The sequence below is a fragment of the Melghirimyces profundicolus genome (genome assembly GCF_003054245.1).
In the GTDB taxonomy this organism is placed as follows: domain Bacteria; phylum Bacillota; class Bacilli; order Thermoactinomycetales; family DSM-45169; genus Melghirimyces; species Melghirimyces profundicolus.
In genome coordinates, this window is the sequence record NZ_QBKR01000005.1 from 57,672 (window position 1) to 115,342 (window position 57,671).

General features: G+C 57.7%; 56 protein-coding genes (1 of these 56 only partly in view). 52 read left to right on the forward strand and 4 right to left on the reverse strand.

Going from position 1 to position 57,671, the window contains the following annotated elements; translation table 11 throughout:
• Positions 1–289 precede the first annotated feature (289 nt).
• Positions 290–484 carry a hypothetical protein gene (locus tag C8P63_RS18740; protein ID WP_146172115.1) on the reverse strand — a complete coding sequence of 65 codons (195 nt, stop codon included), beginning with the start codon at positions 482–484 and terminating at the stop codon, positions 290–292.
• A 114-nt stretch (positions 485–598) separates the two neighbouring features.
• The gene (locus tag C8P63_RS05095) at positions 599–949 is read right to left on the reverse strand and encodes a hypothetical protein (protein ID WP_108022267.1); all 351 of its coding nucleotides are present in this window, start codon (positions 947–949) and stop codon (positions 599–601) included.
• Positions 950–1,107: 158 nt separating this feature from the next.
• Here C8P63_RS05095 and C8P63_RS05100 point away from each other — a divergent pair, with 158 nt between their 5' ends.
• The 8 genes from C8P63_RS05100 (at position 1,108) to C8P63_RS18745 (ending at position 11,031) form a co-directional block, all read left to right on the forward strand.
• Positions 1,108–2,526, forward strand: coding sequence for a sigma-54 interaction domain-containing protein (locus C8P63_RS05100; protein ID WP_108022268.1), 1,419 nt, complete (start codon positions 1,108–1,110; stop codon positions 2,524–2,526).
• A 136-nt stretch (positions 2,527–2,662) separates the two neighbouring features.
• On the forward strand, positions 2,663–3,718 hold the full coding sequence (gene kdd / locus C8P63_RS05105; RefSeq protein WP_245920705.1) for an L-erythro-3,5-diaminohexanoate dehydrogenase: 1,056 nt from the start codon (positions 2,663–2,665) through the stop codon (positions 3,716–3,718).
• 44 nt (positions 3,719–3,762) lie between these two features.
• The gene (gene kamA / locus C8P63_RS05110; protein ID WP_108022270.1) at positions 3,763–5,070 is read left to right on the forward strand and encodes a lysine 2,3-aminomutase; all 1,308 of its coding nucleotides are present in this window, start codon (positions 3,763–3,765) and stop codon (positions 5,068–5,070) included.
• 3 nt (positions 5,071–5,073) lie between these two features.
• A complete protein-coding gene (gene kamB / locus C8P63_RS05115; protein ID WP_108022271.1) occupies positions 5,074–6,132 on the forward strand; it encodes a lysine 5,6-aminomutase reactivase subunit KamB in 1,059 nt (352 codons plus the stop codon).
• A gap of 9 nt (positions 6,133–6,141) precedes the next feature.
• Positions 6,142–7,779 carry a lysine 5,6-aminomutase reactivase ATPase KamC gene (kamC, locus tag C8P63_RS05120; protein ID WP_146172116.1) on the forward strand — a complete coding sequence of 546 codons (1,638 nt, stop codon included), beginning with the start codon at positions 6,142–6,144 and terminating at the stop codon, positions 7,777–7,779.
• Positions 7,776–9,383, forward strand: coding sequence for a lysine 5,6-aminomutase subunit alpha (gene kamD / locus C8P63_RS05125; protein ID WP_108022273.1), 1,608 nt, complete (start codon positions 7,776–7,778; stop codon positions 9,381–9,383). Before kamC ends, kamD begins: the two co-directional genes overlap by 4 nt.
• Positions 9,358–10,122 carry a lysine 5,6-aminomutase subunit beta gene (gene kamE, locus C8P63_RS05130; RefSeq protein WP_108022274.1) on the forward strand — a complete coding sequence of 255 codons (765 nt, stop codon included), beginning with the start codon at positions 9,358–9,360 and terminating at the stop codon, positions 10,120–10,122. The genes kamD and kamE overlap by 26 nt, the downstream gene beginning before the upstream one ends.
• A gap of 651 nt (positions 10,123–10,773) precedes the next feature.
• Positions 10,774–11,031, forward strand: a complete 258-nt coding sequence (locus tag C8P63_RS18745; protein ID WP_146172117.1) for a hypothetical protein — start codon at positions 10,774–10,776, stop codon at positions 11,029–11,031.
• Positions 11,032–11,162: 131 nt separating this feature from the next.
• Here the strand turns inward: C8P63_RS18745 and C8P63_RS05140 are convergent, their stop codons facing one another.
• Positions 11,163–11,750, reverse strand: coding sequence for an NAD(P)/FAD-dependent oxidoreductase (locus C8P63_RS05140; RefSeq protein ID WP_108022276.1), 588 nt, complete (start codon positions 11,748–11,750; stop codon positions 11,163–11,165).
• Between the two features lie 480 nt (positions 11,751–12,230).
• Here C8P63_RS05140 and C8P63_RS05150 point away from each other — a divergent pair, with 480 nt between their 5' ends.
• From C8P63_RS05150 to C8P63_RS05260, 23 genes are all read left to right on the forward strand, one after another.
• The gene (locus C8P63_RS05150) at positions 12,231–14,342 is read left to right on the forward strand and encodes a (Fe-S)-binding protein (protein WP_425437245.1); all 2,112 of its coding nucleotides are present in this window, start codon (positions 12,231–12,233) and stop codon (positions 14,340–14,342) included.
• A gap of 202 nt (positions 14,343–14,544) precedes the next feature.
• A complete protein-coding gene (locus tag C8P63_RS19710) occupies positions 14,545–16,347 on the forward strand; it encodes a VanW family protein (RefSeq protein WP_108022279.1) in 1,803 nt (600 codons plus the stop codon).
• Positions 16,348–16,579: 232 nt separating this feature from the next.
• Entirely contained in the window at positions 16,580–17,758 is a 1,179-nt protein-coding gene (locus tag C8P63_RS05160; protein ID WP_108022377.1) for an acetyl-CoA C-acetyltransferase, read from the forward strand.
• A 28-nt stretch (positions 17,759–17,786) separates the two neighbouring features.
• Positions 17,787–18,641: a 3-hydroxybutyryl-CoA dehydrogenase gene (locus tag C8P63_RS05165; protein WP_108022280.1), complete on the forward strand. Its 855-nt coding sequence runs from the start codon at positions 17,787–17,789 to the stop codon at positions 18,639–18,641.
• A gap of 36 nt (positions 18,642–18,677) precedes the next feature.
• Positions 18,678–19,835, forward strand: a complete 1,158-nt coding sequence (locus tag C8P63_RS05170) for an acyl-CoA dehydrogenase (RefSeq protein ID WP_108022281.1) — start codon at positions 18,678–18,680, stop codon at positions 19,833–19,835.
• Positions 19,836–19,965: 130 nt separating this feature from the next.
• Positions 19,966–21,108 carry an acyl-CoA dehydrogenase gene (locus C8P63_RS05175; RefSeq protein WP_108022282.1) on the forward strand — a complete coding sequence of 381 codons (1,143 nt, stop codon included), beginning with the start codon at positions 19,966–19,968 and terminating at the stop codon, positions 21,106–21,108.
• Positions 21,105–22,088 carry a methylmalonyl Co-A mutase-associated GTPase MeaB gene (meaB, locus tag C8P63_RS05180; RefSeq protein ID WP_108022283.1) on the forward strand — a complete coding sequence of 328 codons (984 nt, stop codon included), beginning with the start codon at positions 21,105–21,107 and terminating at the stop codon, positions 22,086–22,088. The genes C8P63_RS05175 and meaB overlap by 4 nt, the downstream gene beginning before the upstream one ends.
• 4 nt (positions 22,089–22,092) lie before the next feature.
• Positions 22,093–22,743 (forward strand): TetR/AcrR family transcriptional regulator, encoded by a 651-nt coding sequence (locus C8P63_RS05185; protein WP_108022284.1) that lies wholly within the window; start codon positions 22,093–22,095, stop codon positions 22,741–22,743.
• On the forward strand, positions 22,740–26,003 hold the full coding sequence (icmF, locus tag C8P63_RS05190) for a fused isobutyryl-CoA mutase/GTPase IcmF (protein ID WP_108022285.1): 3,264 nt from the start codon (positions 22,740–22,742) through the stop codon (positions 26,001–26,003). Before C8P63_RS05185 ends, icmF begins: the two co-directional genes overlap by 4 nt.
• A gap of 168 nt (positions 26,004–26,171) precedes the next feature.
• A complete protein-coding gene (gene rpoE, locus C8P63_RS05195) occupies positions 26,172–26,618 on the forward strand; it encodes a DNA-directed RNA polymerase subunit delta (protein WP_108022286.1) in 447 nt (148 codons plus the stop codon).
• A 186-nt stretch (positions 26,619–26,804) separates the two neighbouring features.
• Positions 26,805–28,421 (forward strand): CTP synthase, encoded by a 1,617-nt coding sequence (locus C8P63_RS05200; RefSeq protein ID WP_108022287.1) that lies wholly within the window; start codon positions 26,805–26,807, stop codon positions 28,419–28,421.
• Positions 28,422–28,830: 409 nt separating this feature from the next.
• Positions 28,831–29,208 carry a response regulator gene (locus C8P63_RS05205; protein ID WP_108022288.1) on the forward strand — a complete coding sequence of 126 codons (378 nt, stop codon included), beginning with the start codon at positions 28,831–28,833 and terminating at the stop codon, positions 29,206–29,208.
• Positions 29,209–29,238: 30 nt separating this feature from the next.
• Entirely contained in the window at positions 29,239–29,634 is a 396-nt protein-coding gene (gene kal / locus C8P63_RS05210; RefSeq protein ID WP_108022289.1) for a 3-aminobutyryl-CoA ammonia lyase, read from the forward strand.
• 25 nt (positions 29,635–29,659) lie between these two features.
• The gene (gene kce, locus C8P63_RS05215) at positions 29,660–30,487 is read left to right on the forward strand and encodes a 3-keto-5-aminohexanoate cleavage enzyme (protein WP_108022290.1); all 828 of its coding nucleotides are present in this window, start codon (positions 29,660–29,662) and stop codon (positions 30,485–30,487) included.
• Positions 30,488–31,178: 691 nt separating this feature from the next.
• Positions 31,179–32,033 carry a class II fructose-1,6-bisphosphate aldolase gene (fba, locus tag C8P63_RS05220; protein ID WP_108022291.1) on the forward strand — a complete coding sequence of 285 codons (855 nt, stop codon included), beginning with the start codon at positions 31,179–31,181 and terminating at the stop codon, positions 32,031–32,033.
• 54 nt (positions 32,034–32,087) lie between these two features.
• Positions 32,088–32,735: a fructose-6-phosphate aldolase gene (gene fsa / locus C8P63_RS05225; protein ID WP_108022292.1), complete on the forward strand. Its 648-nt coding sequence runs from the start codon at positions 32,088–32,090 to the stop codon at positions 32,733–32,735.
• A 128-nt stretch (positions 32,736–32,863) separates the two neighbouring features.
• Entirely contained in the window at positions 32,864–34,111 is a 1,248-nt protein-coding gene (locus C8P63_RS05230; protein WP_108022293.1) for a UDP-N-acetylglucosamine 1-carboxyvinyltransferase, read from the forward strand.
• A gap of 163 nt (positions 34,112–34,274) precedes the next feature.
• Positions 34,275–35,240 carry a class II fructose-bisphosphatase gene (glpX, locus tag C8P63_RS05235; protein ID WP_108022294.1) on the forward strand — a complete coding sequence of 322 codons (966 nt, stop codon included), beginning with the start codon at positions 34,275–34,277 and terminating at the stop codon, positions 35,238–35,240.
• 344 nt (positions 35,241–35,584) lie between these two features.
• Positions 35,585–36,853 carry a transcription termination factor Rho gene (rho, locus tag C8P63_RS05240; protein WP_108022295.1) on the forward strand — a complete coding sequence of 423 codons (1,269 nt, stop codon included), beginning with the start codon at positions 35,585–35,587 and terminating at the stop codon, positions 36,851–36,853.
• Positions 36,854–36,958: 105 nt separating this feature from the next.
• Positions 36,959–37,939 (forward strand): peptidoglycan DD-metalloendopeptidase family protein, encoded by a 981-nt coding sequence (locus tag C8P63_RS19715; protein WP_108022296.1) that lies wholly within the window; start codon positions 36,959–36,961, stop codon positions 37,937–37,939.
• Between the two features lie 162 nt (positions 37,940–38,101).
• Positions 38,102–38,299: a 50S ribosomal protein L31 gene (gene rpmE / locus C8P63_RS05250; RefSeq protein WP_009710478.1), complete on the forward strand. Its 198-nt coding sequence runs from the start codon at positions 38,102–38,104 to the stop codon at positions 38,297–38,299.
• A 93-nt stretch (positions 38,300–38,392) separates the two neighbouring features.
• Positions 38,393–39,001 carry a thymidine kinase gene (locus C8P63_RS05255; protein ID WP_108022297.1) on the forward strand — a complete coding sequence of 203 codons (609 nt, stop codon included), beginning with the start codon at positions 38,393–38,395 and terminating at the stop codon, positions 38,999–39,001.
• A 30-nt stretch (positions 39,002–39,031) separates the two neighbouring features.
• Positions 39,032–39,535 carry a hypothetical protein gene (locus C8P63_RS05260; protein WP_108022298.1) on the forward strand — a complete coding sequence of 168 codons (504 nt, stop codon included), beginning with the start codon at positions 39,032–39,034 and terminating at the stop codon, positions 39,533–39,535.
• 56 nt (positions 39,536–39,591) lie between these two features.
• On the opposite strand, the gene C8P63_RS05265 is transcribed toward C8P63_RS05260, so the two are convergent.
• Positions 39,592–40,653: a CPBP family intramembrane glutamic endopeptidase gene (locus C8P63_RS05265; RefSeq protein ID WP_108022299.1), complete on the reverse strand. Its 1,062-nt coding sequence runs from the start codon at positions 40,651–40,653 to the stop codon at positions 39,592–39,594.
• A 228-nt stretch (positions 40,654–40,881) separates the two neighbouring features.
• Here C8P63_RS05265 and prfA point away from each other — a divergent pair, with 228 nt between their 5' ends.
• The 21 genes from prfA to atpD form a co-directional block, all read left to right on the forward strand.
• Complete coding sequence (gene prfA / locus C8P63_RS05270) at positions 40,882–41,949, forward strand: peptide chain release factor 1 (protein ID WP_108022300.1); 1,068 nt, start codon at positions 40,882–40,884, stop codon at positions 41,947–41,949.
• Positions 41,950–42,006: 57 nt separating this feature from the next.
• Entirely contained in the window at positions 42,007–42,894 is an 888-nt protein-coding gene (gene prmC / locus C8P63_RS05275) for a peptide chain release factor N(5)-glutamine methyltransferase (RefSeq protein ID WP_108022301.1), read from the forward strand.
• A gap of 95 nt (positions 42,895–42,989) precedes the next feature.
• Positions 42,990–43,670, forward strand: coding sequence for a stage II sporulation protein R (gene spoIIR, locus C8P63_RS05280; RefSeq protein WP_108022302.1), 681 nt, complete (start codon positions 42,990–42,992; stop codon positions 43,668–43,670).
• 121 nt (positions 43,671–43,791) lie between these two features.
• Complete coding sequence (locus C8P63_RS05285) at positions 43,792–44,256, forward strand: GNAT family N-acetyltransferase (protein ID WP_108022303.1); 465 nt, start codon at positions 43,792–43,794, stop codon at positions 44,254–44,256.
• Between the two features lie 57 nt (positions 44,257–44,313).
• On the forward strand, positions 44,314–45,384 hold the full coding sequence (locus C8P63_RS05290; protein WP_108022304.1) for an L-threonylcarbamoyladenylate synthase: 1,071 nt from the start codon (positions 44,314–44,316) through the stop codon (positions 45,382–45,384).
• A gap of 237 nt (positions 45,385–45,621) precedes the next feature.
• On the forward strand, positions 45,622–46,185 hold the full coding sequence (locus tag C8P63_RS05295) for a manganese efflux pump MntP (RefSeq protein WP_108022305.1): 564 nt from the start codon (positions 45,622–45,624) through the stop codon (positions 46,183–46,185).
• Positions 46,182–46,913: a ZIP family metal transporter gene (locus tag C8P63_RS05300; RefSeq protein ID WP_146172118.1), complete on the forward strand. Its 732-nt coding sequence runs from the start codon at positions 46,182–46,184 to the stop codon at positions 46,911–46,913. The genes C8P63_RS05295 and C8P63_RS05300 overlap by 4 nt, the downstream gene beginning before the upstream one ends.
• A 167-nt stretch (positions 46,914–47,080) precedes the next feature.
• Positions 47,081–47,731 (forward strand): low molecular weight protein arginine phosphatase, encoded by a 651-nt coding sequence (locus C8P63_RS05305; protein ID WP_108022307.1) that lies wholly within the window; start codon positions 47,081–47,083, stop codon positions 47,729–47,731.
• A 23-nt stretch (positions 47,732–47,754) separates the two neighbouring features.
• Complete coding sequence (gene rpiB, locus C8P63_RS05310; RefSeq protein WP_108022308.1) at positions 47,755–48,195, forward strand: ribose 5-phosphate isomerase B; 441 nt, start codon at positions 47,755–47,757, stop codon at positions 48,193–48,195.
• A gap of 32 nt (positions 48,196–48,227) precedes the next feature.
• Positions 48,228–48,764 (forward strand): TIGR01440 family protein, encoded by a 537-nt coding sequence (locus tag C8P63_RS05315; RefSeq protein WP_108022378.1) that lies wholly within the window; start codon positions 48,228–48,230, stop codon positions 48,762–48,764.
• 69 nt (positions 48,765–48,833) lie between these two features.
• Positions 48,834–50,081, forward strand: a complete 1,248-nt coding sequence (locus C8P63_RS05320) for a serine hydroxymethyltransferase (protein ID WP_108022309.1) — start codon at positions 48,834–48,836, stop codon at positions 50,079–50,081.
• A 216-nt stretch (positions 50,082–50,297) separates the two neighbouring features.
• Positions 50,298–50,927 (forward strand): uracil phosphoribosyltransferase, encoded by a 630-nt coding sequence (gene upp / locus C8P63_RS05325; RefSeq protein WP_108022310.1) that lies wholly within the window; start codon positions 50,298–50,300, stop codon positions 50,925–50,927.
• A gap of 413 nt (positions 50,928–51,340) precedes the next feature.
• Complete coding sequence (locus C8P63_RS05330) at positions 51,341–51,556, forward strand: AtpZ/AtpI family protein (RefSeq protein ID WP_170109511.1); 216 nt, start codon at positions 51,341–51,343, stop codon at positions 51,554–51,556.
• An 83-nt stretch (positions 51,557–51,639) separates the two neighbouring features.
• Positions 51,640–52,035: an ATP synthase subunit I gene (locus C8P63_RS05335; RefSeq protein ID WP_108022312.1), complete on the forward strand. Its 396-nt coding sequence runs from the start codon at positions 51,640–51,642 to the stop codon at positions 52,033–52,035.
• A 7-nt stretch (positions 52,036–52,042) separates the two neighbouring features.
• Positions 52,043–52,789, forward strand: coding sequence for a F0F1 ATP synthase subunit A (atpB, locus tag C8P63_RS05340; protein WP_108022313.1), 747 nt, complete (start codon positions 52,043–52,045; stop codon positions 52,787–52,789).
• A gap of 33 nt (positions 52,790–52,822) precedes the next feature.
• Complete coding sequence (gene atpE / locus C8P63_RS05345) at positions 52,823–53,047, forward strand: F0F1 ATP synthase subunit C (protein WP_108022314.1); 225 nt, start codon at positions 52,823–52,825, stop codon at positions 53,045–53,047.
• Positions 53,048–53,149: 102 nt separating this feature from the next.
• Positions 53,150–53,635, forward strand: a complete 486-nt coding sequence (atpF, locus tag C8P63_RS05350) for a F0F1 ATP synthase subunit B (protein WP_245920707.1) — start codon at positions 53,150–53,152, stop codon at positions 53,633–53,635.
• Positions 53,632–54,177 carry a F0F1 ATP synthase subunit delta gene (locus C8P63_RS05355; protein ID WP_108022315.1) on the forward strand — a complete coding sequence of 182 codons (546 nt, stop codon included), beginning with the start codon at positions 53,632–53,634 and terminating at the stop codon, positions 54,175–54,177. Before atpF ends, C8P63_RS05355 begins: the two co-directional genes overlap by 4 nt.
• 27 nt (positions 54,178–54,204) lie before the next feature.
• Positions 54,205–55,722, forward strand: coding sequence for a F0F1 ATP synthase subunit alpha (gene atpA / locus C8P63_RS05360; RefSeq protein WP_108022316.1), 1,518 nt, complete (start codon positions 54,205–54,207; stop codon positions 55,720–55,722).
• Between the two features lie 91 nt (positions 55,723–55,813).
• Positions 55,814–56,686: an ATP synthase F1 subunit gamma gene (atpG, locus tag C8P63_RS05365; protein ID WP_108022317.1), complete on the forward strand. Its 873-nt coding sequence runs from the start codon at positions 55,814–55,816 to the stop codon at positions 56,684–56,686.
• 91 nt (positions 56,687–56,777) lie between these two features.
• A protein-coding gene (gene atpD, locus C8P63_RS05370; RefSeq protein ID WP_108022318.1) for a F0F1 ATP synthase subunit beta crosses the window boundary here: on the forward strand, positions 56,778–57,671 show its 5' portion. Its footprint extends 516 nt past the window's final position; the window shows 894 of its 1,410 coding nt (coding positions 1–894); the start codon lies at positions 56,778–56,780; the stop codon falls past the right edge of the window.

The window sequence follows — 57,671 nt, forward strand, 5'->3', positions numbered from 1 at the left end:
CCCTTCTTTTTTCCCTTCCGGGCATCATGGGGCGGGCGGAAAAATCGTGATGGACCCGGAAGGAAATCCAGAGGCCTGAGACGCTCCGTATACGGATCGGGGTCCGGGGAATCAGGAGCTTGCAAGAGCGGGGCTCGGCTCGGTGACCTGGGCCCGGGGATCATCCGACGATCGGTGCTTCCATTCAGTACTGCCGTTCGTTATTCCGGTTGAAATTTTGATGTCACAGAAGGGAGGGAGAGCTTTCTGACAAAACCGATGGCACATAAAAGTGGCCCGGTACCCCCTTTCAGGGAGAGGCCGGGCTGATTGTTCGATTCCGGGTTTCAGCGGGAACGGAGTTTTTTTCGGGCCAAGCAGCTAAAGCACTGTGAAGCCGGTGATCGACGGCCGCTTTTTTCCGTTTGTGGGAAGCCTCAGGTTGTCGTCGGGCCGGCAGTTGTTCCAAGTCCCGAAGCATCTGTTCGTCTCCTGCGGAAACCACCCCGCTCTCTCCCTTGCCTTGTCATTTCCGTCCCGTCCTGGAATGTGAACGGGAAATCCTCCTCCGACGAGGAAGGCGAAAAAGAGGAAACACCCGTCGTAAAAAGCGGGTGTTTCATCCGTTTTCCTCCATCCTCTTTCGTTCCCGGCTCCCCGGCGGTGCCCAGATGGTGTACCCCGGGGCGAGGAGGTCCGGATCCGTCCCGAAACGGCGGATGAGCAAGGGGGCCAATTCCTTCGGAAACCGGTCGATGTGGTGGGCGAGAAAGCCGGCCCCGTATTGTTTGTAAGTGGGATGGCGTTCCGACCCCTCCCGGCCGTAAAAATGTTCAAAGCTCCCGTTCCAGTAGGCTTCCAAAATGCCCAGTGCGGCTTCCAACCGGACCTCGACGGTTTTGGTCGCGTCCCGGACAAGGGGCCAAAGTTCCTCCAGGATCCCTTCCCGTTCCTCCCGGGTCCATGCCATGGTTGCTCCCCTCCCGACTTCCGGGCGGCTCCCGGCACCGGGAACCGCCCCGGGCATTCCCCATAATAGACGATAAACAATTTTCCATATATAATCAAATTGACGAATTTTCGGCACACGGTGACAACCTTTCGGCAGCTTGTACAGGGGGGAACCGAATGGGAAACGTTCCGATGGCGGACACGATGTTGCGGGAAGTCCTTCACGGGATCAATGAAGGGATCCATGTGGTGGACGCAGAAGGACGGACCGTCTTTTACAACCGATTTGCGGCCCACCTGGACGGAATGAAGGAAGAGGAAGTCCTCGGGCACCACCTGTTGGAGGTGTTTCCCTCTTTGACTCCCAAAACCAGCACTTTGTTGAAGGTGCTCCGGACGGGAGAAACGATCGAGAACCAACAGCAGAGCTATACCAACCGGCACGGCAAGCGGATTGTGACAGTCAATTCCACCATGCCGCTGCGGGTGGAGGGAAAACGGGTGGGGGCGATGGAGGTTTCCAGGGACATCACAAGAATCCAGGAACTCTCAGAGAAAGTGATCGATCTCGAAAGACGGATGCAGAAACCGGTGAAGGGCCAGCGGCGAGAGGGGGGCCTCTACCGGTTTGAGCAGATTCTGACCCGGAATCCCGCCATGATGCGGGAGATCGACCGGGCCCGTCGGGCCGCGGCCACCCGGTCCCCCGTCCTGGTGATCGGGGAGACGGGGACGGGCAAGGAGTTGATCGTTCAGTCCCTTCACTCCGCTTCGCCCCGCCGCCATCGCCCCTTCATCACCCAGAACTGCGCTGCGATCCCCTCCTCTCTCCTGGAAGGCCTTCTGTTCGGAACGGCCAAGGGGGCGTTTACGGGGGCGGAGGATCGGCCGGGCCTGTTTGAACTGGCGGAAGGGGGGTCTTTGTTTCTGGATGAGATTCATGCGATGCCCGTCGATCTGCAGGCGAAGCTTTTGAGAGCATTGGAAGACCGGGCCGTCCGTCGTGTGGGAGACGTCCGGACACGGTCGGTGGACGTTCGGATTCTGGCCGCCACCAATGAAGATCCGGAAGTGAGCGTTCGGGAGGAGCGCCTCAGAAAAGATCTGTATTACCGGATCCATGTGGTCGGGTTGGAATTACCGCCCCTTCGGAATCGAAGGGAAGACATTCCCCTTTTGACCCGGCACTTCATCCGGAAATACAACTACCGGTTTGAAACCCTGGTGACCGGCGTAACCAGGGAAGTGGAGGACCTGTTCTCCTCGTATGACTGGCCGGGGAATGTCCGGGAGCTGGAGCATGCCATCGAAGGGGCGATGAACCAGGTGGAGGGAGATCGGATCGGTCTGGCGCACCTGCCCCGTCACATGGAGGTCGGAAAGAGGGTTCCGTCGGATCTGGAAGCCGGGGAAAGCGAACCGTTGCCCCGACTCTTGGCCCGCGTGGAAGAGCGGGCCATCCGTCAGGCGATGGATTCGGTCGGGGGAAATGTCCGCCGGGCGGCTTCCCGCCTGGGAATTCCCCGTCAGACCCTCCAATACAAGCTCCGGAAACTGGGGATTCAGAAGGAAAGAGGATTCAGCCGTGAGTCATGAGCAAAAGGAGTGCCGGATTTTCGGCGCTCTTTTTTTGTGAGGGGAAATCCGGTCCCGACTTCGCCGCGATTTTTTCGCTTCCAGCGGTTGGCACCCTTTTTGCTTTTTAAATATGGAACGAGGAGGGGGTGACGAGGTGAAACCAAAAAAGAAAGGCCACCGGTTCGGGTTGCACCGGGTATTGGAGCCGACGGGGGTGTTGCCCCAGCCGTCCTGGAAGTTGGACCCGGAACCGGTCTGCTGTGACAACGAACTTTTGATCGAGGTAACCCGACTGAACATCGACTCGGCATCCTTCAACCAGATGAAGGAGGAAAGCGGGGTTGACCCGGAGGGGGTGAAGGAGCGGATTCTCTCCATTGTCCGGGAACGCGGAAAGATGCACAATCCCGTCACCGGTTCCGGCGGAATGCTGATCGGTCGGGTGGCGGAGATCGGCCCCGCCTTTCCCGGGCGGGAGCTTCGACCGGGAGACCGGATCGCCGCCTTGGTCTCCCTTTCCCTGACTCCGTTGTCCCTGTCGGCGATCCAATCAGTGGATATGGAAACGGGTCAGGTGGAAGTTTGTGGAACGGCCGTCCTGTTTGCCAGTGGCCCTTATGCGGTCCTTCCCGACGACCTTCCGGAACCCCTGGCCCTTGCCGTCCTCGATGTGTGCGGGGCGCCGGCCCAGGTCGCCCGCTTGGTGCACCCCGGACAGACCGTGGCCGTGATGGGGGGCGGTGGGAAATCGGGGCTTCTCTCCCTGTACCAGGCCCGGAAACAGGCCGGGGCGGAGGGACGGATCCTGGCCCTGGAAGCGGGTGCAGGGGCATGTGAAGCGATTTCCTCCCTCAATGTGGCGGACCACGTGATCCGGGTTGATGCCCGGGATCCGGTGGCGGTACTGGAGGCAGTGGAACAGGCCACCGGAGGAGCCTTGGCGGACCTGACCTTCAATTGCGTGAATGTTCCGGGTACGGAACTCTCGACGGTCCTCGCCACCCGGGACGGAGGAACGGTGTACCACTTCAGCACGGCCGTCCGTTTCACCACGGCCGCCCTGGGAGCGGAAGGGCTGGGCAAAGATGTCCACATGATGATCGGAAACGGGTTCGCTCCCGGTCATGCGGAACGGGCGTTGGAAATCCTGCGGGAATCGCCCGGGGTCCGGGCGATATTGGAAAAGCGGTACCAAGTGACGGCGGGATAGAGGTTCGACCCCCCTTGAAATTCCGGAGAAGGATGTGATCGAAAGTGGCTCGGGATTGGCGCGAGATTGAACTGTGGAAAGACGTGACGGAAGAACAGTGGAATGATTGGTTGTGGCAGTTGACCCACACCATCCGCAAGCTGGAGGATCTGAAGAAGGTTGTGAACCTGAAAGAAAACGAAGTGGGCGGTGTGGGGATCAGCAACCAGACCATTCCCCTGAACATTACCCCCTACTATGCCCTGCAGATGGATCCGGATGATCCCTCTTGCCCGGTCCGGATGCAGTCGGTCCCCCTGTCGGCGGAGCTGGAACAGACGAGATATGACATGGAGGATCCGCTTATGGAGGATACCGACTCCCCCGTTCCGGGGCTGACCCACCGGTATCCGGACCGCGTTCTCTTTCTGATCACCAACCAGTGCTCCATGTACTGTCGCTACTGCACCCGACGCCGGTTTTCCGGACAGATCGGAATGGGAGTGGGCCGCCCCCAGATGGATGCCTGCATCGATTACATCCGGAACACTCCGGAGGTGCGGGATGTGCTGCTTTCCGGCGGGGACGGACTGTTGGTGAACGACCGGGTGCTGGAATACGTCCTTAAAAACCTGAGAGAAATCCCCCACGTGGAAATCATCCGGATTGGAACACGGGCTCCGGTGGTGTTTCCGCAGCGGATCACCGAAAATCTGTGCAAAATCCTGCGCAAGTATCATCCCGTTTGGTTGAACACCCATTTCAACCACCCGAAGGAATTGACTCCGGAAGCCCGCCGGGCTTGTGAAATGCTGGCCGACGCCGGGGTTCCCCTGGGGAATCAGGCGGTGATTCTGGCCGGAATCAACGATTGTCCCCACATTATGAAGAAGCTGAACTATGAACTGGTCAAAAACCGGGTCCGACCCTACTACATCTATCAATGCGACCTCTCCGAAGGGATCAGCCATTTCCGGGCTCCGGTGTCCAAAGGGTTGGAGATCATCGAATACTTGCGCGGCCATTCCTCGGGCTACTCCGTTCCCACCTTTGTGGTGGACGCCCCGGGAGGCGGCGGGAAGATCCCGGTGGCTCCCAACTATGTGATTTCCCAGAGCTCCCGAAAAACGATCTTCCGGAACTTCGAAGGGGTGATCACCTCCTACCCCGAACCGGAGAATTATACGGAACACGATTCCGACAACTGCGAATATTGCCGCGCGTCTGCAGGGAAAAACATCGGCATCGCTTCTCTGATGTCGGACGAACGGCTCAATCTGGAACCCAAGGTGCTCACCCGGGAGAATCGCCGTGGGGACTTTGAACGGAAAAAGAGGAGAATCCGCAAAGAAAATTCCGCCACAAAGGCCTGACCCATGCAGGACCGATGGAAAAAGGGAAGGGTTCATTCCCTTGCCGTGGTGGGCCTGGCCAAAAACGCGGGCAAAACGACGGTGCTCAACACCCTGGCTTCCCGGTTGGAGGCGGAGGGCCGCTCTGTCGGATTCCTCAGCATCGGGGTGGACGGAGAAGAGCGGGACGTCTGGACGTTGAAAAAAAAACCCCCCGTCGTTCTCCCTCCTGGAAGCCTGGCGGCCACCGCCGCCTCCCTTCTCGATGAAAAAGGAGGGGATTGGGAACTTTTGGAGACCACCCCGCTGAACACCCCCCTGGGGCCGGTCACCTTGGCCCGGGCCCTGCGGCGGGTCCGGGTGAAACTGGCCGGTGTGACAAGAAAGGAAGGGGTCCGGGAGGTCCTCACCCGGTTTCGGGAACGGGGAGCGGAACAGATCCTGGTGGACGGCGCTTACGACCGAAAAGCGGCGGCCAGTCCCTGGATCACCGATGCGGCGATCTGTGTCGCAGGAGCCGCCATCGCCCGATCCCTGGACGGTTTGATGGAAAAAACGGAGGAAGCGGTCCACCTTCTCACCCTCCCCGAAGCGAAGGATCCCCTTCTCCGGTCGGCGGCGGAACAGGCCGTCACCGAAAATCGACTGGTGGGGATTCGAAAGGGCCGGGTGGAGGCACTCCCCTGTTCCTCCCTTCTCCTCGCCGATCGGGTGCGGGAGGTGCTCGACGGGGGGGAATGGCGGGGTTTGGCCCTTCCCGGTTCCTTGACGGACCGGGGTTTGGAACGGTTGAGAGGCGCGGGACATCCTGTTGACCTCGTTCTGGCGGATCCCACCCGTGCCTTTGTTTCCCTTCGTTCCCTCCGGCGTTTTTACCGGGAGGGGAGCACCCTTTCCTGTCTGCGGGTCGTTCGTTTGGCCGCCGTCGCGGTCAACCCCGTCAGCCCCTCGGGATACACCTTTGATCCGGGGGAGATGAAGGAAAGGACGGCCCGGATTTGCCATCCCGTTCCGGTCTTTGACGCGGTCCGGGACGGGGTCGATGGATTGGAGGAGATCAAGCGGAACATAAGCGGGGGATGAACGGTGTGGATGGATGACCTTACCCGGCGGGCTCTCCGCTGGGAAGATGTGTGGTCGAAGTTTAGGCCCCGGACCCCGATGGGGCAGCGTGCCAAAGAGTCGCTGCCCCCTTTCATGCCCGGGGAGGAAAGCGAATGGCAGGAGGTCCTCACGGAACAACAACAGCTCTTGCAGGCTTTCGGCAACGATCCGGCCGGTGCGGACCGTGTGGATTACCACCTGTCCAGACTGACGGACCCAACAGGCGTGATCCGGATGCTGGAGTCGGGGGAAGTTCCCAAGGTGTCGGACTGGTTCCGGGTGAAGACATTTTTGTGGCACGGGGAAAAACTGTCTTCCCTGATCCGGAAGGCGGTGCCCCGGTTCCGCATGGAGACGGCGGCGGAGGAGTGGGCATCCGCCCTGCGTCTCTTGAATCCCGCTCCTTCCCTGGGGCCTTCTTTTTCCCTTTCCGATGACTTCGACTCCCGGTTGAAGGCGCTCAGACGGGCGTGGGAAGAGGAGGATCGCCGGGTGCGGGAGACGGCGGAACGGACCGCCCGGGATGTGGAACGGGATTTTCCTCTTCGGCGCAACGGGGAAGGAGAGTGGGTGGTGGACCGTCGGTCCGGCCATCTCCCTGCCCTGGAACGGGACTCCCGGATCCGGCGGGTGAGGGAGACCCCCTTTGATGCCGTGTTCCGGCCCGTTTCCACACCGAAACGGAAAGAAGCCCTCCGTCGACGGGAGATTGCCGCCGCCCGGCTGGAAGCCGTCCAAGGGGAGGTGTTGGAAGGACTGGCCGCCTCTTTCCGTTCCCGGACCGGATTCCTGACCCGGGCGGTGGAGGAGATGGGCCGGCTGGATCTGCAGCGGGCCCGGGCAGAATTGGCGAAAGGGTGGGGGGGTGTCCGACCGGAACCCGATCCCGATGTGTTCCGGATCGTGGGCGGGGTCCATCCCGCAGTGGCTGCTTCCCTGGAATCCAAGGGCCGGCGGTTTTCACCGGTGGATGTGACGGTTCTCAGGGGGGCGACTGTGATCATCGGTCCCAACATGGGCGGAAAAACCGTGACCCTCACCACGGTGGGGTTCATCGCCGCCTTGGGGCAGTACGGGTTTTTGGTTCCCGCCCGTTCCTGTTCCATGCCCCTGGTTCCCTGGATCGTCGGGATCATCGGTGATGCTCAGGAGACCCGGAGCGGCCTGAGTACATTCGGGGCGGAAGTGCGGCGGATCGTCGGGTCTCTGGAACGGGGCTCCGACGGTCTCCTGCTCATCGATGAACCGGGACGGGGGACCAACCCGGTGGAGGGGGGCGCCCTCGCGGCGGCGCTGACCCGGCACCTGGCGAAACGTACCCTTTGGTCCCTTCAGGTGACCCATTTCCGGGAAGTGTTGGAGGTGAAGGAGGCCCGGGTGTATCGGGTGGCGGGTTTGTGGGGTCCGGGCGCCCTGTCTCCGGAGGGGGCGGAGGAACCTTGGGAAAGGGCGTTGGAAAAGCGAATGGATTACCGGCTCCTTCCTTGGTCGGGGGAACCGATGCCTCGGAACGCTCTGGACATCGCCGGCATACTGGGATTGCCCCCGGACATTTTGCGTGAGGCCCGGAAGCGGATCGGAGAGAAATCGGACGGATCGATGGAGAACAAGGGGGTTGGAAAATGAACGGGAAACTGCGGCTGAATCCGGATCAAATCCGCCGGGCGAGAAAGGCGGCGGCCCGGATTGCCGCCGATGTGGACACCTGCATCGGGAAGCGGACGACGGTGGCGGTGGAACGGACGGTTTTGCGGTTGATGGGGGTCGACGGCGTGAATTTGGACGGGGTCCCCCTTCCCAATGTGGTGGTGGATCGCCTTCTGGAAAAAGAAGGCCTGTCCGCGGGGGCTGCCACCTGGGTGGTGAACGCGTCGCTCCATTACGGTCTTTCTCCCCGGGAGGTGGCGGAGCAAACGGCCGCCGGTTCCCTGGACCTGGTCAGTGTCCCCCGGGCCGGGCGGGAATCCCTCCTGCGGGAGGGGAGCCGGCTGGCCGCCGGGGGCCTGGACCGAATCGCTGCCAGACGCCGGGAACGGGAAGAGAAGATCGCCCGCCTCGGGGAAGGAAAGAAACCGTATCTTTATGTCATCGTCGCCACCGGGGACATATATGAAGATATCGTTCAGGGGAAATCCGCCGCCCGACAGGGGGCCGATATCGTGGCCGTCATCCGGAGCACCGGACAAAGCCTGATCGACTATGTACCCTATGGCACGACAAGGGAAGGGTTCGGGGGGACGTATGCCACACAGGAGAACTTCCGACTGATGCGACAGGGGTTGGATGAAGCGGGGGAGGAGGTGGGCCGCTACATTCGCCTCTGCAATTACTGTTCCGGACTCTGCATGCCGGAGATCGCAGCCATGGGTGCGATGGAACGGCTGGATGTCATGTTGAACGACGCCCTCTACGGAATTCTGTTCCGGGATATCAACATGCAACGGACCTTGATCGACCAGGCATTTTCCCGCATGATCAACGGTTATGCCGGGATCATGATCAATACCGGGGAAGACAATTACCTCACCACCGCCGACGCGGTGGAGGCTGCCCACACGGTGCTGGCCTCCCAGTTCATCAACGAACAGTTCGCCCGGATGGCCGGCCTTCCGGCAGAGCAGATGGGGTTGGGCCATGCCTTTGAAATGGACCCGGACCTGGAGGACGGGTTCCTGATGGAGTTGGCTCAGGCCCAGATGTCCCGGGAGATTTTCCCCAACGCTCCCCTGAAATACATGCCGCCGACCAAACACATGACCGGAAACATCTTCAAAGGGCACATTCAGGACGCGATGTTCAATCTGGTGGGCATCCTTACCGGTCAAGGGGTGCAACTCCTCGGCATGATGACGGAGGCGATGCATACTCCCCATATCCACGATCGGAAGCTGGCGATCGAAAACGCCCGGTATATCTTTCACAACGCCCGCCGTCTGGGGGAAGAAATCCGGTTTGTTCCCGGGGGGCGAGTGGAAAAGCGGGCCCGGGAGGTGCTGGACCGGGCGGTTGGAATGTTGGAAGAAGTGGAATCCATCGGCCTCTTCGCCGCTCTGGAACGGGGGATGCTGGCGGATGTGAAACGGAGCCGGACCGGAGGGAAGGGGCTGTCGGGGGTTCTGGAAAAAGGGGAGGATTATTACAATCCCTTTGAGATCGAACTGCGGAAACGGCTCGGCCTCGGTGGGCGGGAGGAGGGAAGCGCCCATGAAAGTGGACTTCAAACGAATTAAACCTTACGGGGACACGATGGATGACGGAGCGGTCCAACTCAGTTTTTCCCTCCCCGTTCCCTGCGGAGAGGAGGCCCGGGAAGCGGCGCGGCAATTGGTGGCCAAGATGGGGATGGAAGAACCCCAAGTTTATCACATGGCCGACTTGGGGGAAGGGTACACCTATTTTATCGTGTACGGGAAGTGTACACACACCGTCGACTTCTCCTCCATCCGGATACCCAAAGTGGAAACGGACCGGATGGACTTCTACGGGATCAACCGGTTCATCCGGGAACGGATCGGGCGCAAAGTGGTGGTGCTGGGTGCCTGTACCGGAACCGACGCCCACACCGTCGGCATCGATGCCATCATGAATATGAAGGGGTATGACGGGGAATATGGTCTGGAGCGGTATCCCGGGATCGAAGCCTGGAATCTGGGCAGCCAGGTTCCCAACGAGGAACTGCTCGCCCAGGCAATCGAACGGAACGCCGATTCCCTCCTCGTCTCCCAGGTAGTGACCCAGAAAGGGGTTCACATCGCCAATCTGACCCAACTGGTGGAACTGACCGAAGCGGAGGGGTTGCGGGAGAAACTGATTCTCGTCTGCGGAGGCCCGCGCATCACCCACGAAATGGCCCTGGAACTCGGCTTCGATGCCGGTTTTGGCCCCGGTTCCCTCGCACCTGACGTGGCCTCCTTCATCGTCCGCGAACTGGCACGCCGCAGGGAGGAAAAAGAGAGAACCGGGTCGTGATCAACCGGTTTCTCCGGGGAAGAAACAGTTGGGGGGCTTCTTTCCTGTAAAATCGTTGGGGAAGAAGGCGAACGACCCATCATGAACCGCCCCTGCCTTTCAACATGAGAGCATCACACAAACCCGCCCTGATGGGCGGGCTTTTTTGCTGAACTTCTTCGATGGGGTATAGAAGCGTTGTGATTTCATGATTGTTTCGTGAAAAGGGGAAGCGTTTACCCAAAATAGCGACTTCTGTCCTGCTCAGCAGAGAATCAGCCTGTAAGGGCGTTCAGGGGCAAAAGCTTCTCTGTGTTGCATCCGCAGGCGTTTTCCCCCTGCCCGCAGCAGGCGGCAACGTGAGGGAGCCTCCCAGAGAGCGGGACGCCGCCAATATCATACCCCGATTCGTGTAAAATCAATGCATTCTGCTCGATTCGGCTCCTGAAGCACTGGGCCAACCGTATTCAACCCTCTTTTTTTCAAAAAAAAGGATTTTTTCTTCGTTTTGGGGTAGATTTATATTAACACTTTCGATTCAAAGCGTTTTAAGTTTGGGTTTGGATCCGGTTTCCCGATGGCGGGGCCGGTGCCAACCGGAATCGTCTCTTTTGAATATCAGAAAATTTTTAATCAATCGGGGTTTTTCCCGGAGAAACGGAGGGGGACGGAATGCGGAATCGCAACAGGCACCTTAAGGAAACCGGAAACCGGGTGGTTTACGGCAGAACGTCCATCCGGGGTGTGATTACCGACCAAACCTGCCCTTCCTGCGGGGCGTCCCTCGTCTATTCCGACGAATACATGGCTTATTGCTGTCTTTTGTGCAACACCTGGTTGGAGGATTCCTGCGGGAATTCCGAATGCGAAATCTGTCTTACCCGACCGGACACGCCGCTTCCGGGTCCACCGGAAGGATGTTCCCTTTGAGAATCCGCTGTGCCCCGGACCGATGAAAGAAGGGGGGGAAGTCTTGGATCGCCATTCGGGTGACGGGGAGGGTGATGCCGAAGGCGGTGATCCGAGAAGTCCGAAAATGAAGCCGAGGTTCGGGTCCGGTTTCATACGCTTCTCTCTCCTTCCGGTGGATGTTCACTTGGGAGCCATCCCTGTGAACGCAAGACGTGAAAGGGGAATTCCGCTGTGGAGGGATGGGCGCCGAAAAACTCCGTCATCGACTTCAAAGGAATCCTCATCCGGATCGCCAATCCCAGTGGGGTGAGAGCTTCGGCCACCCGTTCACCGACAGCGGATGCACCCGTCAATCTCCCTTCCTGATTCCAGCGAAGCTTCAAAAAACCTTCTTCTTCATGATCAAACAGACAGGACCGAAAGTTGCGGGAAAGAGGAAGGATGATTTCCCGAACGTTGTCCCCCCCGTCGGCAAGATCCCCGACGGCGGCCGCCTGCGGGTGGTCATTGAAGGAAAGGGGAGTGCTTCGGTAATCAGGAGGAGCGATCTTCCGTCCCATCGCGTGGAGGACCGCCGTCCGGCCTTCCATCATGCTGAAGACCGCTGAATGGGTTTGCCGGGCATCCCCCGCGACATAGAGATGGGGGACGTCACTTTGGCCAAAGGTGTTTGTCGGCACCGTCCCCGAAGAATCAAGAAACAGCGACTTGCTGTCCTGCCCGGCGAATGATCTCACGAAAAATCAAAAACCCTTTATGTGAATGATTTCACATAATTCCAATGTATTCAAAAGAGATGGAATTGTCAACCAAAAATCAGCCGGATGGAGCGCCCTGCCGGCCTCATTCTGGTGTGGCAAGGCTTCCCCTTCGAGATCAAGACCCCTCTATCGTTCCGTTTTGGAGGAGGGGAGGGCTCTGTCCGGTTCATGGACCGCTCATTTCCAAAGCGTTTGTCGAAAAGGAAGGGCCTTCTCGACATTTTTCTTTTCACCGGTTACCATAATGAAAAGGAAGCGTTTTCAAGAAAGAAGAAATGAAATGAATGAATACCCACTCATTTTGTGGTACAATGGATGTGCCATTGTGACGGTGAAATCCGTCCCGAAGGGATTCCGCCGGTAACGGAATCGCGCGAAACGATGAAGGAAGCATTGTCAATCTCCCGTTAACAGTACGAATATTTTTTTTTAGCTGAGTCTTGCGCAAAGGAGTGGATGGTTGTGTCCGTGCTGGAAATCATCAACCTGATCGCATTCATCGCGGTTTTCGGGTACGGGGTGTATTTGGCCGCAAAAGTGGTGTACGCCCGGTACACCTATGTGCGTCTGGGAAAGCCCGCCGATTTCTCCAAAGATATGAAAGCCCGGCTTCACCAGGTGTGGGTTAACGTCTTCGGCCAGAGGAAGATATTAAAAGATCCGAAGAGCGGAATCATGCACGTGGTGATGTTTTACGGGTTCATCATCATTCAGTTCGGGGCGATCGACCTGATCATCAAGGGGTTATTTCCCGGGAAACACCTTCCTCTTCCCGCCTATCCGGTGTTCGTCCTGATTCAGGAGATCACCGTGTTCGCCGTTCTGCTGGCGACCGCCTATTCCTTCCACCGCCGGTATGTGGAAAAGCTGGCCCGCCTGAAACGGGGGTTCAAGGCGGGGCTGGTGGTGATCTTTCTCAGTGTGCTGATGACCTCCATCCTCTTCTCCGCCGGGTTTGAACACGTCTGGGGAGTGACGGAACTGCCCGCCTGGGCCACCCCGGTTTCCACGGTGATCGCCGCCGCCTTTTCCTGGATGTCACCTGACGCGGCAGCCATGATGTTCTACATCTTTTGGTGGATTCATACCCTGGACCTCCTGGCATTCATGGTGTATGTCCCCCAGTCCAAACACTTCCACCTGTTGGTGGCCCCCATCAATGTGTTTTTGAAACGGCAGGATCCGCCATCCAAGCTGAAGCCCATCGATTTCGAAGATGAGTCTCTGACGGAATACGGAGTCAACAAAATCGAAAACTTCAATCAGAATCAGCTGGTGGATCTTTATGCCTGTGTGGAATGCGGACGGTGCACCAACGTGTGTCCTGCATCGGGAACCGGAAAGATGCTGTCCCCGATGGATCTGTTGGTGAAGATGAGAGATCACCTGACGGAAAAAGGCGCCGCCATCACCTCCCGCAGTCCGTGGATGCCGGCTTACGCCTTCAGCGGAGCCAACGCGGCCACCGAAGTGGCGGCCGCCCGTGAAGAGGATGGAAGCTATGATTATCCCGTGGAGCTGATCGGGGATGTCATCACGGAAGAGGAATTGTGGGCCTGCACCACTTGCCGCAACTGCGAAGACGCCTGCCCGGTATCCAACGAACACGTCGACAAAATCATCGACATGCGGCGTCACCTGGTGCTGACCCAAGGTAAAATGCCGGCGGAAGCCACCCGCACCTTCCAAAACATCGAGCGTCAGGGGAATCCCTGGGGAATCAGCAAAAAAGAGCGGGAGAAGTGGCGTGACGGTCTGGAAGAAGGGGTGGAGGCTCCGACGGTCAAAGAACGGAAAGATTTCGAGTACCTGCTTTTTGTCGGTTCCATGGGTTCTTACGACAACCGGAGCCAAAAAGTGATCCACGCCCTGGTCAAATTGCTCAACCACGCCGGAGTGAAGTTCGCCATCCTGGGCAAAAAAGAGAAAAACTCCGGAGATACCGCCCGCCGGATGGGGAATGAATTCCTGTTCCAACAACTGGCGATGGACAATATCGCCCAGTTCCAGAAATACAACGTGAAAAAAATCGTGACGGCGGACCCTCATGCCTACAATGTTTTCAAGAATGAATATCCCGATTTCGGGCTGGAAGGCGTGGAAGTGGTTCACCACACCCAGCTGTTGGCCCGGCTGATCGAAGAAGGCCGTCTGAAGCCGGCGAAGGAAGTGAAGGAGCGCGTCACGTACCACGATTCCTGTTACTTGGGGCGGTACAATGAAGAATATGATGCTCCCCGGGCCATTCTCCGATCCATACCGGGTATCGAGCTGGTGGAGATGGAACGGAACCGGGAAAACGGGATGTGTTGCGGTGCCGGCGGCGGCATGATGTGGTTGGAGGAGCAGTCCGGGGTCCGCGTCAACACCGCCCGGACCGAGCAGGCCCTTGCCGTGAGCCCCAGCCTGATCGGCAGTGCCTGCCCCTATTGCCTCACCATGATGAGTGATGGTGCCAAAGCAAAAGAAGTGGAAGACGATGTCAAAACGATGGACGTTGCCGAAGTGCTGGCGCAGTCGATTGATTTCGGAGAGAAACCGGCGCCGGTGGCGGAAGAGATTCATTAACCCGGGAATCGATCCCGGGCTCTTTTTTCAAGATGGAGACGGAACATTCAAAAAAAGGTTTTTGCAAAGCTTTAATTAAACGAATAGTATTGATATTGTGATGGGTTTGAGCATGTGCTATGTTGGAAGACGATAAGGAGAAACCTCTCACAGGAGGGAACTCCAAGCACCTTGAAAACCGAAGACCAAAGAGAGGTTGGCTATGAAAGATTATCATTCCGTATTGGGAGTAAGCCCGGAATCTTCCCAGGAAGAAATCAAGCGGGCTTACCGCAGGTTGGTGCGGCAATACCATCCCGACGTCAATCCTTCCCCCGAAGCGGAACGGCAGTTCCGGGAGGTGCGGGAGGCTTATGAAGCCCTCAGTGCCCGGCCCTGCTTCCCTCTGCCCGAAGGGGGGAACGACGGAACGGCGAAGGATCAAGGGACCGGGAAGGAGAAAGCAGAGCCCCCTTCCCCGGAACCTTCCCCGCCGCAAGACAACTCCTACGGGGAGCCGCCGGAGGACGAGCCAGGTGAAGCATTCGGGGAGACCGATTCCGAAGACACCGAAGAAGAATCCGGCATCTCGGAGGAACCTTCCGGAAAGGCAAGGCGTGACCCTGTCACCGGCTCAAGGGCGGACACCCGTCGTCAACCGGGGGGGGAAGGGTGGAAATGGGCATTCACCGTCTTTATTCTGTTTCTTTTATTCGTCATTTCCACCAGGATCGCGGACGGATTTTTTCAGGATCCGAACCGGCTCATCTTGGAACACCGGCATCAGAAGTGGGAAATCGATCTGAATCAGATCGGCTATGACGGGGAGAACCCGGACAGCATCAACCGGAAGCAGCTGGATGCCTGGCTGGCGAAGGTGCGGCGCGAGGTGGACCGGCCGCCCAGAAACGCCCGCATCAAGCATTTGGGGGATCCGATCCGCCCCGCCAAGAATGGGAAAGTGATGGATGTGGATGCGGTGCACCGAACGTTGGAAAACCTCCCGGCCATATTGAACAAACCCCAACCCATCCCCATGAAAAAGGCCGCTCCGCTGGTCGTGGAACGGGACCTTCTCCGGGTGGACCGGAAACGGATCAGTTCTTACACCACTTACTTTAAGGGGGCCAACCGGGAAAGGATCCACAATATCCGGAAGTCGGCGAACGCCCTGGATGGGCGGGTACTCAATCCCGGAGAAGTGTTTTCCTTTAACCGGGAAGTGGGGAAACGCTCCCGGGAAAGGGGTTATTTACCCGTGCCTTCCCGGGTGAAAGGGGAGTTCAGCGAAGGGGTGGGAGGGGGCGTTTCTCAGACCTCCTCCACCTTGTTTAACAGTGTGGATGAAGCCGGAATGGAAATCATTTACCGCTTTTCGTACGGAAATGGGGCAACCTATGTCCCTTCCGGCCGCGACGCGACGGTGGCGTGGGATGCGCCGGACTTTCAGTTCAAAAACAGCCTGAAAGAACCGGTCTTGATCCGGGTGAACACCGATGATCGTTCGATCACGGTGGAGCTTTATTCGACCCCGGAAGCCGAAGTGTCCCCGCGTTCGGTTCCACCGGCTCCAAAGGGGCTTCCGGTCGATGTTCCCACCGATCCCGAAAGCCCCTCCGACCGGTTGGATCCCGGACAGGAGGGATCCAACGACCAGGGTCCGACAGGAACCGGTACAGGCGGGCAAAGCGGCGGTGCCACCGGCAGCACCGGTGAAACCGATACGTCCTCCACCGGCGGAGCGGACACCTCCGGAGACGGAGCGGGCGGAAGCACAGGAGGTGAAGAAACGGAAACCGGCGGAGACACTTCCGACACAGGGGACTCCACCGGGAATGATGCAGATGGCGGAGACACCGGTGAGGACAACGGCAATGACACAGACGGAGATACCGGCAATGCTGAAGGAGGCGATTCGGACGAAGGGGATTCCTCCCCGGGCGATGATTCCTCCACCAGTGATCCCTCCGCCTCTTCCAGTACGGTGGAAGGCGGGGACGGCGGATCATCCGTGGCCGGCAGCTGACAGAATCCGATCCCTTCGCCACCGGAGAAAGGCTGGATGATGAACCTTCGGCCCGCCCCTGATCAGGGGCGGTTTTTTTGTTTCGGGAGACAAAATTTTCTGTTTATTGACAAAAGAAAAAAGAGCATTGTCAACACAGAAGAAACAGAGTAATCTTGATATTGGAAGCGTTTTATTTTTGGTCGGATTCCGAGCGAGCGCTCGTTAGGAAAATTCCCTGGAGGTGCTGGATTTGAAGGAAACGGTTGTACTTGGTGGGGCACGGACCCCTTTCGGGAAGTTCGGAGGCGTAATGAAAGACCTTTCCGCTGTGGATCTGGGCGGAATTGCGATCCGCGGAGCCCTTGACCGGTCCGGGATCCCGGATGAAGCGGTGGAAGAAGTGATCATGGGGATGGTCCTGCAGGGAGGAGCCGGCCAGATCCCCTCCCGTCAGGCCGCTCGGAAAGCGGGTCTCTCCTGGGAAGTGGGAACGGAGACGATCAACAAGGTTTGTGCGTCCGGGATGCGGAGTGCCACCTTGGGGGATCAGATCATCCGGGCGGGTGACGCCGACGTGATCGTGGCCGGGGGTATGGAGAGTATGTCCAATGCTCCGTACATCCTTCCCGGAGGCCGTTGGGGTCATCGGATGGGGGACGGCAAAGTGGTGGACCTGATGATTCATGACGGACTCTGGTGCGCCTTTGACGGAGTTCATATGGTGGTCCACGGAAGCAATGTGGCTGCCGAATACAAGGTTTCCAGGGAGGAACAGGACCGTTGGGCATTGAGGAGCCATGAACGGGCGGTCGCGGCCATTGAGTCCGGCAAGATGGCGGAAGAAATCATCCCGGTTCCCGTGAAGGGCCGAAAAGGGGAAACCGTGGTGGACACCGATGAAGCCCCCCGCCGGGACACCACCCTGGAGAAATTGGCGGGGTTGAAACCGGTATTCCTCAAGGATGGAACGGTAACTGCGGGCAACGCTCCCGGTGTGAACGACGGCGCTTGCGCCATGGTGCTTTCCTCGGCGGAAAAAGCGGAAGAACTGGGAGCGAAGCCGGTGGCGCGCATTCTGGGTCATGCGGCGGTGGCGATGGAAGCCCGGTATTTTCCCATTACTCCGGCCCATGCGATCCAAAAATTGTTGAAAAAGCACGACCTGACGCTGGATCAGATCGACCTTTTGGAAGTAAACGAAGCTTTTTCCGCCGTCGCTCTCTCCAACGGAAAGATCCTCGGTTGGGATGAAGAGAAAGTGAACGTGAACGGCGGGGCGGTGGCTCTCGGACACCCGATCGGTGCCAGCGGAGCGAGGATCATTCTTACCTTGATCTCGGAGCTGCGCCGCCGCGGAGGAGGACTCGGGGTGGCGGGGATCTGCAGCGGTTCCGCCCAGGGAGATGCCGTTCTGATCCGGGTTGATTGACGAAAACAAACCAAGGAGGGGAATCCCCTTGAGCATTCGGAACTTCACAGTAGTGGGGGCCGGACAGATGGGCAGCGGGATCGCCCAGGTGGCCGCCCAATCGGGATTTACGGTCCGCCTTTTGGATCTGGAGGAAGCCTTCGTGCGGAAAGGAATGAGAGGGATTGATAAGTACCTCTTCCGCCAGGTGGAGAAGGGACGGCTGACAGAAACGGAAAAGGGCGAAGTCTTAAGCCGGATCCGGCCCACCACCGACCTGGCCGAGGCTGTTCGTGAAACAGATATCGTGGTGGAAGCGGTCGTCGAAAACATGGAAGTAAAAACGGATCTTTTCAAAAAACTGGACGAAAAAGCCCCCGGGCACGCCATCCTGGCCACCAACACATCCTCCCTGCCCATCACCGGGATCGCTGCGGCCACCCAGCGGCCGGATCATGTCATCGGAATGCATTTCATGAATCCGGTGCCCGTCATGAAACTGGTGGAGGTGATCCGGGGACTGGCCACTTCCGACAATGTGTTCGAGGCGGTGGAGAAGCTGGCCCGAGACATGGGGAAGCACCCGGTGGAAGTGAACGATTCCCCCGGATTTGTGTCCAACCGCGTGCTGATGCCGATGATCAACGAAGCGGTTTACACCGTATACGAAGGAGTCGCCGAACCCGAAGCGGTGGACGAAGTGATGAAACTGGGCATGAATCATCCGATGGGTCCGTTGACTCTGGCGGATTTTATCGGCCTGGACACCTGTCTTTACATTATGGAGACTCTGTATGAAGGCTTCGGCGATCCCAAATACCGTCCCTGCCCCCTTCTGAGGAAATACGTGAAAGCGGGCTGGCTGGGCCGGAAAACGGGAAGGGGCTTTTACACTTACGAATGAGACAGCGGCCATCGGAGCCGGCAGGAGGTTGATGCCATGGATCTCCGCTTCACCGAAGAACAGGAAATGATGCGCAAAATGGTGCGGGATTTCGCTCGCACCGAAATTGCTTCCCGGGTCGAATCAATGGATGCCCATGACCGGTTTCCGAAGGAAACCGTCCGCAAGATGGGGGAACTGGGTCTGATGGGAATCCCGCTCTCCGAAAAATGGGGCGGGGCCGGGGCTGATTTCCTGAGCTACATCCTCGCCTTGGAGGAGATCTCCAAAGTCAGTGCCACCGTCGGGGTCATCCTGTCCGTTCACACTTCCGTTGGCACCTTTCCCATCCTCCGTTACGGAACGGAGGCACAGAGAAAGAAGTATGTTCCCCTCCTCGCCCGGGGGGAGTACCTTGGGGCCTTCGCCCTGACGGAGCCCCACGCCGGTTCGGACGCATCGTCCATCCGCACCCGGGCCAAACGGAGGGGGGACCGCTACATCCTGAACGGGAACAAGGTGTTCATCACCAATGCGGGGGAAGCCGACATCTACGTCACCTTTGCCGTAACGAACCCGGAACAGGGGTCGAAAGGGATTACCGCCTTTATTGTCGGGAAGGACACTCCCGGCTTCTCCGTCGGAAAAAAAGAGAAGAAGATGGGGCTGGGCGGTTCCAACACCAGTGAGATCCGCTTCGACAACGCCGAAGTTCCCGTTGAAAACCGTCTGGGGGAAGAGGGGCAGGGCTATGAGATCGCTCTGTCCAACCTGGCCGGGGGGCGGATCGGCATCGGGGCGCAGGCTCTGGGGATTGCCGCATCCGCTCTGGAGGCCGCTGCCGCTTACGCCAAGGAGCGAAAGCAGTTTGGAAAGCCGATCGGGAAACTGCAGGCCATCCAATGGAAACTGGCCGATATGGCCACCCGGGTGGAAGCGGCCCGGCTCCTCGTTTATCGGGCGGCCCTTGTTTACCAGGAGGGGCATGACTGCCGAAAGGAATCCTCCATGGCCAAGATGTTTGCCTCGGACACCGCGATGGAGGCAGCCACCCAGGCCGTCCAGATCTTCGGGGGTTACGGTTACACCCGGGAATATCCCGTGGAACGCCTCTTCCGGGATGCCAAGATTACGCAGATCTATGAAGGGACCAACGAAATTCAGCGACTCGTGATCGCGGGGGAGTTGTTGGGAGACTGGAAGCGTTGTGATTGAATGTTCGTTTCGAGAAAAGGGGAAGTGTTTACCCAAAACAGCGACTCGGGTAAATGCCCCCGCTCACTTTTTCACCATACTTCCGGGGCATTCCCCTGAACCTCAGCGGTGACAGCAAAGGAGGCTCACCATGCAGTTCAAACTGAGTGAAGAACATGAAATGATGCGGAAAATGGTCCGGGAATTCGCAGAAAAAGAGGTGGCTCCCACCGCCGCCGAACGGGATGAACAGGAGCGGTTCGACCGTTCCATTTTTGACATGATGGGTGAACTGGGAATGACCGGGATTCCTTGGCCGGAAGAAGAAGGAGGCGTGGGCTCCGACTTTTTGAGTTACGTGATTGCGGTGGAGGAGCTGTCCCGGGTGTGCGCCTCCACCGGAGTCACCCTTTCGGCCCATCTGTCCCTGGCCAGCTGGCCGATTCACAAATTTGGGACTCCGGATCAGAAAGAACGGTTTCTGAAGCCGCTCGCCCAAGGGAAAAAACTGGGCGCCTACGGTTTGACCGAACCGGGGTCCGGTTCCGATGCCGCAGGGATGCGGACCACCGCCGTCCGGGATGGGGATTCATACATTCTCAACGGGAACAAGATTTTTATTACCAATGGGGGGGAGGCGGAAATCTACATCGTTTTCGCCGTGACCGATCCGGAGAAAAAACACCACGGGGTCACTGCCTTTATCGTGGAGAAAGAGACCCCCGGTTTTTCCATCGGAAAGAAGGAACAGAAGTTGGGCATCCGTTCCTCCCCGACGACGGAAATCGTTTTCGAGGACTGTCGAATCCCGTTGGAGAACCGCCTCGGAGAAGAGGGGGAGGGCTTTAAGATCGCCATGATGACCCTGGACGGGGGGCGGAACGGGATTGCCGCCCAGGCTGTCGGGATCGCCCAGGGCGCTCTGGATGCGGCTGTCGCCTACGCCAAAGATCGAAAGCAATTCGGCAAGCCGATCGCTAAGCTGCAGGGCATCCAGTTCAAGCTCGCCGACATGGCCACCCAAATTGAAGCGGCGCGTCTTCTGACCTACCAGGCAGCCTGGCTGGAGAGCCAAGGCCTCCCCTACGGAAAGGCGTCGGCGATGGCGAAACTCTATGCCGGGGATACCGCGATGGAAGCCACCACGGAAGCCGTCCAGATCTTCGGGGGTTACGGTTATACCCGGGAGTATCCGGTGGAGCGCTTTATGCGGGATGCCAAAATCACCCAGATCTATGAAGGAACCAACGAAATTCAACGAGTGGTGATTGCCGGCCACCTGATGAAAGAATGACCGAACCTCGGGAAGGTGGGGGGAAAGACATCCGGCAATGGGCCGACGGAATTCTCGCCGGCAACCGGCGCGCGATCGCCCGGGCGATCTCCTGCTTTGAAAGCGGGGATCCCCGGGGGGTAAAGCTGTTGAAATCCCTTTATCCTCATACGGGAAGCGCTTTTCTCGTGGGAGTGACAGGGGCCCCCGGAGCGGGGAAGAGCACCCTGGTGAACCGGTTGGCCCTTCACTTGAGGAAGGCGGGTCTTACCGTCGGTGTGCTCGCCGTCGATCCGACGAGTCCCTTTACCGGGGGCGCCTTGTTGGGGGACCGGGTCCGGATGGGGCGCCATGCTCTGGACTCCGGTGTATTCATCCGCAGTATGGGGACGAGGGGACACCTCGGGGGTCTGGCCCGAGCCACACGGGAAGCGGCCCGGGTGTTGGATGCCGCCGGATTCGACACCATTTTCATCGAGACCGTGGGTGTGGGCCAGTCGGAAATCGAGATCATGCATATGGCGGATTCCGTGGTTTTGGTTCTCACCCCCGGAAGCGGGGATGCGGTCCAGGTGTTCAAAGCCGGAATCATGGAGACGGCGGACCTCTTCGTCGTCAATAAAGCCGACCGGGAAGGAGCCGACAAACTGGTTCGGGACATCGAGGAAATGCTTCATCTGGCCAAAGGGGAAGGAGGGTGGCTCCCCCCTGTCATTCGGACGGAAGGGAAGACGGGCCGGGGAACGGAAGATCTCTGGTCCGGACTGAAGAAACACCGGACGTTTATGCGGGAGCACGGACTGTGGGAAGATCGCCGCCGTTCCCACCTGCGCCGGGAAGTTCAAACGATCATCGAAGAACGGCTTCAGCGCTTGCTCCTTGATCGGATGGACACTTCCGCCTTCCGGTCGGACCTGGAGCTCGTCCATTCCCGCGGGTCGAGTCCCCACCGAATGGCCCGAAAGTGGCTGTCGGATCTGATCGGCGGGAAAGGAGAGTGAAAAGATGAGCCGGGACCCGAAGCGGATTCCCTCCATGGTGAAAAACCGTCGGCTTGTGGAAAAGCGCAGGCGTCAGATCATCCGGGGCGCATGCGATCTGTTTGTGCGGAAGGGATTTCACAAGACCACCACCCGGGAGATTGCCCGGGAATGCGGCCTTTCCATCGGAACCATGTACGAGTATATCCAAAGCAAAGAGGATGTGCTCTACCTGGTTTGCGAATACATCCATTCCGAGCTGGAGAAGCGTCTGAAAAAAGCTCTGGCGGAAGCGGGAACCGGCAGGGAAGGGCTCACCCGGGCCATTGCCCAGCATTTCAAGGTGATGGAGGAAATGAGTGATTATGTGCTCCTGATTTATCAGGAGACCAAATCCCTTCCCCGGGAGGCGATGTCTTACGTCCTCAGAAAAGAAGAGGAGATCACGTCGTTTTTTGAAGAGATCCTGAAAAGGGGCATTGCTGACGGCACGCTCATCCTGGACCCGTCCACGGTGAAATTGATGGCCCACAACATCATGGTCCTCGGTCAGATGTGGACGTTCCGGAGATGGGCGCTGAATGGGGATTACTCCTTGGAAGAGTACACCCGTTGTCAAACCGCCCTGTTGCTTGACCGAATGCAACCGTCCGAACACGGGAGGGAAATGACATGACCACAGAGGTGTACCGGGCGAAACATCCTGTCCGTTTTGTCACCGCTGCCAGTCTGTTCGACGGACATGATGCCTCCATCAATCTTTTCCGCAGGTTGTTGCAGGCGGGCGGTGCCGAAGTGATCCATCTGGGACACGACCGTTCGGTCGACCTGATCGTCGACGCGGCGGTCCAGGAAGATGTCCAGGGGATTGCGGTCTCCTCCTATCAGGGGGGACACATGGAGTTTTTCAAATATATGATCGACCGGCTGAAGGAGCGAGGAGCCGGCCACATCCGGGTTTTTGCCGGTGGCGGCGGGGTGATCGTTCCCCGGGAGATCCGGGAGTTGGAAGAGTACGGGGTTGCCAAAGTGTTTTCCCCGGAAGACGGTCGTCAGATGGGATTGCAGGGAATCATCAACCTCATGGTGAAGAGCTGTGATTTTCCCACGGTGGAACAAGTGAGTTGGGAGTCGGAGGCCGCCCGAAAAGGAGACGCGCGCGCCATCGCCCGGCTGATTACTCTGGCGGAGCGGGAAGCCCTTACGGGATCGTCGGGAGAAGCGTCGGCGACACGGGCCGTTCTGAACGAATCGGAGGAGGAAAGCGGAACCCAAGTTCCCGTCATCGGACTCACCGGAACGGGGGGAGCCGGAAAAAGTTCCTTGACTGATGAGTTGGTTCGCCGTTTCCTTGAGGATTTTCCGGAAAAAAGGGTGGCCGTCCTTTCCATCGATCCCTCGAAACAGAAGACCGGGGGAGCACTGCTGGGAGACCGGATCCGGATGAATGCCGTTCATCATCCCCGGGTGTATATGAGGAGCATGGGCACGAGGAAGACCCGTTCCGAACTTTCCGGTGCCACCCGGGATGCTCTGGCCATCCTGAAGCGGTCCGGGTTTGACCTGATCTTTCTGGAAACCAGCGGGATCGGTCAGGGGGATTCCGATGTGGTGGGAGTCAGCGACTTTTCCGTTTATGTGATGACGTCGGAATTCGGGGCCCCCTCCCAGTTGGAAAAGATTGAGATGTTGGATTTCGCCGATCTCGTCGCCATTAACAAATTTGATCGAAAAGGGTCCAAAGATGCCCTCCGGGACGTCAAAAAACAATACCGGAGAAACCACCACCTGTTTGATGTCCCCGATGATGAGATCCCTGTGTTCGGCACCATGGCCAGCCGTTACAACGATCCGGGAACCAACCGGTTTTACCGTGAGTTGATCCACCGTTTGTCCAAAAAGCTGGAACTGGACTGGGAATCCGGCTGGAACGAAGGAGCCGGGGAACCGGAAATCCTGCACATCATCCCGCCGGAACGGGCCCACTATCTTCGGGATGTGGCCGGTACGGTCCGGCGCTACCGGAAAGAGGTGGAAGAGCAGTCGCGCCTGGCCCGCAAAGCCTATCAATTGAAAGGAAGCCGGGAAACCCTCGAGGAACACGGGGGTGCGGAGTCCGATGAAGTGCTCCGCCGCCTCGACCAGGCACGGGAAGAGGTGGAATCCCGGCTGACACCGGAAGCCAAAGGCCACCTGGAAGAGTGGCCCGCTCTGAAGGAATCTTATCGGCAGGAGGAGTACACGGTGAAGATCCGGGACCGGGAGATTCGGACACCCCTCTTCACGGAAACCCTGTCCGGAACCCGAATTCCCAAAGTGGCCCTTCCACGGTTTGAAGACTGGGGAGAAATCCTTCGCTGGGTAATGATGGAAAACGTTCCCGGCCGCTTTCCCTATACGGCTGGTGTTTTTTCCTTCAAACGGGCGGATGAAGATCCCAAGCGGATGTTTGCCGGAGAGGGGACGCCGGAGCGGACCAATCGGCGCTTTCACTACCTTTCCGAAGGGGAACCGGCGAAGCGTCTCTCCACCGCCTTTGATTCGGTGACGCTGTACGGAAGGGATCCCGATGAAAGACCCGATATCTACGGAAAAGTCGGGGAAAGCGGAGTCAGTGTCTGTACCCTGGAAGATATGAAAAAACTGTACAGCGGTTTTGACCTGTGCGCACCCAATACCAGCGTTTCCATGACGATCAACGGCCCGGCACCGATGATCCTGGCGATGTTTCTCAACACGGCCATCGACCAACAACTCGATCAATTCCGGGAGCAGGAAGGCCGGGAGCCTTCGGAAGACGAAGCGCAAAAGCTCCGGGCCAAGGCTCTGTCCACGGTACGGGGGACGGTGCAGGCCGATATTCTGAAAGAAGACCAAGGGCAGAACACCTGTATCTTCTCCACGGATTTTGCACTCAAGTTGATGGGGGACATCCAGGAATACTTCATCGCCAACCATGTGCGAAACTATTACTCGGTCAGCATCAGCGGCTATCACATCGCCGAAGCGGGAGCCAATCCGATTTCTCAGCTGGCCTTCACCCTTGCCAATGCCTTTACCTATGTGGAATATTATCTGTCCCGGGGAATGGACATCGACAAATTCGCCCCCAACTTGTCCTTCTTCTTCAGCAACGGCCTGGACGCCGAGTACTCGGTGATCGGACGGGTGGCCCGTCGGATTTGGGCCGTGGTGATGAAAAAGCTGTACGGTGCCAATGAACGCAGTCAAAAATTGAAATATCACATTCAGACCTCCGGTCGGAGCCTCCATGCGCAGGAAGTGAATTTCAACGATATCCGCACCACCCTTCAGGCATTGATGGCGATTTATGACCAATGCAACTCTCTTCACACCAACGCGTATGACGAAGCCATCACCACTCCCACGGAGGAATCCGTGCGTCGGGCGATGGCCATTCAGCTGATCATCACAAAAGAGCTGGGTTTGGCCAAAAATGAAAACTCCCTTCAAGGCTCTTTCATCGTGGAAGAACTGACCGATTTGGTGGAAGAAGCGGTGTTGACGGAGTTTGAACGGATCAGTGACAGAGGCGGCGTTCTCGGGGCGATGGAAACCCAGTATCAGCGGGGGAAAATCCAGGAGGAATCCCTTTATTACGAAACCAAGAAACACTCCGGCGAATTGCCCGTTATTGGTGTGAACACCTTCCTGAAAGAAGGAGAGGAAGAAGAGGCGGATTATCAGCTGACCCGGGCCACCCCGGAAGAGAAGGATTCCCAGATTCGAAATCTCCGAAACTTCCAGGAACGAAACCAAGAACAGGCCAAAGAAGCCCTTCAACGCCTCAAACGAGTCGCCCGGGAAAATGGAAATCTGTTTGAAGAACTGATGCACACCGTCCGTTACGCCAGTCTGGGGCAGATTACCGATGCTTTGTTTGAAGTGGGGGGAGAGTACCGACGCAACATGTGATCGTGGAAACCGGCCTTTTTTGGGCCGGCTTCTTCATTTTCCGGTGGTTTGCCCCCTCTTGCGTGCGGTGCAACCCCTGGTTGACTTCCCATCGCTTTTGGTTAAAATAGACATACGGAAAATGAAGAAGCGGAAATCCGGACCCTGTAGAAGGAAGGATGTGCCACCATGCCTGAAAATTTGGCCGAAAAGCGCGAAGAAGAAAGAGTGCGGGAGATCCCCATGGTCGACCATGCTCATCATATATTGAAAGAGAAAGGCGAGCCGATGCTGTATCGGCAGCTGATGGAGGAAGTAGCCAAGCGAAAAGGGTTTTCGGAGGAGGAGACCCGCCGGCTGATCGCCCAGCTCTACACGGAAATCAACATTGACGGTCGTTTCATCTGCATCGGGAAAAGTTTGTGGGGACTGAAGCGTTGGTATCCCTTGGAGCAGGCCACGGACTCCGCTGTTGCCCAGAATGTGAAGGACGACGATTCCGATGAAGACCTGAAAGAAGAGGATCTCTTCGAAGAAGAGGATCTCGACTTCGACGGGGAAAGCGACGACTCCGAAGAGGACGACTTCGATGAGTCGGATTACGAAGAGGACGGACTGGACGAAGAAGAAGACTGAGCTTGACAAACCACAGGGCCGAAGGTAAACTAGCTCATGGGCTGAGTGATGATTGATATGGTTACGGGACGGCGACCCGGTTGCCGTCCAATAAAACCGTTTTAAAAAGTGCCCCCTGTAAAGGGAGGCGCTTTTTTCTAATGGGCAAGTGTAAACTGGGTAAGATAATCGGAGGAGGGCGGATTCATGACTAAATTTATCTTCGTGACGGGCGGTGTGGTATCATCCCTCGGAAAAGGGATTACGGCCGCATCGTTGGGTCGGCTGTTGAAAAACCGCGGATTGAACGTAAACATTCAAAAATTTGATCCATACATCAACGTGGACCCGGGAACGATGAGTCCCTATCAACACGGGGAGGTATTCGTTACCGATGACGGGGCGGAAACCGATCTGGACCTGGGCCACTATGAACGTTTCATCGACATAAACCTTTCCAAAAACAGCAACGTGACCACCGGGAAAGTATATTCGGCCGTCATCAATAAAGAGCGGCGGGGAGACTATCTCGGGGGAACGGTTCAGGTCATCCCCCACATCACCAACGAAATCAAGGATCGGGTCTTCCGGGCGGCGCGGGAAACCCATCCCGACGTGGTGATTACCGAAATCGGGGGTACGGTGGGGGACATTGAAAGCCTTCCGTTTCTCGAGGCGATCCGTCAGATCAAGAGCGAGGTCGGACGGGATCACGTCATGTACATTCACTGCACCCTGATTCCCGAGTTGTCGGCCACGGGTGAGTTGAAGACCAAACCGACCCAGCACAGCGTAAAGGAATTGCGCAGCATCGGGATCCAGCCCAACGTGATCGTCTGCCGGACGGGACGGGCGCTGTCCGAAGAGATGAAACAAAAGATCGCGCTCTTCTGCGACATCGACCGGGAGGCGGTCATCGAGGCCCGGGACGCCGAGACACTGTATGAGGTACCTCTGATGCTTCAGGCCGATAGCCTGGATTCGATCGTGGTGAAGCATCTGGGGCTGAAATGCGGGGAGGCGGATATGAAGGACTGGGTCGCTCTGGTCAACAAAGTGAGAAATCTGACCCACCGCACCAAAATCGCGATTGTCGGAAAATACGTGGCCTTGAGAGATGCTTATATGAGTGTGGTGGAAGCCCTGAACCACGCCGGTTTCTCCAATGATACGGAAGTGGAGATCATCTGGGTCAACGCCGAAGAAGTCAACGATCACAACGCCGCCGAAGTACTCAAAGAAGCCGACGGAATATTGGTGCCCGGCGGCTTCGGTGACCGGGGCATTGAAGGGAAAATTGCCGCCATCCGCTATGCCCGGGAGCAAAAGATCCCCATGTTCGGAATCTGCCTGGGGATGCAGGTCGCCTGTGTGGAAGGGGCACGAAACGTTTTGGGGCTTGAAGGGGCCAACAGTTCCGAGATTGATCCGGAAACCCCTTATCCGCTGATCGATCTCCTTCCCGAACAGAAAGAGATCGAAGATCTCGGCGGCACCATGCGCCTCGGTCTTTATCCCTGCAAATTGACCCCCGGTACCCGGGCCCAGGAGGCCTACGGCAACGGATTGGTCTATGAACGCCACCGACACCGTTATGAATTTAATAACGAATATCGTGAACCCTTGGAAGAAGCCGGTTATGTCTTTTCCGGGACGTCCCCCGACGGACGGTTGGTGGAAATCGTGGAACTGAAAGATCATCCGTGGTTTGTGGGCTGCCAGTTCCACCCCGAGTTCACCTCCCGCCCTGACCGTCCCCAACCCCTCTTCCGTGATTTCGTCGCGGCGGCGCTCAATGCCAAACTGAAAGCTGCCCATGTATGAGAGCCGTACCAAACCGCACCTTTCGGAAAGCGAAGGGTGCGGTTTTTTACGCGGATCGAAATGCTTTTCTTCGGAAAACGGCGAAAGGAGGCGGTATATTTTTCTTTTCATAAGAAGACATTTCTCTTCAAAAAAGCGGGACTCTCTTTCATAGATTAAATCTATTCGGTGAAATAAGGAATTTTTTTTCGATTTGCATGATCGGAGGATGTTTCATTACAGAAAATTGCAGGAAAAATGTGTTTCCCGTCCGAATTAATTAAAATGAAGGTCTCTTTATGGGGAGTGGAAAGTTGGGCAGACCTGTCATACATATTTTGAACCCGGTACGAGCGCAGCAGGAAGAAGGGAGGGGGGCGGAATATGAGTCAAACGGCGGGAGACCATTCCCCGGAAGGAGGGTACTGGAATGTCACGGTCTGATCAAAAGGTGTTGGTGGTGGACGACCAATACGGAATACGGGTTCTTTTGAAAGAAGTCTTTTCCCGGGAAGGATTCCAACTGTATCAGGCAGCCAACGGCAAGACGGCACTGGACATCATCCGTGCGGAAAAGCCGAATCTGATCCTGCTGGACATGAAAATGCCGGGCATGGACGGTCTGGAGTTATTGAGGAATCTAAAAAAAGAAGAAATCGATGCAAAAGTGATCATGATGACTGCATACGGAGAGTTGGATATGGTGGAAGAAGCCTCCAAGCTGGGTGCGCTGTCCCACTTTACCAAACCCTTCGATATTGTGGAACTGAAGGAGGAGGTGCTCCGACAGCTCACCTCTTCATCATAAAGCAAAAACACAGAGACAGGGGGAAACGGGATGTCGGAAGAAGTCAGCATCCGTCTGAGAATGAGTCAGGGAGACGCCCATTACGCCGGGGATTTGGTGGACGGAGCGCGGATCACGGCCCTGTTCGGTGACGTTGCGACGGAACTTCTGATCCGTCATGACGGGGACGAAGGTCTCTTTGTCGCTTATGATTCGGTGGAGTTCAAATATCCGGTATATGCGGGGGACTACATTGAAGCGAAGGGAAGGATTACCCGCACGGGAAACACCTCACGATCCATGAGCTTCACCGCTTATAAGGTGATCGAAGCCCGGATCGATCCTTCCGCACCCACTTCCGCCCGGGTTTTGGAGGAGCCGGTTTTGGTGGCGAAAGCCACTGGTACCTGTGTGGTCCCCAAGGAACGACAGCGTTTGAACCGGTAAAACCGCCTTCGCAAGGAGGACTGCCATGGATAAACTGATCATCACCGCCGCTTTGGTCGGGGCCGAGGTGACACGGGAGGATACCCCCCATTTACCGGTTACCCCGGAAGAAATCGGGAAAGACGCTTTCGAGGCTTTTCAGGCGGGGGCTTCCATCGCCCACATTCATGTGCGGGACGGGGAAGGAAAACCGACCCAGAGTCGGGAGCTCTATGAAGCGGCCATCCGGGAAATACGGAAACGCTGCCCGATCATCATCCAGGTTTCCACCGGCGGTGCCGTCGGCATGTCGGCGGAGGAACGGCTGCAGCCGGTCAGCCTTCGTCCGGAGATGGCCACTTTGACTACGGGGACCGTCAACTTCGGAGAAGATGTTTTTTACAACCCACCCGGGGAAATCCGCCGGTTTGCGGACACGATGGCCCATTACGGCGTGCGTCCCGAATTTGAGATTTTCGATTCCGGCATGGTGCACACGGCGCTTCAGCTCGTCCGGGAAAAACGGGTGACGGGCCATCTCCACTTCGACTTCGTCATGGGTCTGCCGGGAGGGATTCCGGCCACGGCACGGCATCTTCTTCTTTTAGTGGACCAACTTCCCGAAGGGGCCACCTGGACGGTGGCGGGGATCGGCCGGCACCAGCTGCCGATGGCGGCCCTTGCGATCACCCTGGGCGGTCACGTCCGGGTCGGACTGGAGGACAATCTCTATTACCGGAAAGGGGAATTGGCCACCAATGCCCGGTTGGTGGAAAGGATCCGCCGGATCGCCGGGGAGCTGGAGCGGGAGGTGGCCACCCCCGATGAAGCCCGGCAGATACTGAGGTTGAACCCGCAGGGGAGGGAAGGGTAAACAACGATTAAAACAGGTTTTCAAGTGGAATTTTATTTAAAAACAGGGACGAAACCGGGGGGTGAAGTACCGGGCTGCCTCTGGAAAAGTTTTCTTCCGGAAGCGTAGTGATGAATGGTCAGGCTCAGAAGAAGAAGGGAAGCGTTTACCCGAAGCCGCTCCGGTTGGCACTGGAAGATTCCATACGCCAAGCCGTGGGGTTTGTGTTAAACTACGGGTGAACGGACACAGAGGGGCCGTGTTCGGAGAAGGGTTCTGCCGGCGCTTTATCCCTTTCCCCCGAGTGGCCCTTTGCTCTTCAGGGGGCTCACTGAACATGTCGGATCGCCCTGTCCGTTCAACCCCGGACAGGATTCCGTACATATCGGGGCTCAGGATGGTTGATTATCCAGTGACCGGGCAGGAAGGGAGCGTATTTGTGCTCTGTGAGTGTTGAGCAAGCTTCCATCCTTCCCGGCGGGAAGTCTTTCGGAAGGGCGTTCAGGGGGCCATTTCCCGAAGGGCTTTTGCCCCCTGTCCTTTCCGGTAGTATTCGAAGCAGACAGTCATCACTCCATTGCCGGATGGCTGACGGCCGCGTGGTAAGACACGATCCGCCGGCTCAATATATAGTTAATCAGCACACCTGAGCGGGGGTTCTTCCCTTCCCCGAACCAAACGACGAACCCAATTCAGACGAGGAGGATTTTTTATGTCTTTGGTACCCATGACCGAATTTCTCCCCCGTGCCAAAAAAGAAGGATTTGCGGTGGGGCAGTTCAACATGAACAATCTGGAATTCACCCAAGCCATCGCTGCTGCAGCCAAGGAAGAAAGGTCGCCGTTTATTTTCGGTGTGAGTGAAGGAGCCATGCGCTACATGGGACTCGATTACGTCGTGGCCATGGCGAAAATCGCCGCAAAGGAAGCGGGGGTTCCCGTGGCGCTCCATCTGGATCACGGAAGCAGTTTCGAAGTGGCCATGAAGTGCATCCAAGCCGGATTTTCCTCGGTGATGTTTGACGGTTCCCACTATCCCTTTGAAGAGAACATCCGTTTGACGAAGGAAGTGGTGAAGGCGGCCCATGCCGTCGGTGTCTCGGTGGAAGGTGAACTGGGCACCATCGGCGGAGTGGAAGACGACGTCCAGGTGGATGAAGCCGACGCTGCCCTGGCCAACCCCGAGGAGGCGATCCGCTTCTGGGAGGAGACGAAGGTTGACGCTATGGCGATTGCGGTGGGGACCGCCCACGGCATGTACAAAGGGGAACCGAAAATTCGGTTCGACATCATTGAAGCAGTCAGCAGCAAAATCGACGCTCCCATCGTCCTTCACGGAGGTTCGGGTGTTCCCGACGAATCGATCCGGAAATCGGTGGGCCTTGGGGTCGGCAAGATCAACGTGAACACGGAGAGCCAAGTGGCCTGCACCCGGGCGGTCCGGAAGCTGTTGGACGAAAACCCGGAAATGATCGACCCGCGCAAGTATCTCGGCCCCGGTCGCGAAGCCATCAAAGAGACTGTCAAAGAAAAGATGCGCCTGTTCGGCAGTTCCGGCAAGGCCTGAAGGTTGAGTGGGAGAGTTGCCCACGACTGCCCCACCATTTGGAGGTGAGCCGCGATGAAATTTTTTATTGACACGGCCCAAGTAGACGAAATTCGTACGGTAAACGAATGGGGGATCCTTTCCGGCGTCACCACCAACCCGAGCCTGGTGGCGAAATCGGGCCGGGATTTCAGGGAAGTGCTCCAAGAAATCGTCGAAATCGTCGATGGACCCGTCAGCGCCGAGGTGTTGAGCGACGATGCCGAGGGGATGTTGGCCGAAGCAGAACCACTGGTCGCCATATCGGATCAGATCACGATTAAAGTTCCCATGACCGCGGAAGGTCTGAAAGCCGTCCACCGGTTTTCCCAAAAAGGGATCCAAACCAATGTGACACTGGTTTTCAACGCCAATCAGGCCCTGATGGCCGCACGGGCGGGAGCCACCTTCGTGAGCCCGTTTCTCGGGCGTTTGGACGATATCGATCAGGACGGCGCTCAATTGATTGCCCAAATTGCCCATATCTTTGATGTCCATGGGATCGACACGGAGATCATCGCGGCAAGCATCCGCCATCCCCTCCATGTCACTCAGTCGGCGGAAAACGGAGCGCATATCGCCACCCTGCCTTTTGCAGTGATGGAGAAGTTGCTCCATCATCCCTTGACGGTGCAGGGAATCGATCGGTTTAAAAGGGATTGGGAAAAAGCGAACAAAGGTTGAGCGGGAGCTGTTGGTCAGGATCATCAGGTTTCCGGCGGTGCGGGGGTGGCCCGTCGCCGCCGGATTTCCCTTTTCATGGGAATTCGGGTTGTCCGTCGGCCCGACGCAGATTGAGGAGGAGGGTCGGGATGGAAAAAATCATGATCAAGGGAGGTCGTCCCCTGCATGGCCGGGTGACGGTCAGCGGGGCAAAAAACAGCGCGGTGGCTTTGATACCCGCCGCGATACTGGCGGATTCACCCACGGCCATTGAAAACCTGCCTCAAATAAAGGATGTGGAGATTTTCGCTGATATTCTCCGGGACATGGGAGCTTCCGTCACCAGGGAAGGGAGCGAACTTCAAATCGACCCCCGGGGAATTCGCGGAGTACCGATGCCCAACGGAAAAATAAAAAAACTGCGGGCTTCCTACTACCTGATGGGAGCGCTCCTGAGCCGCTTCGGGGAAGCCGTCGTCGGTCTTCCCGGAGGGTGCAATCTGGGCCCCCGCCCGATCGATCAGCACATCAAAGGATTTGAAGCTCTGGGAGCCCGAGTGGCTCACAAAGAGGGGTGCGTTCATGTGAGCGCTTCCCGGCTGAAAGGGGCCCGGATCTATTTGGACGTGGTCAGTGTGGGAGCCACCATCAATATCATGCTGGCCGCCTCCCGGGTGGAAGGCGTCACTGTGATTGAAAACGCGGCCAAGGAACCGGAGATCATCGATGTGGCCACCCTGCTTGCTTCGATGGGAGCCCGGATCAACGGAGCGGGAACCGACGTGATCCGGATCCGGGGTTCCCGTTCCTTGAAAGGCTGCCGTCACTCCATCATTCCGGACCGGATCGAAGCCGGCACTTACATGATTGCAGCGGCGGCCACCCGGGGCGACGTCATCGTGGAAAACGTCATCCCTTGGCACATGGAGCCTGTTTCGGCCAAGTTGCGGGAAATGGGGGTGGAGGTGCAACAGGGGGATGAATCCCTGAGAGTGAAGGGGAACGGAAATTACCGACCCATCGACATCAAGACCCTTCCCTATCCCGGGTTTCCCACCGATCTGCAGCAGCCTTTCACTTCCCTTCTCACCGGGGTGGAGGGTCTCAGCTTGGTAACCGACAACATTTACTCCTCCCGGTTCAAGCATGTAGACGAGCTCTGCCGGATGGGAGCCGACATCCGCGTGGACGGGAGAACCGCGGTCATTCGGGGTGGAAAATCCTTGCACGGGACGCCTGTCCGGGCGACGGATCTTCGTGCCGGGGCGGCGTTGGTGACAGCCGGTTTGATGGCGGAAGGTGTGACGGAAATCTTCGGGTTGGAACATATCGACCGGGGATATGAGGCTCTGGATGACAAGCTGCGTTCCCTCGGGGCGGAAGTCTGGCGGAAATGATGGTCCCCTTTCTGTGATTCCGGAGGGTTCACCCGCTGGGGGGGAATAGTGTAACATATAAAGATGAATGTGTTACGTTATTTCTGGCAAAACGGGTGAAATGCTTCCACCGCACCCGGCGGAACTTCCGGGCAGGATCTTATAACCAGTGGAGGGGATCGAATTGGAACGCAGCCTGACGATGGAGTTGGTCCGTGTGACAGAGGCGGCTGCCGTTGCCTCCGGACGTTGGATGGGGTTCGGAAAAAAGGATGAAGCCGATGATGCGGCCACGACCGCGATGAGAAAAGTGTTTGACACCATTCCCATGCGGGGCACCGTTGTGATAGGTGAAGGGGAGATGGACGAAGCGCCCATGCTGTACATCGGCGAGCGGTTGGGACTGGGCTACCTGCCGGAAGTGGACGTGGCCGTCGATCCCCTGGAAGGAACCAACATTGTGGCGAAGGGATTGTGGAATGCCCTGTCCGTCGTTGCTGTGGCCGACCGCGGAAACCTGCTCCACGCTCCGGACATGTACATGGATAAAATCGCGGTGGGACCGGAGGCGGTCGGTCATGTGGACATCAACGCTCCCGTGGAGCAGAACCTGAAGTCCGTGGCCCGGGCCCTGGGCAAGGATGTGAATGATCTGGTGGTCGTCCTTTTGGATCGGTCCCGCCATTCCAAAATCATCGAAGAGGTACGCCGGGCGGGGGCGAGGATCAAACTGATCCCCGACGGGGATGTGGCGGCCGCCATCAACACCGCTTTTCCCGATACCGGCGTGGATATGCTCCTCGGTTCGGGAGGGGCACCGGAAGGGGTGCTGGCAGCGGTGGCCCTGAAGTGTCTGGGGGGGGAAATTCAGGGGCGCCTTCTGCCGGAGGATGAAGCACAATTTCAACGTTGCCTCGACATGGGGGTGCAGGATCCCGGTCAGGTGCTGTACATGGATGATCTGGTCAAGGGAGACGATGCCATTTTTGCCGCCACCGGCGTGACGGATGGTGAGCTTCTCAAGGGAGTGCGTTATAAAGGGACCCTCGCCGCCACCCACTCCGTTGTGATGAGAGCCAAGACCGGCACCGTCCGCTTTATCGACGGGAAACACCGTTTGGAGAAAAAGCCGAACCTGGTGTTGGAGTAATCCCCCCGGAGACTGGGAGCGTTGTGATTGAATATTCGTTTCGGGAAAAGGGGAAGTGTTTACCCAAACCAGTGACTTTGCTGTCCTGCGCAGCGGATGATTCGGAGCGGACGTGCAACCATCTCTGCAGGGCATAGCGAGACCGGGGAGCGCAAGCGACCCAGGCGAGACTTGTCCTCTGTGAGTGCAGCTGCCGCTCACTTTTTCACAACGCTTCCAGACCCCCGTCGTTCCCCCTGTATCAGACTTCGACAAAAAACCATTCTTTCAATCGATGTGGAATCAGGACTGACGTATACGGTGAAGCTGAAGATATCGAATGTTAGTGTGGTGACGGTGATTTCATGGAGGAGCTCTCTCTCAGTGAGCTGGAACATCAGCGTTTAACGGATTTGTACAAACTGGCGAAAGAATACAACATCTCTTATTACAGCCAGATGAAAAAGAAAGAGTTGATCTTCGCGATTTTAAAAGCCAAAGCTGAAAAAGCGGGTCTTATGTTCATGGAAGGGGTGCTGGACATTCTGCCGGAGGGATATGGGTTCCTTCGGCCGATCAATTACCTTCCCTCTTCCGAAGACATCTATATCTCCGCCTCTCAGATTCGTCGTTTCGACCTTCGGACCGGGGATCTGGTTTCCGGTAAAGTGAGACCTCCCAAAGAAAACGAACGGTATTTCGGACTTCTCCATGTGGAAGCCGTCAATGGAGAAGATCCCAACCAAGCCGCGGAACGCCTCCATTTTCCCGCGCTGACCCCCCTTTATCCCCAACAACGGCTTGTCTTGGAGACGGAACCGGAAAAGCTGTCCACCCGAATTATGGATTTGTTCGCACCGGTTGGCCTCGGGCAACGGGGGTTGATCGTTGCCCAGCCCAAGGCCGGGAAAACGATGCTGTTAAAGGAGATCGCCAACAGCATTACGGCCAACGCACCCGGGATTGAACTGTTCGTGTTGCTGATCGATGAACGGCCGGAAGAAGTGACGGATATGCAACGTTCCGTGGACGGGGAAGTGGTCAGCTCCACTTTTGACGAAATGCCGGATAATCACATCAAAGTGGCGGAGCTGGTCCTGGAGAGAGCGCAACGGCTGGTGGAACACAAACGGGACGTCGTGATCCTGCTGGACAGCATCACCCGTCTTGCACGGGCTTACAACCTGGTCATCCCGCCCAGCGGCCGCACGCTTTCCGGAGGGATTGACCCTGCCGCGTTCCACCGTCCGAAACGCTTTTTCGGTGCCGCCCGGAACGTGGAAGAGGGAGGGAGCCTGACCATTTTGGCCACGGCCCTGGTCGAAACCGGATCCCGGATGGACGATGTGATCTACGAAGAGTTTAAAGGGACCGGGAACCTCGAGCTGCATCTGGACCGAAAGCTGTCGGAACGCCGGATTTTTCCGGCCATCGATATCCGTCGTTCCGGAACGCGCAAGGAGGAGCTTCTCCTTTCCAAGGAGGAGTTGGAGAAGGTGTGGTCTCTTCGAAAGTCCATGTCGGATGGATCCGAGTACACCGAAGCCTTGATCCGAAAGCTGGCCCAAACCCGTTCCAACCGTGAATTTTTGGACCAGCTGCAATCAAAGGCGCAATCTTCGTCCATGGCCTGACTTCCGCCTGTTTCGATATCCGGTTCTGTAAACCGGATCTTCCACATAGGATGATTCAGGGAGAGGATTTCCTTCTTCTTGAACATCCATGTGTGAGGTGGTGTGATGGCCAGAAAAAGCAGCTTGGTGGCTTCCTCCTTCACCCTGTGCACGGCTTCCATTTTTGCGGGGGGAGAAGAAGAGGCGGCTTATGCCGCGGGCAACGAAGGGTTGCAACCCCGAAACCCAAACTGGGAGAAAGAGCAGATCGCCCAAGAGGCTCTCTATCAATACCTGAATCCCATTTCTTCCGTAACCGAAGGTAACCTGGCGGTGGAGACCGGGACAAGGCCGCTGTCCTATGAGGTGAAGCGGGGAGACACCCTTTACGGAATCGGACTGCGCTACGGGGTGAACAGCAACGTGTTGTCGGAGTTTAACAACCTCGAAGATCCCCGTCTCATCCGGCCCGGCCAAAGCCTGAAAATCCCGGTGGAGCTGAAGCGAATCCGGGTGAAAGAAGGGGAAACTCTCACCTCCATTGCAAAGAGACACAAGGTGCCGGTCACTGCCCTGAAAGAAGCCAACCCTGACCTGGGTCTGACCGATGCCCTTTACGTGGGGCAAGTGCTGGTGGTGCCGAAAGAATTTGAGGGAAGGCAAACGTCCGCTCCCGGCCCATCCCCGAAAGGCGGGGTCACTTTGTCGGCTTCCAAGAAGGCTTCCCAAACGAACCGTTCTTTTCGATGGCCCGTCACCGGACAGATCACCAGTGGATACGGAATGCGCCACGGAAAAATGCACACGGGAATCGACATTTGGAACCGAAAGCAGGAAAACGCCACCATTCGTCCGTCCCTCGGCGGGACCGTGGTTCGCGCCGGTTGGGGAGGGAGTTACGGAAACATGGTCGTGGTGGACCACGGGGACGGTTGGTCCACCTATTATGCCCACCTCAGCCGGGTCACGGTCAGCACCGGACAGAAAGTCACGTTGGAAACACCTCTCGGTTATATGGGGTCCTCGGGCAATTCCACCGGCCCTCACCTTCATTTTGAGGTGAGAAGAAACGGGGAACCGATCAATCCCTTGAACGTCCTTCCCTGACCCCTCCTCCTCATCAACGGCCTCTTCCCATTGTCTAAGTTTGGATGCTTTGGAAATCGATTGCCTCCTTTCCGCTTGAAGCAATATTTTAATCGTGATATAATATCATAGTGTTTGCATCGGACGTGTTTAAGGTACCCGATCGGAAAAGAGGTGAATGTGATGAAAGCCGCGATTCATCCCGAGTACAAACGGACGACCGTGACCTGCGCTTGCGGAAACACTTTCGAAACGGGTTCGACGAAAGAAAACCTCCGCGTGGACATTTGCTCTGCTTGCCATCCCTTCTTTACCGGCAAACAGAAGCACGTCAGCGCCGGCGGTCGCGTGGATCGGTTCAAAAAGAAATACAACCTGTAAGGCGATCTCATATAGATGGCTCAACGAGAACAGGCAAGCGACCAAGCGCTTGCCTGTTTCTCCTTTCATACATATTGGGGAGGAATGCGGAGGATGAACCCTGTAACCAGGGAAGGGTGGATTGAAGTGATCTGCGGGGGGATGTTTTCGGGGAAAAGCGAGGAGTTAATCCGGCGGATTCGAAGGGCCCGGATCGCCCGGCAGAATGTGGCGGTTTTCAAACCGGCGGTGGATACCCGCTACCGACCCGAAGCGGTCACTTCTCACAACGGAATCCAAACGGATGCCATGATGCTGGAAAAAGCAACTCAAATTTGGGAGAAGATTTCCCCCGAGATTAACGTGGTGGCCATTGACGAGGTTCAGTTTTTCGAAGATGAAGTGGTAACCGTGGCTCAAACACTGGCTGACCGGGGAATCCGGGTGATTTGCGCCGGGCTGGACCAGGATTTCCGGGGGGTTCCTTTCGGTCCCACACCGACCCTGATGGCCGTGGCGGAATATGTCACCAAGCTTCAGGCCATCTGTGTCCGTTGCGGGGGTTCGGCCAGCCGGACCCAGAGGTTGCTGAACGGCCGCGCAGCGGGGACGGACGGGCCCGTCATCCAAGTGGGGGCCTCGGAACAATACGAAGCCCGCTGCCGGCATTGTCACGAGGTTGCGGTCCGGAAATCTTTACCGAAAAGTTTTTCGCCTTCCTGAGACAAACTGTTTTCAGGGAGGTGTTTTTTTGTGAAACGCCCTGATCGCATCCGGTATGCTGTTCTTTTGCTTTTATCCTGTTTTCTCGTTTCCGGGTGTGCCGGCGCGGGTCAGCAGGGGGCGGGGCCGGAAATGGATCCCGCCCGTTCCCAGGACCGGCCGGGATACCGTTTCCAACATGACAATTACCGATATATGAAGGATGAGGGCCGATTCGGAATCCGCAACTCCAACCCCAATCTATCGGATGTGGGCCAATACTCTCACTCCAAACCCGACCGGAAAACCGTGGAAAAACAGATGCGGGACACCGCCCGGCAGGTTGAGGGAGTCAAAGATGCCCGGGTGGAGATCGTGGGGGGGCACGCCGCGATCAAGGTGATCCCGGAGAATCATGTTCCCAAAGAGGATTATACCAAATTGGAAGAAACCGTTCTCCGGAACGTGACCTTCCGGATTCCCCGGTATGAGATCCGGGTCCGGGTGGGCAGAAGCAAATGGAATCCCCTTCGGTACCTTCCGGGGGCCGAATAAAACGAAAAAGCTTGAGCCCCGGAAGAACGGGGCTCAAGCTTTTTCAAAACGGCCGGTCAGGTGGAGAAAAAGGCCATCAACCCCAGAGTCATGTTGTAGGTGGCGTGAACGAACATGGTGGTGGTGGTGTCGTACCGCCGGCGCAAAAGGCCCAGTGCCAGGCCCACGAGAAAAACGATCACGGTGGAGATGCTGAGCCCGTAGTTGCTGTGGACCACGGCAAACAACAGGCTGGTGAGAAAAAGGCCGAATCGGGGGAGCAACGCACCGCGGAAAACCGCTTCTTCCCCAAGGGCGGCGGAAAGGCCCAGGGTCAGGATTCCCCAAACGGAACCGTACAGGGGACCGAGCAACTCTTCCGTGAGTTTCTGGGCATGGGGATCGTTGGGGAAACCGGCGGACCGGGCCAGGCTCTCCAGGGAAAGCGCTCCCAACACGAGAATCAGCCCTGAGCCGACTCCGATGAGAAGATGACGCCCTTTGGGCCGGTGAAGGCCCAAACGGCGGAAAACATCCCGCAGGCGGCGGCGGGTCAACCAGCCCGTCCCGATCAGGGCCAGTAAAAAGAACGTGATCTGCTGAGCCCACAGGGAAGGCATCGGGTTGGTGGCTTTTTGACCCGAAGTCAGTTCCGTGATTGCTTCCAGGCCGATGGATACAAAAAAGAAAAAGTAGATCCAGATAAACATGGTCGATGACAGGGAAACCGTGTGAACGCGGTTGAACGGATCAATGGGAATGATTTTTGACACTCCACGGCGGACAGCGGGAATCAACAACAGAAGCCCCAGAAGGGAGGGTACCCAGAAACTGGCCCCCACCATCGGGAGGGAATCGGTGATCTTTTGGGTCAGTTCCGGCGGCGCTCCGGGGAAGGTGAGAAACGGCCCGGTTTTTCCATTTTGGGCGATCCAGCCGAGAAAGCTGAATAAGAGTCCGCCGAGGAACAGAAACCCGAAGGAAAGACTCAGTAAAACATACGAAATGACGCCCAGAACAAGCGAGGGACCCTTTCGGCGCCCCTGTTCCCGCAAACGGGGATTTTCCGCTCCATTTGCCAGCAACAAGAGAAAGAAAAACGGCATAAACTGCAGAATAACCCCAACCACTTCCGTCATGGACCCATCTCCTTGTGGCCGGTGGCGTCCGGCTGATCAAGAGATAAAGACATAAACCATGCTTCATCATACCATAATTTACAGCCCGGTTGTGATGCGTGCATTCATTGCCCGGGAAATGGTTTTTTGACGGTGTACGCACCGTATCCTATAATAATAACGTTATACGGCATCCCTTCACAGGGGGGCTTGCCAAGGGATTGAATGAACTTTCGGGAGTGAAGCGGTGTGTTGGATCGGTTGGAATCCATCGTGAAGCGATACGAAGAATTGAACCGGCTTTTGAGTGATCCCGAAGTGATCCAGGATGCCCAATTGCTTCGAAAATATTCCAAGGAGCAGGCGGACCTGAACCCGAAATACCAAGCCTACACCGAATACAAAGAGGTAAGCAGCCAATATACCGACGCCCAAGCGATGCTGAAGGAAGAATCGGATCCGGAAATGATCGAGATGGTGAGAGCGGAGTTGGAGGAACTTTCCGATCGGAAAGCGGCGTTGGAACAAAGGATCAAACGCCTTCTTCTTCCCAAAGACCCCAATGATGAAAAAAATGTGATCGTGGAGGTGCGCGGGGCGGCCGGCGGAGAGGAAGCGGCTCTGTTTGCAGCCGACCTGTACCGCATGTATACCCGGTATGCGGAACGACAGGGTTGGAAAGCGGAAATCATGGAAGCGAACACCACTGGACTCGGGGGATTCAAGGAAGTGGTGTTCTCCGTGCAGGGGAAGGGGGCATACAGTCGCCTGAAATATGAAAGCGGTGCCCACCGGGTGCAACGGGTGCCCACCACCGAATCGGGCGGACGGATTCATACCTCCACTGCAACCGTTGCCGTCCTGCCGGAAGCCGAGGAGGTTGAAGTGGAAGTCCATGACAAGGACCTGCGCATCGATACCTTCTGCTCCAGCGGACCCGGCGGACAGAGCGTCAACACCACGAAATCGGCGGTGAGGATCACCCACCTTCCCACCGGCATCGTCGTTTCCTGCCAGGATGAAAAATCCCAGATCAAAAACAAAGAGAAAGCCATGCGGGTGCTCCGGGCCCGTCTTTTGGACCGGAAACAGCAGGAGGAACAAGCGAGAATGGCCGATGTCCGCAAGACCCAGGTCGGAACGGGAGACCGGAGTGAACGGATCCGCACCTATAACTTTCCCCAGAGCCGTGTGACCGATCACCGGATCGGGCTGACGGTACACAAGCTGGACTCGGTGATGGACGGGGATCTCGACGAAATCATCGATGCCTTGGTCGTGGAGGAACAGGCGGCACTGTTGAAGAAAGCCGAATGAATCAAAGGGTTTCACGGGCGGCACGGCCGCCCGTTTTTTGGAAAGGAGGAGGGTGAAGTGGATGGGGGGCATTGGAAGACCATTGAAGAGGCGTACCGCGGAGGGAGTCGATATCTCCAAAACCGGGGAGTGGACACTCCCCGGTTTGTTTCGGAGCTGTTGCTGCGGAACGCCCTGGGGTGCGACCGCACCCGGTTGTTCATGCGATTTGGCGAACCGATGCCGCCGGAGGCGGCCCGGAAGTTTTCCCATTGGCTGGAGCTGAGGTCGGCGGGTTTTCCCGTGCAGTACTTGCTCGGGGAACAGGAGTTTTACGGCCGGTCGTTTCACGTGAACCCGGCCGTGTTGATACCCCGGCCGGAGACGGAAACGCTGGTGGAGACCGTCCTTCGGGAATCCCGCCGTTTCGGGGAGAAGACCCCGTTAACCGCGGTGGATGTCGGAACGGGAAGCGGTGCGATCGCCGTGACGCTGGCGGCGGAAAAACCCCTGTGGCGGATTTGCGCCGTTGACCGGTCCGCCGATGCGTTGGGAGTCGCTCGGAAAAACGGTGTCCAACACGGGGTGGATGACCGGGTGCAATGGATGCAGGGAGATTGGCTGGAACCGATCTCCAAGTGCGGCCTCCGCGCAGACCTGGTGGTTTCCAACCCTCCTTACATCCCTTCCGGGGTGATTGACGGCCTGGATGCAGAGGTGCGGGAACACGAACCCCGGATGGCTCTGGACGGGGGAATTGACGGGCTGGACCCGTTCCGGCACTTGATCCGGCAACTGCCGGATGTGTTGAATCTTCCGGGACTGATCGCCTTGGAAGTGGGGGACGGACAGAGCGGGGAGGTTGCGGCGATGCTGAGGAAGCTTCCGGAGTCCGATGTTTTCATCGTTCCCGATTTGGCCGGCCGCCCCCGTGTGGTCGGAGCGCGCATCGGCTTCCCCCGTTAAGGGATCTCCGGAATGGGATCTGTTTCACCCTGGAGGATTAAACCCTCCCTTGCCTGTCCATAATGGAGGATAGAAGAGTCAAGGAGGGTTCATTCATGCGGTTACGCACTTATTCCGTTTTGATCCTGTTGTCCGTCGGTCTTTTCTCCTTCTTGCAATGGACAGGAGGGGGGGGCGCCCTCACGGGGGGGACGGTTCCCGTTCATGCCCGGTCTTCGGGGGAAAACGGGGAGATCCCCCAGCAGGCCATCCGCCTCCGGATTCTGGCCAACAGCGATTCCGAACCGGATCAGCGGCTGAAACAGCGGGTTCGGGACGAGATCATCAAAGAAATTGAAACCTGGGCCGACAAGCCCCAGTCCTTGGAGGAGGCGCGGCTGATGATTCGTTCCCGCCTGCCCCTCCTGAGGATCATTGCCCATAAAACGGTGAAAGAAAGCGGGTTCCGTTATCCCGTGAAAGTGGAATTCGGCAAAGTCCCCTTCCCGACCAAATTGTACGGGGATCAGGTTTATCCCGCCGGGAAGTATGAAGCGCTTCTGATCACGATCGGGGAAGGCAAGGGGGGGAATTGGTGGTGTGTGTTGTTCCCGCCTCTCTGTTTCGTGGACATGAGCAACGGGGATGCTGTCCGGGACTCCGACGCACGGATTACCGCCGGCCGGGCCATGGCCGCTCCGGCCGAACAGGAACCCGGGCGGGAAGAGGAAAAAGCCGAAGTCCGTTTTTTCATTCTCGATTCCCTGCAGGAATTCTTCTCGGGTCTGTTTGATTGATGGGAGAAAAACGGGAAGCAACCGGCCATTCCGCCGGTTTTTTCTTTTGTTCGGAACAAGTTCTATTTTTTTCCCCCTCTTCATAGATTGATAGAGAAGAAATGGGGAGGGGGTCACTTACATGTTTACGGTTCGACGTGCCAACCATAGCGACAGGGAAACGATCGTCCGGTTGCTGCGGCAGGCGGGTCTCAGCGCGGATGGTACGGATGCCCACCTGGAAAACTTTTTGATCGTGGAGGATCCGGTCTCCCGCCGGGAATTGGGGACGGTGGGGCTGGAAATATACGGTGACAGGGGATTGCTCCGCTCTTTTGTGATGGAAAGCGATGCCTGGAATGCCAAAACGGGGATGGAGCTGATTGCAGTGGTTCTCACCTACGCCCGGAAAACGGGGTTGAAAGAGGTGTACCTCATGGCCGGCATCACGGCTTCGATCTTCGAACATTTCGGTTTTGAGCCGGTGGATTGGGAAGAACTCCCCGAAGAGATACGCCATTCGGCGCACAAAAGGGAAGTGGAGCCGGGAGAGGGGGTTCCCATGGTTTGCCGGAACCCCGCTGTCCGGTCTCCGGCTGAAGGGTGAGCGGTGGGTCTCACCTTATGATATTATGAGGGTCAAAATGCGGAAAGGAAATCGGGAATGGAGACAAAATACTGGAAAGTCATCACGAACTCCGATCGTCCGGAATCCCTAGCCGGCCATAGCGCCATTCGGGAAGCGGCCGCCTTGTTGAAAGAGGGAGGTATCGTGGCGTTTCCAACGGAAACCGTCTACGGATTGGGGGCGGATGCCTCTTCGTCCGGGGCGGTCACTTCCGTTTTCCGGGCCAAAGGACGCCCCTCCGACAATCCTTTGATCGTTCATATCGCCGATCTGGACCGGTTGGAGCGGTGGACCCGGGAGGTGCCGGAGAAAGGGGTGGAACTGGCCCGGCGCTATTGGCCGGGTCCCCTCACCCTGATCCTTCCCCACCGGGGAAATCTGGCCCCCCAGGTGACGGCGGGACTTTCCACCGTCGGGATTCGGATTCCTTCCCATCCCGTGGCTCTGGCGCTGTTGCGGGAGAGCGGCCTTCCCGTCGCGGCCCCCAGTGCCAACCGATCCGGAAAACCGAGTCCCACGGATGCGGCGCATGTCCGGGACGATCTCCACGGACGCATCGACGGTATCCTGGATGGAGGAACGACGGGGATCGGGGTCGAATCCACCGTGGTGGATGTCACCTCCGACCCTCCGGTTCTCCTGCGGCCCGGCGGGATCACCCTGGACATGCTCCGGGACGCCGTCGGGGAAATCCGCCTGGATCGGGGGCTTGAAAGAGAAACAATGAACCCGCGATCTCCCGGGATGAAGTACCGTCATTACGCACCCCAGGGAAAGATGTGGGTGGTAACGGGGGAGGGGAAGTCCCTCGTTGAACGGGTGCAACGGATGGCTGACGGTTTAAAGAGGGAAGGGATGAAAGTCGGAATTCTGTCGACAGAAGAACATGCGGCAAATTACGAGGCGGATTGGGTGTTCGTTTGCGGACGAAGGTCCGATCCATTCAGCATTGCCCGGGGGTTGTATCAGGCTCTCCGCGCCTTTGACGAGGTGAAAGCTGAAGCGATTGTGGCCGAGGGATTCCCGCCGCAGGGGGTTCTTTTTACCGTCATGAACCGGTTGGTCAAAGCGGCGGAAGGACGGGTGATCTCCGCCGGCGAATCTTGATCCTGGAAGCGTTGTGATGGATGGTCAGGTTCAGAAGAAGGGAAGCGTTTACCGGGAGTGAAGGACCCCGGCGAGACTTGTGCTCTGTGAGTGCAGCCGGAGCGGCTTTGGGTAAATGCTGCCGCTCATTTTTTCGCAACGATTCTAGTTATGGAAAACAGACGGACAGGCGGTTCTTTTTGCCCGACCCTTCGCATACCTTGTCAGAGACAAGCGTTTGCGGGGGGGGGAATGGCAATGGAGCTTTCCTTGCCTCAGTGGGGGCAATTGTTTACCCTTTTGATGATTGCCGTCGCTCTCGGAACGGACGCTTTTTCCCTGGGAATCGGGATCGGGATGCGGGGGGTGCTTGTGAGGGAAGCTTTGAAGATCAGCGGCATGATCGGTTTTTTTCATGTCATGCTGCCGTTGTTGGGAATCACCGTCGGCCGCTATCTCGGGTCCCTGGTGGAGAACATCGCCGTCATCACCGGAGGGGGTCTGCTTTGCTTTTTGGGACTCAACATGATCTACCAGGCTTTTCGTTCGGGGAAAGAAGTACGCGTCTTTCACACCGCAACCCCGCTGGGAATCGTGGTGTTTTCCCTGGGAGTCAGTCTCGATTCTCTCTCCGCGGGGTTATCCCTCGGATTGTTCGAAGCGGATGCCATTCTGGCCGTGTTGTTGTTCGGGACCGTGGGGGGACTGATGGCTTGCACGGGGCTTCTCCTGGGGCGGAATGTGGGATCTTGGATCGGTGACTACGGGGAAGCGGTGGGAGGCATCATTCTGATTTCCCTGGGCCTCCGGTTTTTGCTGTGACGGACGCGGTATGGTCGAGCGGGATGACCGGAGCCGCCACCTTGGTCGGCACGGCCCTGGCTCTGCGGTTCGGCCGTCTTTCCCCCCGTTGGATGGCTGTCGCGCTCGGTTTGTCTGCGACGGTCATGCTGTTTGTCAGCCTCTTCGAACTCCTTCCCACCGCCTTGAAACTGCGCCCTTCGTGGTCTCATGTCTTCCTCGGTATGTTGTCCGGCTCGGCGGTGATGGCGGGAATCCGTACCATCAGCGGTGACGGGGAAGAAGCGGATTCTCCGGAGCACTACCGTCGGCTGGGATGGGTTCTTTCCGGGGCGGTGCTGGCCCATAATCTGCCGGAAGGGGCGGCAATCGGAATCGGATTTGGAGTGGAGCCGGATCTGGGGGTGACCTTGGCGCTTACCATGGGGCTTCACAACTTGCCCGAAGGAATCGGTATGGCAGCCCCCCTCTTGGCCGCAGGTCTGGGAAGAGGTTGGGTGATTTTGATCAGTCTGGGAGCGGCTGGCGCCCTTCCCGTCGGAGCTTGGCTGGGAGTCCGGTATTTGACGGGCTCACCGGACCTGGTCGCGGTGGGTCTCCTGTTTGCCTCCACCACCATGATCTGGGTGGTGACGCAGGAAATCTTTCCCCGGGCTTATAAAATCGCCCCCGCGGCTTGCCGTTGGGGGCTGGGCCTGGGCATCCTTCTCGCCCTGGCGATTCACGGACTCAACGGATCATGTTGTTAACCGGCCGTTCGGGACGATCTTTCGTTTTCGCTTTCGTTTTCGGAAAAAAGATGAAATACTGGTTAGGGAAACCCCCACGGTTGCATAACGGGTCGAAGGCTTGAGAAAATGTAAAATGTCAATCAAGTTGCACGTTCTCCCAAGGCGGCGGCAGCGGAGGTGGTTGGGTGAAAAAGATCTTATTTGTTTGTACGGGAAATACCTGCCGGAGTCCGATGGCAGAGGCTCTGATGCGGAAAAAAGCGGCGGAAAAGGGCATCGAGCTGGAAGTCCGCTCCGCGGGGGTGACCGCGTTGGACGGGGCCGAGGCCACCGAGGCGGCCGTCCGGGTGATGGAGGAAAAAGGGATTGACCACCGTTCCCACCGGTCCCGGGCCGTCTCCCGCGATCTGGTGGAGTGGGCGGATCTCATTCTGACAATGACGTCGGATCACAGGAAAATGATGGCTCAGTCTTATCCGGAAGCAGCGGACAAGTTGTACACCCTGAAAGAGTACGTCCTTCCGGATGCCGACCGGGAAAAATTGGAGGAGCTTCAGCGGTTGCAGGTGGAACTGGAAACTGTCCGGGCGATGCTGGAGAATGAGAGGGAGCAAGGGAACCGGTCCCGGGTGGAATCCCTGCAGAAGCAGATGGAAGAAATCGAAAAGAAATACCGTTCCCTCTGGCGGGAGGTCAGCGGAATCCTGGCACGCACCGACGTGCCCGACCCTTTCGGCGGAAGCGAAGAAAATTACCGCCAATGCAGGGATGTCCTCGACGCGGAATTGGAAAAGTTACTGAATCGGTTGCAGAATTCATCAACGGAGGAAAGGTGAAGGACGAGGGAGGGTTTGGACAGATGAAAGTGGTGCTGGGATCGGACCATGGGGGTCTGAAGCTGAAGGAGAGCATCAAAAAAGTGTTGGAAGAAATGAATGTCATGTATGAAGACGTGGGATGCGATTGTCCCGATTCCGTCGATTATCCGGACTACGCCCTTCCGGTGGCCGAGAAAGTGGCCAAAGGGGAATTTGACCGGGGCATTCTCATCTGCGGCACCGGGATCGGGATGTCCATCACCGCCAACAAAGTGCGCGGCATCCGCTGTGCGCTGGTGACCGACGAGTACTCGGCCCGGATGAGCCGGGAGCACAACAACGCCAACATCCTCGCACTGGGTGAAAGGGTCACCGGTCCGGGGCTGGCCGAAGGGATCGTCCGGACTTGGCTGAACACGGAGTTTGCCGGTGGGCGGCATGAACGGCGCGTGGAGAAAATCGGCGCCCTGGAAGGAGAGTGAAATCCGTGGAGAAAGCCATCCGCAACCAGGTGATGCAGGTGACCGAAGAGCTTTTGGAGGCAAAGCCCTTAAACCGGGGTCATCTGCTTGTGATGGGAGTCAGCACCAGTGAGGTCGCCGGAAAGCGGATCGGCACCGCGGGAAGTGACGAAGTGGCCGCCTCCATCCTGGAAGGCGCATTGGAAGTTCAACGGAACCATGGATACCATCTCGCTTTTCAATGCTGTGAACATCTCAACCGGGCCTTGGTGGTTGCCCGGGAGACCCTTGAAACGTTCGGGTTGACCGAAGTGACAGCGGTCCCGGTGCCGAAAGCGGGAGGCGCCATGGCTTCCCACGCCTTTCGGCATTTGGAGGATGCCGTTTTGGTGGAGGAAGTGGCTGCCGATGCGGGAATCGACATCGGAGACACCCTGATCGGCATGCACCTGAAGCCGGTGGCGGTGCCCGTCCGGCCCTCGATCCGGCAGATCGGTCAAGCTCATGTCACCATGGCCAAAACCCGCCCCCGGTTGATCGGGGGTGCGAGAGCGGTCTACATTCTGGAAGAGCGGGACGGATTCCAGTGAATCGGATCCGATGCTCTGGACGTTTTGGTAAGATAGAAGAGATGGAGGAATCAAAAGGAGGAGCTTACCTTGGACCACATCCGACAAACGGATCCGGAAATCGCCGCGGCCATCAGCAAAGAGCTGGGCAGGCAACAGGGAAACATTGAACTGATTGCATCTGAAAACTTTGTCAGCCGCGCCGTGCTGGAAGCGCTGGGAAATGTCATGACCAACAAGTACGCCGAAGGCTATCCCGGCAGACGCTACTACGGAGGTTGCCGATTCGTCGATCAGGCGGAGGAGCTGGCAAGGGAGCGGGCCAAGGAATTGTTCGGGGCGGAACATGTCAACGTGCAACCCCATTCCGGGGCTCAGGCCAACATGGGGGTTTACTTTTCCGTCCTGGAACCGGGAGACACGGTGTTGGGGATGGACCTGGCTCACGGGGGCCATCTGACCCACGGCAGCCCGGTCAACTTTTCCGGGAAACTGTATCATTTTGTCTCCTACGGTGTGGATGAGAAGACCCACCGGATCGACTATGAAGAAGTCCGGAAAGCGGCGCTGAAGCACCGGCCCAAATTGTTGGTGGCGGGGGCCAGTGCCTACCCCCGGACCATCGATTTCGCCAAACTGAAAGAAATCGCCGATGAAGCCGGTTGCCCCCTGATGGTGGATATGGCCCACATCGCCGGTCTGGTGGCCACCGGGCATCATCCGAATCCCGTCCCTTATGCCGATTATGTCACCACCACCACCCATAAAACGCTCCGCGGACCCCGGGGCGGAATGATCCTCTGCAAAGAGGAGCACGCTAAAAAAATTGACAAGTCCATCTTCCCGGGCATCCAAGGCGGCCCCCTGATGCACGTGATCGCCGCCAAAGCGGTCGCTTTGAAGGAAGCCCTGAGCGATTCCTTCAAGGAGTATTCGGCCCGGGTGGTGGACAATGCCCGCGGATTGGCCGAAGCCCTGGCCTCCCGCGGAATCGATTTGATCTCCGGGGGAACGGACAATCACCTGATCCTGATCGATGTCCGCAACCTGGGGCTGACCGGCAAGAAAGCGGAGCATCTGTTGGACGAAGCGGGAATCACCGTCAACAAAAACGCAATTCCCTTCGACCCGGAAAGCCCCTTTGTCACCAGCGGCATCCGGATCGGAACCGCCGCCGTCACTTCCCGTCACATGGGGCTGGACGCCATGGTGGAGATCGCCGATATCATGGCCGCCGTCCTGAAAAACCCCGACAATGCCGAAGAGCAGCAAAAAGCCCGGGAACGGGTGGCTTCCCTGACCGCCCGTTATCCCCTGTATCCGGACCTGGAAGTCTGAAAGCGAGAAAGGAACCCGCCAGCGAAGTGTGGTGGCCGGGTTCTTTTTGGGTGGGAATGGCCGGAGTTTTCAGCCCGCTTTTCGAGAGCGGGCTTTTTTTGAAGGTACATAAGCAACTTTCTGTCCTTTTTCCGGTGAATGGACATTCGAAAAAAAGACCAGTACAATGTTTGAGACTGAAGGAAAGATGACCCTGAGGAAGGAGTGTCGTGACCGATGGGAAACGTCTACGTATTCGACCATCCGCTCATCCAGCACAAACTGACCTATATCCGCGACAAGACCACAGGGACCAAGGAGTTCCGGGAGCTGGTGGATGAGGTGTCCGCCCTGATGGCCTACGAGATCACCCGGGACATGCCGCTCACGGAAGTGACGGTGGAGACCCCCGTCTCCAAAGCCCAGTGCAAGGTCTTGGCCGGAAAGAAGCTGGGACTCGTCCCGATCCTGCGGGCAGGGCTCGGCATGGTGGACGGAATCCTGCGGTTGATTCCCGCGGCCAAAGTGGGGCACATCGGGCTGTACCGGGATCCGGAAACCCTGGAACCGGTCCAGTACTACGCCAAGATGCCTCCGGACATCGGAGAGCGGGAACTGATCGTGATCGACCCGATGCTGGCGACCGGGGGTTCCGCATCCGAAGCCATCCACCGGATCAAGGACATGGGGGCCAAGAATATCAAACTGATGTGCCTGATCGCCGCTCCCGAAGGCGTGGAACGGGTGCAGAAGGACCACGACGATGTGGATATCTACGTGGCCGCAGTGGACGAGAAACTGAATGAGAAAAGCTATATCGTTCCGGGACTCGGCGACGCGGGAGACCGACTGTTCGGAACCCGTTGAGAACTGTCACATTCCGTTCATAAGGAATCCGAGGAACGGTGGATCCCGCGGCGTAATGACACAATAAAGGTAAGAACCGCAGGATCCGCCTGACGGAAGACCAAATATTCCCACCCCGAATGGGCAGTCTAAGGAACAACGGGCCAAACGGTTTCGACGGGGAGGGCCGATCCGGGGAGTCCGCCCTCCGTCCGGGCCGGGCTCCCTTCTGAAATTGTGAATAACTGTTCACATCTCCAGCTCCCGTAAGCGTTGACATTGAGTATGGGCCTTGGGTAGTATAAACGGGGAACATACAGAGTTTCTGCCGTGTTGCCCCTCTGGCACGACATTTTCGTTACCACATCACCCATTTCCACGGTTTTCCCCTTTGTTTCTTCTTTCAAATGCTCCGGCGCATGGGAGGGCTCCCCTTGAAGAAAAATTCCGGTAACCCCTTGCGGACCATGGGACTCGTCGGTACACTCGGCCTGGAAGTGGTGGTGTTCACGCTCATCGGAGTTTGGGTGGGGCGCAAGCTGGATGCCGTATGGGGCACTCAGCCTGTGATGATGGCGGTCTGTGTGTTGACGGGTCTGGTTTTGGGCTTCGTCAGCGCTGCTCTGACCCTCCGGTCTTTCATGGATTGACGCCGCCGGATCCGGACCCGCCCGGAAACGTTTTGGTGCGCCGGAAATTCTTCCGCGAGGGAGAGTGAAAAAGGGGGACTTCGATGAAACCGGTGGACTGGCCCCAAGGCCGGATGGTTAACAAGCTGATGTCGGCCTTTCTTGCCCTTCAGGCGGTCCTGTGGTTGTTGACACCGCAAAAACCCTTTTTCGCCGGGCTTTTTCTCGGCGGCTTGGTTGGGTTGTACAATATTCACTATCTGGCCCGAAGGTTGCGGCTGTTGGAAGCGTACGCCTCATCGGGCTCCGGGCGGCGTCCCGGATCCGGGATGGTCAACCGTTTCCTGATGGCGGTCGCGCCGCTTCTGATCGCGGTTCGGTTTCCCGGATGGATTGACTGGCGTGCGGTGCTGATCGGCTTGCCCGCCGGGCTGGTTGCCGTCCTGCTGGTTGAGTTTTGGGATGTGCGGAAGAACGCCGCATCCGACGGAAAGGGGTGAAAAACATTTGGAACTGTCGCCGAAAGTGGAGTTTTTGGGGCTGAGTTTTGATGTGCCGGTCATGATCGGCACCGTCTTTACCGCCATCGTGGTCCTTCTCCTGACCGTTTTGGCCACCCGCAACCCCAAAATGCGTCCCGGGGGGTTGCAAAACCTGGTGGAGATGCTCCTGGATTTCGTCCGGGGGATTTTGAACATCAGCTTTGATTCCAAGACGGCGGAGAAATATCTTGGGTTTGCCCTCACCTTGTTTCTCTTCATTTTCATCGCCAACCAACTCGGGGTCATGCTGATGGTGACGACGGAGGTCCACCATCCGATTCCCTCCCTGGGGATCACCGGGGATGATCTGGAGGAATCCCACGCGGCTGTCTGGTTCAAGTCTCCGACCGCCGACCTCAACGTTACCGTTGTGATGGCGGTGGCCATCTCTTTGTTTGCCCACTTCATGGGAATCTTCAGGGATGCGAAGGGGTATTTCTCCCACTACATGCAGCCCAATCCCCTGATGTTCCCCATCCACCTCGTGGACGAAATCGCCAAACCGACCACCCATGCGTTGCGGTTGTGGGCCAACATCTTTGCCGGGGAGGTCCTGATCACCATCATGATCACCTACGGCAATCCGCTCACGACGGGAGCACCGCTTTTGGTCTGGCTGGGATACTCGCTCTTTGTCGGCACGATCCAAGCCTACGTCTTCACCGTGTTGGCTTCGGTATACATTGCGCAGAAAACCGTGCAAGACCACTAATCTCTCTGATGGATTGAAGGAGGACGTTATATCATGACCACCATCGCTGCTGCTCTGATGATCGCCTTTGCCGCCATCGCCGGCGGGATCGGAAACAGTGTCGTCTTCAGCAAGTACCTGGAAGGAATCGCCCGTCAGCCGGAAGCCCGCGGCACCCTGTTCGGTCAAATGTTCATCGGGATCGGTCTGGTCGAGGCCGTGCCGATCATTTCCGTGGCCTTCGGGATCCTCGTCCTGCTGGGCGTTTTCGGCGGCTGAGACTCATCTCTCTGGCGGGGGAGGAATGCCTTTCCCCGCCTTGCTTACTGTAAAAGTACAAGTACCCGTGAAGCGATTGGCAACGGAAGGGAGTGACTCGCGTTGGAACTGAGTCTGGGCACCATGCTCTTTCAGCTGGTCACGTTTATCATCCTGATGCTCCTGGTTTCCAAATTCGCCCTCCGTCCGATGCTGGGCGTCTTGAAACAGCGTCAGGATTATATCGATAAACAGATTTCCACTGCGGAGGAAAACCGCAAAGAGGCCGAAAAAATGGCCGAAAAACAGAAAGAAGCCCTGAATGAAGCCCGCCGGGAAGCCAAGGAAATTTTGGAACGGGCCAAGGCACAGAAGGACCGCGAGGCGGAAGAGATCATCAAGGAAGCCCGCGAACGGGCCGAGCGGATGTTGCAGGACGCCAAGTCCGAAATCGCCTCGGAGAAGGAAAAAGCCCTGAAGGAACTCCGGGACGAGGTGGGACATCTCACGGTTCTCCTGGCTTCCAAAGTGATGGAAAAGGAACTGGATTCCAAAGACCAGTCGAAACTGGTGGACCGCTATCTTGAACGGGTAGGCGAATTGCAATGAGCCGTTCCATCATCGCCAAGCGGTACGCCAAAGCCCTGTTTGAGTCGGCGAAAGAGCGGGGGTTGCTGGACCAGGTGGAACAGGAATGGCAGTCCGTTGCCGATGCCTGGAAAGGGAGCGGCGATCTCAGGGGTTGGGTGTCCCACCCCAAGGTGACGGCTCCTCAGAAGAAAGAGGTGTGGGACCGCCTTCTTCCGGATCTCTCCGACCTGACCCGGAACCTTCTCCATCTTCTCATCGATCGCAACCGGGAGGACGCCATCGCGCCGATCGGAACCGAGTACAAGGCCCTCGCCCATGAAGCGAAAGGGATCGCCGAGGCGGAAGTGGTGACTGCCACGCCTCTTTCCAAGGAAGACGAGAAGGAACTGATCGCCGTTTTTCAACAAATGATCGGAAAGACACTGGTGATCACCAACCGCGTGGACTCCGACATCCTGGGCGGCGTCATCGTCCGGATCGGCGACCGGCTGTATGACGGCAGCCTCGTCAACAAACTGAAACGGTTTCGAAAACAACTGACCGCATCCCGCGTCGGATAATCGGATTGGAAGGATAGGGGTGAAATCATGAGCATCAAGCCTGAAGAGATCAGCTCTCTTATCAAGAAGCAGATCGAGCAATTCGAAGGGGACATCGAAGTCGTCGATGTCGGCAGCGTCATCCAGGTCGGTGACGGGATCGCCCGCGTCCACGGATTGAAGAACGTCATGGCCGGCGAGCTCGTGGAATTCGAGAACGGTGTGATGGGCATGGCCCAAAACCTGGAAGAAGACCATGTGGGCGTGGTCATCCTGGGTCCCTTCTCGGAAATCCGGGAAGGCGACCAAGTAAAGCGGACCGGTCGCATCATGGAAGTGCCGGTGGGGGATTCCCTCCTGGGCCGTGTGGTCAACCCCCTCGGTCAACCCCTGGATGGTAAGGGTCCCATCGAAACGACGGAATACCGTCCCGTGGAATCCCGTGCTCCCGGTGTCATGGACCGGAAATCGGTGCACGAACCCCTGCAGACGGGGATCAAAGCCATCGACTCCATGATTCCGATCGGCCGCGGCCAGCGGGAACTGATCATCGGTGACCGGCAAACGGGGAAAACCACCATTGCCGTGGACACCATTATCAACCAAAAAGACCAGGACATGATCTGTATTTACGTGGCCATCGGCCAGAAGCAATCCACCGTGGTCGGTGTGGTGGAAAAACTGCGGAAAGCCGGGGCCATGGATTACACGATCGTGGTGAGCGCCAGTGCCTCCGACCCGGCCCCGCTCCTGTTCCTGGCCCCTTATGCCGGATGTGCGATGGGCGAACAGTTTATGTACCAGGGCAAGCACGTGCTGGTGGTTTACGACGATCTGTCCAAACAGGCTGCCGCCTATCGTGAGCTCTCCCTGCTCCTCAGGCGCCCGCCGGGTCGTGAAGCGTTCCCCGGGGATGTGTTCTACCTTCACTCCCGTCTGCTGGAACGCGCGGCCAAACTCTCCGACGAAAAAGGCGGCGGGTCGCTGACGGCCCTGCCCTTCATCGAAACCCAGGCCGGGGACATTTCCGCCTACATTCCCACCAACGTGATCTCCATCACCGACGGTCAGATCTTCCTGGAGTCCGATCTCTTCTACTCCGGTGTTCGTCCCGCGGTGAACGTGGGTACGTCGGTCTCCCGGGTGGGCGGGGACGCCCAGATCAAGGCCATGAAGAAAGTTGCCGGGACCCTGAAGCTGGATTTGGCCCAATACCGCGATCTGCAAGCCTTTGCCCAGTTCGGTTCCGACCTGGACAAAGCGACCCAGGCCAAATTGGCCCGCGGGGAGCGTCTGGTGGAGATTTTGAAACAGGATGAAAACCAGCCGATGGCCGTGGAGAAGCAGATCGTCTCCATCTACGCCGCCACCCGCGGTTATCTCGACGATATTCCGGTGGGAGACGTTCAGCGCTTCGAAAGCGAACTCCTCTCCTTCATGGATGCGGAACGCGCCGATGTGCTGAAGAAAATCCGCGAGGAGAAGACGCTCTCCGACGAAGTGGAGGAAGGCATCAAGAACGCGATCCAGGATTTCAAAAAGGCATTTGCCCCCTCGACCCAGTGATCGAGTTTCAAGTCGCGGCAACACCGGCCCCGGCAGCCTCCCGGGATGACGGCGGCCGGCCGCCCGACGGAGGAAAGGCGGTGAGGATGGAATGGCTGAAAGCATGCGGGATATCAAACGGAAGATCCGCTCCGTTCAAAATATGAAGCAGATCACCAAGGCCTTTGAAATGGTGTCGGCAGCCAAGTTGCGCCGGGCCCAGGAACAGGCCGAGTCTGCCCGACCGTACGCGGACAAGATCCGGGAAGTGATCGCTTCGGTGGCCTCCGGAACCCAGGGTGTGAAGCACCCCATGTTGGTCTCCCGGCCCGTGAAAAAAACGGGCTACCTGGTGATCACCTCCGACCGGGGGCTCGCCGGCGGGTTCAATGCCAACCTGTTACGCACCCTGGTCAAAACCGTGGCCGAACGTCACCGGAGCAAAGAGGAATACGTCATTTTCGTCATCGGCCGGAAGGGAAGGGAATTCCTGAAACGCCGGGGTTATCCGGTGATCGGAGAAGTGACGGGGCTTGCCGACAGCCCGGAGTTCAGCGACATCAAACAGATCGCATCCAAGGCGGTCGGGATGTACGCGGACGAAGAGTACGACGAGCTTTACCTTCTCTACAACGAATTCATCAATCCGGTGACCCAGCGTCCCGTGGAAAAGCGTCTTCTGCCCCTTTCGGACATGAAAAATACTGAGGCGGCCAGCGGGCCGAAAGCCCTGTACGAATATGAGCCTTCCGCTGAGGAAGTGCTGGCGGAACTCTTGCCCCGCTATGCGGAGACCCTGATCTACAGCGCGCTCCTGGAGTCCAAGGCAAGCGAGCACGGAGCCCGGATGACGGCGATGGGCAACGCTTCCGACAATGCTTCGGATATGATCGGCACCTACACCCTGCAGTACAACCGGGCACGGCAGGCTGCCATCACCCAGGAGCTGGCCGAAATTGTGGGAGGAGCCAGCGCTCTCGAATGAAGGCGGACAACCCCGCATAAAACCTGATTTTCCAACGTTGACTCCCGTGGTGGAGCACGGGAGTCCACCTGCAGTTTAAGGAGGGAAACGGATGAGCACCGGACGCGTCACTCAGGTGATGGGACCTGTTGTCGACATCCAGTTTGACCAGGGGCACCTGCCTGAGATCCACAACGCGATTAAGATTGAATACAAAGCGAAATCTTCGAGTGAAAAGGATATCAACTTAACCGTCGAAGTCGCGCTGCAGCTGGGGGACAACACCGTCCGCTGCGTCGCGATGGGGTCCACCGACGGTCTGGTCCGCGGCATGGAAGCGGTGGACACCGGAAAGCCGATCACCATCCCGGTGGGCCGCCCCACCCTGGGCCGCGTGTTTAACGTGCTGGGGGAGCCGATTGACGAGAAAGAGCCTGTAAAGTCGGAAACCCATTATTCCATTCACCGTCCGGCTCCGGATTATGAGAACTTATCCACCCAGGAAGAGATTCTGGAAACCGGGATCAAAGTGGTGGACCTTCTGGCCCCTTACGCCAAGGGGGGGAAGATCGGTCTGTTCGGCGGTGCCGGCGTGGGTAAAACCGTTCTGATTCAGGAGCTGATCCACAACATCGCCCAGGAGCACGGCGGTTTGTCCGTGTTTGCCGGGGTGGGGGAACGGACCCGGGAAGGAAACGACCTTTATCACGAGATGAGCGAATCCGGCGTGATTGATAAAACGACCATGGTCTTCGGTCAGATGAACGAGCCGCCGGGAGCCCGGATGCGTGTGGGGTTGACGGGGCTGACCATGGCGGAATACTTCCGTGACGAGGAAGGGCAGGACGTGCTGTTCTTCGTCGACAATATCTTCCGGTTCACCCAGGCCGGGTCCGAGGTATCGGCTCTCTTGGGTCGGATGCCCTCCGCCGTGGGCTATCAGCCGACGTTGGCCACCGAGATGGGGCAGCTTCAGGAGCGGATCACCTCCACCAAGAAAGGGTCT

Coding starts and splice junctions, on each gene's coding strand:
- C8P63_RS19710 (WP_108022279.1), top strand. CDS start 14,545: ATGAAAGATTATCATTCCGTATTGGGAGTAAGCCCGGAATCTTCCCAG.
- atpG (WP_108022317.1), top strand. CDS start 55,814: ATGGCTGAAAGCATGCGGGATATCAAACGGAAGATCCGCTCCGTTCAA.
- fba (WP_108022291.1), top strand. CDS start 31,179: ATGTCTTTGGTACCCATGACCGAATTTCTCCCCCGTGCCAAAAAAGAA.
- kal (WP_108022289.1), top strand. CDS start 29,239: ATGTCGGAAGAAGTCAGCATCCGTCTGAGAATGAGTCAGGGAGACGCC.
- C8P63_RS05265 (WP_108022299.1), bottom strand. CDS start 40,653: ATGACGGAAGTGGTTGGGGTTATTCTGCAGTTTATGCCGTTTTTCTTT.
- kamC (WP_146172116.1), top strand. CDS start 6,142: ATGGATGACCTTACCCGGCGGGCTCTCCGCTGGGAAGATGTGTGGTCG.
- C8P63_RS05095 (WP_108022267.1), bottom strand. CDS start 949: ATGGCATGGACCCGGGAGGAACGGGAAGGGATCCTGGAGGAACTTTGG.
- C8P63_RS05100 (WP_108022268.1), top strand. CDS start 1,108: ATGGGAAACGTTCCGATGGCGGACACGATGTTGCGGGAAGTCCTTCAC.
- rpoE (WP_108022286.1), top strand. CDS start 26,172: ATGCCTGAAAATTTGGCCGAAAAGCGCGAAGAAGAAAGAGTGCGGGAG.
- rpmE (WP_009710478.1), top strand. CDS start 38,102: ATGAAAGCCGCGATTCATCCCGAGTACAAACGGACGACCGTGACCTGC.
- C8P63_RS05295 (WP_108022305.1), top strand. CDS start 45,622: ATGGAGCTTTCCTTGCCTCAGTGGGGGCAATTGTTTACCCTTTTGATG.
- meaB (WP_108022283.1), top strand. CDS start 21,105: ATGACCGAACCTCGGGAAGGTGGGGGGAAAGACATCCGGCAATGGGCC.
- C8P63_RS05285 (WP_108022303.1), top strand. CDS start 43,792: ATGTTTACGGTTCGACGTGCCAACCATAGCGACAGGGAAACGATCGTC.
- fsa (WP_108022292.1), top strand. CDS start 32,088: ATGAAATTTTTTATTGACACGGCCCAAGTAGACGAAATTCGTACGGTA.
- kamE (WP_108022274.1), top strand. CDS start 9,358: ATGAAAGTGGACTTCAAACGAATTAAACCTTACGGGGACACGATGGAT.
- spoIIR (WP_108022302.1), top strand. CDS start 42,990: ATGCGGTTACGCACTTATTCCGTTTTGATCCTGTTGTCCGTCGGTCTT.
- atpE (WP_108022314.1), top strand. CDS start 52,823: ATGACCACCATCGCTGCTGCTCTGATGATCGCCTTTGCCGCCATCGCC.
- C8P63_RS05255 (WP_108022297.1), top strand. CDS start 38,393: ATGAACCCTGTAACCAGGGAAGGGTGGATTGAAGTGATCTGCGGGGGG.
- upp (WP_108022310.1), top strand. CDS start 50,298: ATGGGAAACGTCTACGTATTCGACCATCCGCTCATCCAGCACAAACTG.
- C8P63_RS05315 (WP_108022378.1), top strand. CDS start 48,228: ATGCAGGTGACCGAAGAGCTTTTGGAGGCAAAGCCCTTAAACCGGGGT.
- C8P63_RS05290 (WP_108022304.1), top strand. CDS start 44,314: ATGGAGACAAAATACTGGAAAGTCATCACGAACTCCGATCGTCCGGAA.
- C8P63_RS19715 (WP_108022296.1), top strand. CDS start 36,959: ATGGCCAGAAAAAGCAGCTTGGTGGCTTCCTCCTTCACCCTGTGCACG.
- rpiB (WP_108022308.1), top strand. CDS start 47,755: ATGAAAGTGGTGCTGGGATCGGACCATGGGGGTCTGAAGCTGAAGGAG.
- kamD (WP_108022273.1), top strand. CDS start 7,776: ATGAACGGGAAACTGCGGCTGAATCCGGATCAAATCCGCCGGGCGAGA.
- C8P63_RS05230 (WP_108022293.1), top strand. CDS start 32,864: ATGGAAAAAATCATGATCAAGGGAGGTCGTCCCCTGCATGGCCGGGTG.
- C8P63_RS05170 (WP_108022281.1), top strand. CDS start 18,678: ATGGATCTCCGCTTCACCGAAGAACAGGAAATGATGCGCAAAATGGTG.
- icmF (WP_108022285.1), top strand. CDS start 22,740: ATGACCACAGAGGTGTACCGGGCGAAACATCCTGTCCGTTTTGTCACC.
- kamB (WP_108022271.1), top strand. CDS start 5,074: ATGCAGGACCGATGGAAAAAGGGAAGGGTTCATTCCCTTGCCGTGGTG.
- C8P63_RS05200 (WP_108022287.1), top strand. CDS start 26,805: ATGACTAAATTTATCTTCGTGACGGGCGGTGTGGTATCATCCCTCGGA.
- C8P63_RS05175 (WP_108022282.1), top strand. CDS start 19,966: ATGCAGTTCAAACTGAGTGAAGAACATGAAATGATGCGGAAAATGGTC.
- C8P63_RS05185 (WP_108022284.1), top strand. CDS start 22,093: ATGAGCCGGGACCCGAAGCGGATTCCCTCCATGGTGAAAAACCGTCGG.
- rho (WP_108022295.1), top strand. CDS start 35,585: ATGGAGGAGCTCTCTCTCAGTGAGCTGGAACATCAGCGTTTAACGGAT.
- kce (WP_108022290.1), top strand. CDS start 29,660: ATGGATAAACTGATCATCACCGCCGCTTTGGTCGGGGCCGAGGTGACA.
- C8P63_RS05335 (WP_108022312.1), top strand. CDS start 51,640: ATGAAACCGGTGGACTGGCCCCAAGGCCGGATGGTTAACAAGCTGATG.
- atpA (WP_108022316.1), top strand. CDS start 54,205: ATGAGCATCAAGCCTGAAGAGATCAGCTCTCTTATCAAGAAGCAGATC.
- C8P63_RS05150 (WP_425437245.1), top strand. CDS start 12,231: ATGGTTGTGTCCGTGCTGGAAATCATCAACCTGATCGCATTCATCGCG.
- C8P63_RS18745 (WP_146172117.1), top strand. CDS start 10,774: ATGCGGAATCGCAACAGGCACCTTAAGGAAACCGGAAACCGGGTGGTT.
- C8P63_RS05205 (WP_108022288.1), top strand. CDS start 28,831: ATGTCACGGTCTGATCAAAAGGTGTTGGTGGTGGACGACCAATACGGA.
- C8P63_RS05355 (WP_108022315.1), top strand. CDS start 53,632: ATGAGCCGTTCCATCATCGCCAAGCGGTACGCCAAAGCCCTGTTTGAG.